The sequence below is a fragment of the Streptomyces griseoloalbus genome (assembly GCA_014650015.1).
Taxonomy (GTDB): domain Bacteria; phylum Actinomycetota; class Actinomycetes; order Streptomycetales; family Streptomycetaceae; genus Streptomyces; species Streptomyces griseoloalbus.
In genome coordinates this window covers 114,755-172,425 of sequence record BMUD01000016.1, presented here as the reverse complement: position 1 = coordinate 172,425, position 57,671 = coordinate 114,755, and the positions used below count along the sequence as shown (strand labels likewise).

The 57,671-nt window shown below is 72.6% G+C and carries 44 protein-coding genes (2 of these 44 running past the window's edge); 11 read left to right on the top strand and 33 right to left on the bottom strand.

Features of this window, described 5'->3' with window-relative positions; translation table 11 throughout:
• From IE178_RS24030 to IE178_RS24020, 3 genes are all read right to left on the bottom strand, one after another.
• On the bottom strand, positions 1-3,266 hold the 5' portion of the coding sequence (locus IE178_RS24030) for a LamG-like jellyroll fold domain-containing protein (protein WP_193513743.1). It extends 370 nt beyond the left edge of the window; only the first 3,266 of its 3,636 coding nucleotides appear in the window; the start codon lies at positions 3,264-3,266; its stop codon lies beyond the left edge, outside the window.
• A 71-nt stretch (positions 3,267-3,337) separates the two neighbouring features.
• Positions 3,338-4,780, bottom strand: a complete 1,443-nt coding sequence (locus IE178_RS24025) for a VCBS repeat-containing protein (RefSeq protein WP_193513742.1) — start codon at positions 4,778-4,780, stop codon at positions 3,338-3,340.
• Positions 4,781-5,160: 380 nt separating this feature from the next.
• Positions 5,161-5,805 (bottom strand): PhzF family phenazine biosynthesis protein, encoded by a 645-nt coding sequence (locus IE178_RS24020; RefSeq protein WP_193513741.1) that lies wholly within the window; start codon positions 5,803-5,805, stop codon positions 5,161-5,163.
• Positions 5,806-6,000: 195 nt separating this feature from the next.
• On the opposite strand from IE178_RS24020, the gene IE178_RS24015 reads away from it, so the two are divergent.
• Positions 6,001-7,176, top strand: a complete 1,176-nt coding sequence (locus IE178_RS24015; RefSeq protein WP_193513740.1) for a serine hydrolase domain-containing protein — start codon at positions 6,001-6,003, stop codon at positions 7,174-7,176.
• A gap of 179 nt (positions 7,177-7,355) precedes the next feature.
• On the top strand, positions 7,356-8,354 hold the full coding sequence (locus IE178_RS24010; RefSeq protein WP_193513739.1) for an SCO2278 family lipoprotein: 999 nt from the start codon (positions 7,356-7,358) through the stop codon (positions 8,352-8,354).
• 8 nt (positions 8,355-8,362) lie between these two features.
• Here IE178_RS24010 and IE178_RS24005 read toward each other — a convergent pair whose 3' ends face one another.
• Positions 8,363-9,091 carry a bifunctional DNA primase/polymerase gene (locus IE178_RS24005; RefSeq protein ID WP_193513738.1) on the bottom strand — a complete coding sequence of 243 codons (729 nt, stop codon included), beginning with the start codon at positions 9,089-9,091 and terminating at the stop codon, positions 8,363-8,365.
• 220 nt (positions 9,092-9,311) lie between these two features.
• Here IE178_RS24005 and IE178_RS24000 point away from each other — a divergent pair, with 220 nt between their 5' ends.
• Positions 9,312-10,190: a glycerophosphodiester phosphodiesterase gene (locus tag IE178_RS24000; RefSeq protein ID WP_193513737.1), complete on the top strand. Its 879-nt coding sequence runs from the start codon at positions 9,312-9,314 to the stop codon at positions 10,188-10,190.
• A gap of 17 nt (positions 10,191-10,207) precedes the next feature.
• Here the strand turns inward: IE178_RS24000 and IE178_RS23995 are convergent, their stop codons facing one another.
• The gene (locus tag IE178_RS23995; RefSeq protein ID WP_193513736.1) at positions 10,208-10,837 is read right to left on the bottom strand and encodes a TetR/AcrR family transcriptional regulator; all 630 of its coding nucleotides are present in this window, start codon (positions 10,835-10,837) and stop codon (positions 10,208-10,210) included.
• A gap of 99 nt (positions 10,838-10,936) precedes the next feature.
• Between IE178_RS23995 and IE178_RS23990 the strand changes: the two genes are divergently transcribed.
• Entirely contained in the window at positions 10,937-11,131 is a 195-nt protein-coding gene (locus IE178_RS23990) for a DUF6243 family protein (RefSeq protein ID WP_193513735.1), read from the top strand.
• A 25-nt stretch (positions 11,132-11,156) separates the two neighbouring features.
• Here the strand turns inward: IE178_RS23990 and IE178_RS23985 are convergent, their stop codons facing one another.
• The 3 genes from IE178_RS23985 to IE178_RS23975 are packed head-to-tail and all read right to left on the bottom strand — an operon-like array spanning position 11,157 to position 14,693.
• Positions 11,157-12,167, bottom strand: a complete 1,011-nt coding sequence (locus tag IE178_RS23985) for a small ribosomal subunit Rsm22 family protein (protein ID WP_193513734.1) — start codon at positions 12,165-12,167, stop codon at positions 11,157-11,159.
• A 1-nt stretch (position 12,168) separates the two neighbouring features.
• Entirely contained in the window at positions 12,169-13,380 is a 1,212-nt protein-coding gene (locus IE178_RS23980) for a serine hydrolase domain-containing protein (protein WP_193513733.1), read from the bottom strand.
• Positions 13,341-14,693: a multidrug effflux MFS transporter gene (locus IE178_RS23975; protein ID WP_193513732.1), complete on the bottom strand. Its 1,353-nt coding sequence runs from the start codon at positions 14,691-14,693 to the stop codon at positions 13,341-13,343. The genes IE178_RS23980 and IE178_RS23975 overlap by 40 nt, the downstream gene beginning before the upstream one ends.
• Before the next feature lie 140 nt (positions 14,694-14,833).
• On the opposite strand from IE178_RS23975, the gene IE178_RS23970 reads away from it, so the two are divergent.
• From IE178_RS23970 to IE178_RS23945, 6 genes are all read left to right on the top strand, one after another.
• On the top strand, positions 14,834-15,835 hold the full coding sequence (locus tag IE178_RS23970) for a Gfo/Idh/MocA family protein (RefSeq protein ID WP_184765422.1): 1,002 nt from the start codon (positions 14,834-14,836) through the stop codon (positions 15,833-15,835).
• A 324-nt stretch (positions 15,836-16,159) separates the two neighbouring features.
• Positions 16,160-16,960: an SDR family oxidoreductase gene (locus IE178_RS23965; RefSeq protein WP_193513731.1), complete on the top strand. Its 801-nt coding sequence runs from the start codon at positions 16,160-16,162 to the stop codon at positions 16,958-16,960.
• Between the two features lie 1,761 nt (positions 16,961-18,721).
• The gene (locus tag IE178_RS23960) at positions 18,722-19,507 is read left to right on the top strand and encodes a helix-turn-helix transcriptional regulator (RefSeq protein WP_229875688.1); all 786 of its coding nucleotides are present in this window, start codon (positions 18,722-18,724) and stop codon (positions 19,505-19,507) included.
• A 120-nt stretch (positions 19,508-19,627) separates the two neighbouring features.
• Positions 19,628-20,368: a helix-turn-helix domain-containing protein gene (locus IE178_RS23955; protein WP_229875689.1), complete on the top strand. Its 741-nt coding sequence runs from the start codon at positions 19,628-19,630 to the stop codon at positions 20,366-20,368.
• 205 nt (positions 20,369-20,573) lie between these two features.
• On the top strand, positions 20,574-21,500 hold the full coding sequence (locus IE178_RS23950; RefSeq protein WP_184765419.1) for an ACP S-malonyltransferase: 927 nt from the start codon (positions 20,574-20,576) through the stop codon (positions 21,498-21,500).
• 11 nt (positions 21,501-21,511) lie between these two features.
• Entirely contained in the window at positions 21,512-22,381 is an 870-nt protein-coding gene (locus tag IE178_RS23945; RefSeq protein ID WP_318280219.1) for an IclR family transcriptional regulator, read from the top strand.
• Positions 22,382-22,743: 362 nt separating this feature from the next.
• Here IE178_RS23945 and IE178_RS23940 read toward each other — a convergent pair whose 3' ends face one another.
• Positions 22,744-24,729, bottom strand: coding sequence for an ABC1 kinase family protein (locus IE178_RS23940; protein ID WP_229875694.1), 1,986 nt, complete (start codon positions 24,727-24,729; stop codon positions 22,744-22,746).
• The gene (locus tag IE178_RS23935; protein WP_193513730.1) at positions 24,726-26,879 is read right to left on the bottom strand and encodes an MMPL family transporter; all 2,154 of its coding nucleotides are present in this window, start codon (positions 26,877-26,879) and stop codon (positions 24,726-24,728) included. Before IE178_RS23935 ends, IE178_RS23940 begins: the two co-directional genes overlap by 4 nt.
• Positions 26,880-27,217: 338 nt before the next feature.
• On the opposite strand from IE178_RS23935, the gene IE178_RS23930 reads away from it, so the two are divergent.
• Positions 27,218-28,294 carry a polyprenyl synthetase family protein gene (locus IE178_RS23930; RefSeq protein WP_318280218.1) on the top strand — a complete coding sequence of 359 codons (1,077 nt, stop codon included), beginning with the start codon at positions 27,218-27,220 and terminating at the stop codon, positions 28,292-28,294.
• Between the two features lie 1,373 nt (positions 28,295-29,667).
• On the opposite strand, the gene IE178_RS23925 is transcribed toward IE178_RS23930, so the two are convergent.
• The 23 genes from IE178_RS23925 to IE178_RS23815 all read right to left on the bottom strand — a co-directional run.
• Positions 29,668-30,627: a helix-turn-helix transcriptional regulator gene (locus tag IE178_RS23925; protein WP_184765416.1), complete on the bottom strand. Its 960-nt coding sequence runs from the start codon at positions 30,625-30,627 to the stop codon at positions 29,668-29,670.
• A 215-nt stretch (positions 30,628-30,842) separates the two neighbouring features.
• Positions 30,843-31,688 carry an ABC transporter permease gene (locus tag IE178_RS23920; RefSeq protein ID WP_184765415.1) on the bottom strand — a complete coding sequence of 282 codons (846 nt, stop codon included), beginning with the start codon at positions 31,686-31,688 and terminating at the stop codon, positions 30,843-30,845.
• Between the two features lie 37 nt (positions 31,689-31,725).
• Complete coding sequence (locus IE178_RS23915) at positions 31,726-32,670, bottom strand: ATP-binding cassette domain-containing protein (protein ID WP_193513728.1); 945 nt, start codon at positions 32,668-32,670, stop codon at positions 31,726-31,728.
• A gap of 115 nt (positions 32,671-32,785) precedes the next feature.
• Positions 32,786-33,322: a YbaK/EbsC family protein gene (locus tag IE178_RS23910; RefSeq protein ID WP_184765413.1), complete on the bottom strand. Its 537-nt coding sequence runs from the start codon at positions 33,320-33,322 to the stop codon at positions 32,786-32,788.
• The gene (gene fabG / locus IE178_RS23905) at positions 33,322-34,068 is read right to left on the bottom strand and encodes a 3-oxoacyl-[acyl-carrier-protein] reductase (protein ID WP_184765412.1); all 747 of its coding nucleotides are present in this window, start codon (positions 34,066-34,068) and stop codon (positions 33,322-33,324) included. The genes IE178_RS23910 and fabG overlap by 1 nt, the downstream gene beginning before the upstream one ends.
• A 137-nt stretch (positions 34,069-34,205) precedes the next feature.
• On the bottom strand, positions 34,206-34,676 hold the full coding sequence (locus IE178_RS23900; protein ID WP_184765411.1) for a 3-hydroxyacyl-ACP dehydratase FabZ family protein: 471 nt from the start codon (positions 34,674-34,676) through the stop codon (positions 34,206-34,208).
• Positions 34,670-35,071 (bottom strand): 3-hydroxyacyl-ACP dehydratase FabZ family protein, encoded by a 402-nt coding sequence (locus tag IE178_RS23895; protein WP_193513727.1) that lies wholly within the window; start codon positions 35,069-35,071, stop codon positions 34,670-34,672. Before IE178_RS23895 ends, IE178_RS23900 begins: the two co-directional genes overlap by 7 nt.
• Complete coding sequence (locus IE178_RS23890; protein ID WP_184765409.1) at positions 35,068-35,331, bottom strand: acyl carrier protein; 264 nt, start codon at positions 35,329-35,331, stop codon at positions 35,068-35,070. The genes IE178_RS23895 and IE178_RS23890 overlap by 4 nt, the downstream gene beginning before the upstream one ends.
• Positions 35,332-35,377: 46 nt before the next feature.
• A complete protein-coding gene (locus IE178_RS23885; RefSeq protein WP_184765408.1) occupies positions 35,378-36,493 on the bottom strand; it encodes a beta-ketoacyl synthase N-terminal-like domain-containing protein in 1,116 nt (371 codons plus the stop codon).
• Between the two features lie 91 nt (positions 36,494-36,584).
• Positions 36,585-37,532, bottom strand: a complete 948-nt coding sequence (locus IE178_RS23880; protein ID WP_193513726.1) for a beta-ketoacyl synthase N-terminal-like domain-containing protein — start codon at positions 37,530-37,532, stop codon at positions 36,585-36,587.
• Positions 37,529-38,668 carry a beta-ketoacyl-[acyl-carrier-protein] synthase family protein gene (locus tag IE178_RS23875; RefSeq protein WP_184765406.1) on the bottom strand — a complete coding sequence of 380 codons (1,140 nt, stop codon included), beginning with the start codon at positions 38,666-38,668 and terminating at the stop codon, positions 37,529-37,531. The genes IE178_RS23880 and IE178_RS23875 overlap by 4 nt, the downstream gene beginning before the upstream one ends.
• The gene (locus tag IE178_RS23870) at positions 38,665-39,921 is read right to left on the bottom strand and encodes a beta-ketoacyl-[acyl-carrier-protein] synthase family protein (protein ID WP_184765405.1); all 1,257 of its coding nucleotides are present in this window, start codon (positions 39,919-39,921) and stop codon (positions 38,665-38,667) included. Before IE178_RS23870 ends, IE178_RS23875 begins: the two co-directional genes overlap by 4 nt.
• 117 nt (positions 39,922-40,038) lie before the next feature.
• On the bottom strand, positions 40,039-40,299 hold the full coding sequence (locus tag IE178_RS23865; protein WP_184765404.1) for an acyl carrier protein: 261 nt from the start codon (positions 40,297-40,299) through the stop codon (positions 40,039-40,041).
• A 200-nt stretch (positions 40,300-40,499) separates the two neighbouring features.
• On the bottom strand, positions 40,500-42,224 hold the full coding sequence (locus tag IE178_RS23860) for a phytoene desaturase family protein (RefSeq protein WP_193513725.1): 1,725 nt from the start codon (positions 42,222-42,224) through the stop codon (positions 40,500-40,502).
• 85 nt (positions 42,225-42,309) lie between these two features.
• Positions 42,310-43,041 (bottom strand): 2-hydroxychromene-2-carboxylate isomerase, encoded by a 732-nt coding sequence (locus IE178_RS23855; protein ID WP_184765402.1) that lies wholly within the window; start codon positions 43,039-43,041, stop codon positions 42,310-42,312.
• 28 nt (positions 43,042-43,069) lie between these two features.
• Positions 43,070-44,071 (bottom strand): hypothetical protein, encoded by a 1,002-nt coding sequence (locus IE178_RS23850; protein WP_193513724.1) that lies wholly within the window; start codon positions 44,069-44,071, stop codon positions 43,070-43,072.
• 16 nt (positions 44,072-44,087) lie between these two features.
• Positions 44,088-44,912 carry an alpha/beta fold hydrolase gene (locus tag IE178_RS23845; RefSeq protein ID WP_193513723.1) on the bottom strand — a complete coding sequence of 275 codons (825 nt, stop codon included), beginning with the start codon at positions 44,910-44,912 and terminating at the stop codon, positions 44,088-44,090.
• A 237-nt stretch (positions 44,913-45,149) separates the two neighbouring features.
• The gene (locus tag IE178_RS23840; RefSeq protein ID WP_318280216.1) at positions 45,150-46,382 is read right to left on the bottom strand and encodes an NAD(P)/FAD-dependent oxidoreductase; all 1,233 of its coding nucleotides are present in this window, start codon (positions 46,380-46,382) and stop codon (positions 45,150-45,152) included.
• 230 nt (positions 46,383-46,612) lie between these two features.
• Positions 46,613-48,388 (bottom strand): non-ribosomal peptide synthetase, encoded by a 1,776-nt coding sequence (locus IE178_RS23835; RefSeq protein ID WP_193513722.1) that lies wholly within the window; start codon positions 48,386-48,388, stop codon positions 46,613-46,615.
• Between the two features lie 47 nt (positions 48,389-48,435).
• A complete protein-coding gene (locus tag IE178_RS23830) occupies positions 48,436-51,387 on the bottom strand; it encodes an amino acid adenylation domain-containing protein (RefSeq protein ID WP_318280215.1) in 2,952 nt (983 codons plus the stop codon).
• Between the two features lie 31 nt (positions 51,388-51,418).
• Positions 51,419-52,243, bottom strand: a complete 825-nt coding sequence (locus IE178_RS23825; protein WP_184765397.1) for a mycofactocin-coupled SDR family oxidoreductase — start codon at positions 52,241-52,243, stop codon at positions 51,419-51,421.
• A 50-nt stretch (positions 52,244-52,293) separates the two neighbouring features.
• Positions 52,294-52,995, bottom strand: coding sequence for a thioesterase II family protein (locus IE178_RS23820; protein WP_193513721.1), 702 nt, complete (start codon positions 52,993-52,995; stop codon positions 52,294-52,296).
• 72 nt (positions 52,996-53,067) lie between these two features.
• Positions 53,068-57,671 carry the 3' portion of a non-ribosomal peptide synthetase gene (locus IE178_RS23815; protein ID WP_193513720.1) on the bottom strand. 4,363 nt of this gene lie beyond the right edge of the window, so the window shows 4,604 of its 8,967 coding nt (coding positions 4,364-8,967); the start codon falls outside the window, past its right edge — the gene reads right to left on this strand; it ends in the stop codon at positions 53,068-53,070.

Sequence of the window (57,671 nt, the reverse complement as noted above, 5' to 3'; positions counted from 1 at the left end):
GCCGCAGGCCGGTACCGCACCGCCAGCCGGTTGATCGTGGAACCCGGGATTGAGAACACCGTCTGGGTCTTCTCCGGGTTCAGTGACGTCAGCTGCGCACGCGCGCTGATGGTGAAGCTGGTGTTGCCGTTCACCGTCGCCGCGGCGGTGGAAGCGTAGTCCCCGTCCCCGTCCAGGACGAGGTGTCCGGCTCCGACCAGGGCAGCGGTGTCGAAGAGCGGGTCGGCGGGCCGGTAGACGAATGCGTCGCCCACCAGGTTGAGCGCCTGCCCACCGCCGGTTTCGGCCGAGGCCGTACCCGTGACCGAGTCCAGTTGCCAGTAACCCTTGCGCTGCGGCTTGACCGTCATCAGTTCGGCGACCTGAGACGCCGGCAGCACCCGGTCGAAGACCCGTACTTCGGCCAGGTCCCCGGTGAAGTGATCCCGGTAACCACTCTTCGCCGTGGCCCGTCCCATCTGCAGAGGACCGTACGAACGCCATACCGAGCGGCGCTGAACGGTGCCCTTCAAGTGCTCGTTGACGTGGATACGGGCCTCGGGACCGCCACTGGCGTGCGCGTCATAGACACCGGTCAGCAGCATCCACTGGTCCTTGACCGGGGTGACGCCGGTGGACACCGCCTTCCACTCCCCCAGCGCCTGGACATCGGTGGAGGGCAGCGAGAACGCCCAGGTTCCGGCCGCCGCATCGTAACCGAGAGTGAATCCCGGCTCCCCGGTGCCGTTCTGGCTGACCACCGTCATGTCCTTGTCGAGCGCGGTGGGCCGCACCCAGGCACTGACGCTGAAGCTCTTGGAGGTGTCGACGACGGTCTCACCGGCGTCCAGGTAGCCCCCTGAAGTTCCGTCCAGTCGCGCTGCCGCGTCCACCTTGCCGCCAGGGCCTTCGACCCCGAATGTCACTCCTGGACCTGTGTTCGCCGAGAAGGTTCCGCTTTCGTCGTGCGCATCGGTGCTACCTGTCCGGTCTGCCAGGTTCCACTGCGCCACGGCGGGCCTGCCTTCGGTGACCAGGAACTCGTAGCGGGCCAAAGTGCTGGGATTCTCCGCCTTGTCCACCGCTACCACGTCGACCCAGTTACGCCCGGCTTTCGCCGGCGTGAAGGTCAACGAGACCGGTCCTCCGGCCTTGGAAGCCGACACCGTCGTCGCCGGGGACGCGTCGCTGTTGAAGCCATAGCGGTACTTCACGACGTCGGTGTCGGGCACGCTGTCGTTCGGGTTCGGCGAGAACGTGAACGATCCTGCCGTGCCGACGCCGTCGTGCCAGACGGTGTCGGCCGGATACTGCGTGGAGAGCACATTCGGCTTCCCCGGCTTGGTCTTGTCGTAGATGAACTCGCACCGCTGCGGGTCCCCGTCCGTACTCCACGGACCCCATCCGTCCCCGTCGTGGGCACGGGCGCTCCAGTAGATCACCACGTTCTGCGGAATCGACTCCCGCACCTGGTGCGTGAACCTGTTCTGCGAGGTGGGCGCCATGTAGCCCGTGTCATAGGTGTAGGACGTTTCACTGGAGGCGCCAGGTGCGGTCCACGCGACCTTGAACTGGACTTTCACCTTGTCCGTGCGGCCGTTGCCGTGGTCCGGGTCCGAGGCCGCCGCACTCAGCTTCGGCGGCTTCTCCGCGTAGGGACGAGTACTGCCCCACTTGCACGAGCCCCCCGGATCGGACGACATCGTTTTCGTCGACATCTGCCGTGGCAGGCTGTTGTAGCTCACCGAGAGGTAGGCGTTGCCGCAGATCCGCTTCCATCCGGCGAACCCCGACTCGTCCCCCGCACGCAGCCCCAGCGTCATCGACGACCAGCCATCCGCTGCCGCCGTCTTCACCTCGCTCGTCAGCTCACCGCTCGCGCCGCTCTCGAAATGCAGATTGGCCTGGCTGGAGCTGGAGCAGGAGGACGGAGAGATCGCCTCGTCGACCGTCTGCAAGTGGTCCGACCAGTCGTCCTTCGTCGAGTTCCAGTCACTGGACGAGGTGATCGAGTAGTTCTTGCCACCGATTCTGTACAGCTGGATCGGCTCCGCGGCCGGCTCGGCGCTGTAGATGTGTTCCACCCGGGCGGAGAACGTCGCGCCCAGGATCTGCTTGCCCCGGTAGAACGACACCGGCATCGTGAACAACAGACGGCGTACGCCGACACCGTTGCAGGAGATCGGGTTGTAGTCCGTAGGACACTTCCCCACCCCGGCGCTTCCCGAGTACTTCCAGTCCTGTTCGCCCGGGATACCGGACATGACGCCTGTCCAGGCGGTGCGCGAGGTGGTGCGCTGGATCGGGTCGATGACGACGGGGAAGACCGTGTCCTTGCCCGTCAGCAGTGCCTTGTCCGGGATCAGGGTCAGCTTGTCCTCGCTGACCTCGACACCGAGCGGGGCCGTACGGCCCCCACCACCTGCCCCGTCCAGAGGGGGCTCACCGACCGAGCCGCCGGACCGGGCCGCGGTATCCAGGGAGCGGGACACGCCGGCTGGTCCACTGCTCTTCGCCGCCGCCTCGGCGGGGGCGGAGGAGTCCCACATCGAGGGACGGCCGGCCTCGAACACCGCGCCGCCCACCACTGCGTCCTCGGCCACCAGCGATCCTGCGCTGTTCTCGGCGACGTTCAGCCCCTTGGTCCTGAGACCCAGGTCGATCGTCGCCAGCTGCGGGGCGGCCGCTGCTTCGGGTGTTTTGACCACCAGCAGGTGGCCGAAGCCGTCGGCCTCCGCTCGGACCGTCAGATCGACACCGGGCAGTGCGTCGACGAACGTAGCCGTGTCGCCCGAGACCTTCGGTGCCGTCAGGTCACCGTACGGCCAGGACAGCGACAGCTCCCGTCCTGCGCGGCGCAACGTCACGAACGGTTTGTCCGCGTCGGCTGCCTGGAACGTCAGGTCCACCGTGGTGGCCTTCGGGCCCCAGCTGCCGTCCGTGTGCTCGACCAGCGTCTCGTCGACGTCAACCCACTTGCCGTCCTGCACGGTGTGGATCGGCTCGGTGTACTCCCGGGCGACGAAGGAACCGTCGGGCTGCGCGAACACCTCACGTCGTTCCGAGCGCAGTGACGTCACCTCGACCGGCTCGCCCGTGGTCGACGCCGTCTCGAGCGCGGTCTCCTCTGCCGCTGCGGGCCGATCGCCGGCGACCGGGACCCGGTCCTCGCCGGCGGTCGGAGTCTGCTGTTGCTGCCCGAGCAATGTGGTGGCCAGGACCGCGCCGGCCACCGCAGCGACCAGCCCGGCACGCGCCGCTGGACCCCGCCGTACTGAACCGGGCACCCGACTGCTCCTTCCGCTGCCCATCGAGTCCCGCGGTCTCTCCGCTGCTCTGCTCCTCGGCCACGTGCCCATCAGCGGACCACCGCCCCGAAAGCCTTGCCGTCGGCGGGGATGCCACCAGTGCCCGGCTTGTAACTGACTGTGGGTGCACCGCCGTTGGTGACGTTCCACGAGAACCCGTGGACCGCCCGTGCGTCCGGCTCGCCATAGGGAACCCCGACATAGAGCAGGCTCGGTGTGGGTCCCAGGCTCAATCCGGTGTACATGTGCGGACCCACGACGTCGCCCACGCCGTACCCGGGATCGACCCAGTTGTCATCTGCCCCGGGGGGACCGACGAACGGGGTGATCTGCACCCCGCCCTTCTCCAGGTCCTCCTGCTGCCATTCCTCTCCCGGAACGCCGATCGCCACCCGGGTCGTGGTCGCCGTACTCGTCGCATTCGGAGAGGAGTTGACCGCTGCAAGGTGCTGGCCGAAGAAGTCGCCGGCCTCGGCTTCCCCCTCCATGCCGTCGGTGTTCTGGTCGACCCACGCCGTCTGCGTCGCCGTGGTCGAAGTCAGCCGGAAGAAGTGCACCGCCCCGGCATCGACGGTGGTCAGCAGGTCCTCGCCCGGTACCCCTACCGCCAACAGGGACTCCGTGGTGCCGGTGGCGCCGGACGGCCGGTAGGGAACCATCGCCAGGGCAGTACCGAAACGGTCGGCCGTCTCGCCCTCGCCGCTGATCGCTTCCTGGTCCTGCGCCAGACCGGCAATCGGCTTGGGCGAGTCGGACACCAGTGTGTGGCTGAACACCGCCGCGCCGCCGGCGAAGGTCACCGTGCCCAGTGCTTCTCCCGGAACCCCCACCGCGAGATGGGTCGGTGTCGCCGTGAGCGAGGAACCGAAGCGGTCGTCCTGCTCCGCTACACCCGGCACCGCCCCGGCGACCTCGGTGTCCTGGTGCACCGTCACCTTCGTCAACGCGGCACCCGACATGTAGTAGACCGCACCGGCGTCCACGATCGTGCCGATGTCCTCACCAGGAGCGCCTACGGCCAGGAACGGGACCCCGTTCGAAGACTTGCCCGCCGCGAGCGAGTAGCCGATCCAGTCCTCGTGCTCGACAACCCCGCTCAGGTGATTGCCTTCGCCTTCACTGATCTCCTTCACGGCGGGGCCGGTTCCCAGCCCGGCGGGAGCGCCGTAGTAGAGCTGCACCAGTCCGGCGTCGCGGTAGTTCACCACTTCACCCGATGCCGAGCTCACCGACAGATCCTCGTACGGAATGCCGACCACCAGGTCACTGCATCCGTCAAGGTTCGCGTCGTAGACCGCCAGTGCGGAACCGAACTGGTCGTCCGGCTCGGCGGCACCGGGAGCACCGGGTGACTCCTGACCGAGACTCAGGACGCCTTTGTCACCGCCGTAAACGATGTGGACCTCCCCGGCCCGCTCGTGGCCGCCCACTGTCGCCTCCGGGTCGGCGATCGCCGTGTCCCTGACGCCATCGCCGTTGAAATCCGACTCCACCCCCGAAGGGCACGCCGCCGCCGCGGCCGCTGGAGCAACCGAGCTGGTCAGCCCGGAACCAGCGACCAGTACTGACACCAAGGCAGCACTGAGCCACCGCACACGCATACAGAACTCCCACCCCAACGGCCACATTTGAAGCAGCTGTGATCAAACTGTGTAGCGGAGCGCACAAGTCGAATCACAGAGTGAAGCCAAGAGTTGGCTGATAGTGGTAATACGCTCAGCGCGTGCTGTCCAAAAAGTGAGGTGCAGCACTCCGCATATCGAGACTTCGCGTGCGGCTCCTGCAAGATCACATTTCGGCCTGGACAGCAAAGATCCCGCCGACCTGGTGGCCCCTTCCGGGGAGGAGGCGCCTTCGTCGCGCAGCTGAACTGTCAGCGTTCCAGGTAGACCCGTCCGCCGATCTCCGTCCAGCCCTCCGGCTGCGGGGCGGTGAGGATCTGGGAGCCCGTGCCCTGGGTGATGTTCAGGGCCCGGCCCAGACGGTCGGTGAGGAGGAGGGCCGCGGCGCCCGTCGCCTCGTCCTCCTCGATGCCGTCGTCCCGGCCGGGGAAGGCACGGGCGCGGATACGGCCCGCCGACTCGTCCAGCCAGGCCCAGGCGTAGATCCACTCCCCCTTCGGCGGCACGGGCAGGTCGTCGACCTCGGCGGCGCTCGCGTACTGGCGCAGGGTGCGCGGCGGCACCCACTCCGCCCGCGCCTCGATCCAGCAGAACTCCCCGTCCTGCCGGGCGCCCACCACCCCGGCCGGAGTGAGGAGTTCGGGGACGTCGAGCAGCCAGGCCGTGCCGACGCAGGGGTGGCCGGCGAAGGGCAGGCGCAGGGTGGGGGTGTAGATGTCGATCACCCCGCGCTCGGGGTCGTCGACGAACACGGTCTCGCTGAAACCGAGCTTCGCGGCGAACGCCTGCCGGTCCTCCCGCCCGGGCAGCACGGAACCGTCGCGGACGACACCGAGTTCGTTGCCGTAGCCGCCCCGGGGGCCGCAGAAGACGCGCAGCACGTCGTAGTCAGTCACGGGGGCATTCAAGCATCGCGCGCGGAGCGAGGTCGTCCTAGGTCGTCGGGGTTGCGACCTAGGGGTGACCCCGAGGGGCGGGGGCCGGATATGAGGGGGCGCTCTCCTCTGTGAGCAGGATCTGGGCGGCGCCCGTGATCACCAGGATGGAGTCCGTCCGAAGCGCTTCCCCGTGACATGCAGGAGCACCGGCCCATGAATCCCCGTACCCGTACCCGTACCCGTGCCCGTACCGTCGTCGCCTCCGCGCTGCTGGCCTCTCTGGCCCTCGGTCCCCTCGCGGGGGCGGCAGCCGCCCACCCCGTCGCGGTGGCCCCCGGGGCCTTGTCCGCCGGGTCCACCCCGGCCGTCGACGGCCCCGACACCGCCGCGCTGGAGAAGGCGCTCGTGGGGATCCCGGACGGGGACGTCTCGGCGGCCCTCGTCCGGGTGGGAGGGAAGGGCAGCTGGACGGGGACCGCCGGCGTCCGGAGCCTGCGTACGGGGGCCCCGGCCTTGGAGAACGCGAGATTCCGGGCCGGGTCGACGACCAAGACGGTCACCGCGGCGCTCGTGCTCCAACTCGTCGCGGAGGGCCGGGTCGACCTGGACGCGCCCGTCACCCGCTACCTGCCCGGCCTGCTGCCGGCCTCCTTCACCGAGCCGCCGACCGTGCGGCACCTGCTCACGTACACCAGCGGCCTGAAGCCCGGCGCGAACCTCGGCTCGACCACCGAGGAGATGTACGACAACCGGTTCCGGACCCTCACGCCGGAGCGGGTGGTGGCCGCGGCCGTCGCGAAGGGGCCGGCGTTCACTCCGGGAGAGCGGCAGGTGTACCAGAACATCGACTACACGGTGCTCGGCCTGCTGATCGAGAAGGTGACCCGCGACAGCTACGAGCACCAGGCGGACGTACGGATCTTCCGCCCGCTGGAGATGCGGCACACGGGCTTCCCCGCCGGGCCGGACCCGCGCGTCCACGGCCCGCACCACCGGGCCTACGCGGACATCGGCGGCCGGACCACCGACGTCACGGAGTGGAACATGTCCGACCGCTGGGCGGCCGGGAACATGATCTCCACGACCGCCGATCTGGAACGCTTCCTGGTCGCCGTTTTCGAGGGCCGGGTGGTGCCGCGGCCGCTGCTGGACCAGATGTTCACCGTCCCCGCGATCGAGGGCGCGACCTACGGCATGGCATGGCAGCGCTTCGTCCACAACGGGAGGGAGATCTGGGGCAAGACGGGGTCCCGGCCCGGCTACCACACGGTGCTGGCCGCGACCCGCGACCTGTCCCGGACGGTCGTGTACTCGGTGAACGCGAAAAGCGCCCGGGAGGACGGCTTCCCGCTCGTCGCGCGGTTCGCCCTGCCCGCCTTCGACCGCTAGCCACACCCCCGCGGTTCACTCGGCGCTCGTGCGTCTCCCGCACACCGCCGCCGGACCGGGCCGGCCGTCCGCGGCCTGACCGGCGGCCTGTCGTGTCCCGCTCATCCGGTCCCGGCGCTCGCGCCGTTCCTCGCCCCGGTAAGGTTCGCCTGGCGGGAAGGGGAGGGTGACGGAACCGGATGAGCAGGGATCTCGGCCTTCGAAGGCTCAACAGGCTCCGCAGGCTTGACCGGAGCGTGCTGCTGGCGGCGTCGGTGTCCGCCTTGTCGCTGACCGCGAGCGGCTGTGTCGTGGTGCACGGCGAGCGCGAGGTGCTCCCGGCCACCACCCGCGCGCAAGCCGCGAAGGCGCTCGAGGAGTTCACGGCCGCGTACAACGCCGCCGACAAGGCGTACGACGGTTCCCTGGACGCCGACCACACCACCGGCGCCCTCGCCGACATCGACGCGGCGCGGCTGAAGGCGGGGCGGGCCAACAGCCCGGAGGGCAACGCCAACCACGTGCCGCTGAAGCTGACGGACGCGAAGTTCACCATCGTCGAGAAGGCCGGCTGGCCGCGCTGGTTCGTCGCGGACGCGGCCGGCAACAAGGGTGGCGCATCGCGCTGGCTGCTGGTGTTCACCCGGGACGGGCTGGACGAGCCGTGGGAAGTGGCGTACCTGACGCTGGTGGCCCCGGACGACATACCGGAGTTCAAGACGGACGAGGACGGCTGGGCCGAGGCCGTACCGGCGAACTCGACCGAACTGGCGTTGGCGCCCGGCAAGTTGAGCCAGGGCTACGCGACGTATCTGAAGGGCGGCGGGGACGCGTTCGCCGAGGGGCCGCACACCAGCGCCTGGCGGGCGCTGCGCGAGAAGCGGGCCGAGCGGCCGGGGCTGGTCACGCAGTACATCGACGAACCGATGACGAACGGCGACTACGCGCCGCTGGCGCTGCGCACGAAGGACGGCGGGGCGCTGGTGTTCTTCACCACGCGCCACTTCGAGAAGCAGACCGCGGCGGCCGGAGCGTCCGTGCCGACGCCGAACAAGGACGTGCTGGCGCTGACGGACGGTGAGATCACGCAGTCGCTGACGATGGAGTTCGTCTCCAACGAGGTGGCGCTGGATCCGGCCGACGGTGCGGTGGAGGTCCTGGGGCGGATCCAGGGGCTGACGTCGGCGAAGGGCGAGTAGGTACGCGCTCAGCGGCGCAGCGGCCAGGCCGCGCCCGCCTGGTCGGACGGGTCGCCGACGTGGCGGGCGCAGGATTCGGTGAGGACCTCGAGGAGGCTCAGCGGGTCCGGGAGCGGATGCTCGGGGCCGCGTACCCAGTGCACCGACTGGTTGCCGGGCAGCCGGGCGGGCGGTACGAGGACGTAGGAGCCGCGGCAGTGCCAGCGCAGACCGGGGTGCTCGTCCATGGTCTCGGGGTGGCAGTCCAGCTCGCACGGCCACCACTCGTCCTCGTCCTCGGGGGTGCCGCGGGTGAGGGTGAAGAACAGCAGGCGGCCGTCGTCGCTCTCGGCGACGGGGCCGACCTCGATGCCCGCGTCGAGCAGGCGGGTGAGCGCCTCGTGGCCGGCGTCGAGGGGGACGTCGAGGACGTCGTGCACCATGCCGGTCGCGGTGATGAAGTTGGCCTGCGGCTGATGGCGGGCCCAGCGCTCGATCTGCGCGCGGTCGGTGGTGGACTGCGTCTGCCAGGCGAACGACACCGGGTGCCGGGCGGGGGTGGGACAGCCCACGCGGTCGCAGGAGCAGCGGTATCCGGCGGGATGGGCGGCGGGTGCGAGTGGAAGTCCCGCCGCGGCGGCGGCGAGCAGCAGGGTCTCACGGCCGCCTTCGTCGGCGGCCTGCTTCGGGCGGCGTCCGCGCAGCCACTGGGAGAGCCTGCCCTGTCGGCCGGTTCGGCCGCCGAACTCCGCGCTCATCTATCCCCTCGCCTCGCCGTCGTGCGGAACAGCATGCCCTATGGTCCCACGATCGTGCGCATCGGGGGGCCGGAGCCCACAATCGGCGCAGGTGGGACGAGGCCGTACCGACGGGACGAGGGGTACCCGGTGGGGCGAAGGGGATGCGTGCCGGGTGCGGTGCACCGGATCGGGTGCCACAGCGCGCCCCGCCGGGAGGTGCGCCCCTACCGTGGTCGTCATGGTCACAAGCATCGTCGCGACGGGCCTGGCTGCCGTGGCCTCCGTGGTCTCGCTGACCCTCGCGGGGCACGGCGGCGGCCACCCGGGCCCGCTGGAGTGGGGCGGCGCACCGCTGACGGTGGACTCGCTGCCGCGGGTGCCCTACGTCGCCCACCGGGGCGGGGCGCGGGAGGTGCCCGAGAACAGCATGTCGGGGCTGATGGCGGCGTACCGCCGCGGTACGGCGCAGGTGCTGGACTTCGACACGCGGGTGCTGCGCGACGGCACGCCGGTGGTCTTCCACGACGCGTCGCTGAACCGCACCACCTTCCTGGGCGGCGAGGTGCGGGCCCTGGACGCCAAGGAGTGGCGGGGCGTACGGCTGCGGCCGCGGGACCGGCTGCCGGGGAGCTGGCGCGCGGAGCGGCCACCGACGGTGGCCGAGGTGCTGGATCGTTTCGGCGGGCGGATCGTGCTGATGCTGGAGGCGAAGGACCCGCGCGGTGTCGACCGGCTGGCCGCGCTGATCCGCTCCCGCGGGCTGACGCGCTCGGTGTTCGTGAACACCAACGACCCCGAGGTGGCCCGCCGCATCCACGACCTGGGCCTGCTGACCCAGCTGTGGCGCTCGGCCCGCCAGCTGCGCACCGACCGCCCCGAGCGCTGGCGCTCCTACGTCGATCTGCTCGACGTCGACATCAGGGCCCGGGACGCGGACCTGGGGCGCGCGGTGCGCTCCGGCATCCCCCGGGTGTGGGCCCACACCATCGTCACCCCCGCGCAGCGCGACCGCGCCCTGGCCCTGGGCTGCGACGGCATCATCACGGACGCCCCGGGCCGGCTGGCCCGGCACCCGGCACGGACGCCGGGGGCGGTGAGTGCGGCGCTGGGGCGGTGAGCGGCCGGGCGTCCGGGTCAGCGGGGGGTGAGGCCGTACAGGGCGTAGTCGACGAGGGTGTCGGTGTAGTCGTAGGTGATCGGGCCCGTGTACTGCAGCCAGCGCTGGGCGAGCGGGGAGACGAAGAGTTCCAGGGCGATGCGCGGGTCGATGTCCGCGCGGACGTCCCCGGCGTCCCGGGCGGAGCGCAGGCGGTCGACGTAGAGCTGGAGCGAGGGTTCCAGCAGCTGGGCGACGAATCGGCGGCCGAGTTCCTCGTTGACGACGCCCTCGGCGGCCAGGGCGCGGGAGGGGGCCTCGAAGACGGGGTCGTGCAGTTCGTCGACCGTGGCGCGCAGGACCTGTTTGAGGTCCGCGGCGAGATCGCCGGTGTCGGGGATGGCGTGCGGCTCCTGTCCGGCGGCCCGGGCGGCCTGCTCACCCAGGTCGAGGAACGCCTCCAGCAGGACATCCGCCTTCGACGACCACCAGCGGTAGATCGTCTGCTTGCCGACGCCGGCGCGGGCGGCGATGCCCTCGATGGTGGTCTTCGGGTAGCCGACCTCGGCGACCAGCGCGAGGGCGGCGTCGTAGATGGCCAGCCGGGAGCGCTCGCTGCGGCGGGCGGCATCCGGGGCGGACGGGCTGGCGGAGTGTTGGTGGGCCATGGGTCGAATTTATCAGGTTGACAAGACGGTACGTCTCGCCGGACAGTGGAAGCGTCGATAACGAGACGATACGTCTCGTACAGGTGGGAGGAGATGACCATGACGCGAGGCGGAGCCGGAAACATGCTCGGCGTCGGCGGCACCCGGCAGCACCTGGGCCGCAAGGCCCTGCGCGGGGGCGGACGCGGCGGCCGTGTCGGGGGCGGCCTCGACGCCCAGGCGCAGAAGCGGGAGCTGCTGCGCAAGCTGCAGGAGAGGCGGCAGGAGCAGCAGGAGCAGCAGGAAGGGGACTGAGGAGGGGAAGGGCGGCGCGGCTCGGTCAGTCGTGCGCGGGCGGCCAGGCGTCGCCCCAGTCGGTGTCCCGGGCCGCCCGGTACAGGTCGCCGTGGCGTTTGGTGACGGTGGTGCGGCGCAGGGCCGGGTCCGTCTCGCAGAGGTCGAGGAGGACCTGGCCCTTGCGGATCTGCGGCTTGCGGACGACCCGGGCGGGGGCCGGGGTGACCGGGCGGCGGGTGGCGGCGACGTAGCCGAACTTCTCGTCCTCGTAGGCGAGGGAGCCGCCCTTGACCTGACGGTGCAGCGAGGAACGGCTGACCCGCGCGGAGAAGTGGCACCAGTCCGTGCCGGGGACGATGGGGCAGCCGGCGCTGTGCGGGCAGGGGGCGGCGATGTGGAACCCGGCGGAGACGAGGCGGTCGCGGGCCTCGATGACGCGGGCGTAGCCGTCGGGGGTGCCGGGCTCCACGATCACGACGGCCTGTGCGGCCGCGGCGGCCGCGTCGACGAGGGCGGCGCGGTCGGGGGCGGTGAGCTCGTTGAGGACGTAGGAGACGGTGACGAGATCGGTGCTCTCGATCGTGAGCGCCGTTCCGATGCGGGAGCGCTGCCAGCGGGCGTCCTTCAGGGCGGGATGCGCGGCGGCGAGTTCCCGGCCGAGGGCGAGTGCGGGTTCGGCCCAGTCGAGGACGGTCACGGGCCGCTCCCCGTCCCAGGTCGCGCTCACCGCCCAGGCCGCCGCGCCGGTGCCGCCGCCGACGTCCACATGGTCGCCGGGCGCCCACCCGGGCACCGCGTCGGCGAACGCCTCCAGCGCCGAGCGGACCGCCTCGAACGTCGCGGGCATCCGGTAGGCGGCGTACGCGGCCACGTCGGCCCGGTCCCGCAGGATGGGGGCCTCGGTGGGAGTGGCGCCCCGGTAGGTGGCGATCAGCCGCTCGACGGCCTGCGCGGCCTGCCGCGGCGGAAGCCCGTCGAGCAGCCCGGCGAGGGCGGAGCGCAGGGCTTCGGCGGCGGGCAGGCGGTCGGAGGGCAGGTGGGCCGGGGCGTTCACGTCACGATTCTCTCAGGTCCGCGGGACCGCCCGGTCCGGGTGCCCGGATGCCCCGCACCGCCCGCGCCACCCGGGTGGCCGCCTCCGCCCTGGGCGTGTTGTCCGCGGCCGGGGGGCGGCGGGGGTGGACCGTGTTGGCCAGCAGGATCAGGTAGGTGTCCGTGGCCCGGTCCAGGACCAGGGACGTGCCCGTGAACCCGGTGTGGCCCGCGGCTCCGCGTCCGGCCAGGTGGCCCATGAACCAGGGCTGGTCGAGGGCGAAGCCCAGGCCGGGCGGGGCGAGCAGCAGGTCCACGAAGTCGGGGCCGAGGATGCGGGCGGGCCCGTGCGAGCCGCCGGCCAGCAGGGTGCGGCAGAAGATCGCCAGGTCCCGGCCCGTGGAGAACAGGCCGGCGTGACCGGCGACCCCGCCCAGCGCCCAGGCGTTCTCGTCGTGCACCTCGCCCCGCAGCATTCCCCGGTCCGCCTTGGCCCACGGCCGCCGCTGGTCCTCCGTGGCCGCCGCGTCCGGGCACGGCCCGAAGCCGGTCGCGGTCATGCCGAGCGGCCGGGTGATGCCGTCGCGCACCAGGACGTCGAGCGTGCGGCCGGTGAGGCGTTCCAGGACGTGCTGGAGCAGCAGCATGTTCAGGTCGGAGTAGCAGTAGGTGCCGGGCACCCCGGCGGGCCGCTCCGCGCGGAGCATCGCCAGCCGTTCCGCGTCGTCGGCGCAGTCGTACAGCGGGAGTTCGGGGCGCAGCCCGGAGGTGTGGGTGAGCAACTGCCGGACGGTGATGCCGTGCCGTGCCGCCGCCGTGAAGTCCGGCAGATACGCCCCGACCCGCGCCTCGATGCCGAGCGTGCCCCGCTCGATCTGCTGGACCGCGGCGACGGAGGTGAACAGCTTGGTCAGGGACGCCAGGTCGAACGGGGTGTCCACGGTCATCGGCACACGCTCGTCCGGCGGCAGGTCCACCGGGGCGTCCGTCTCCTCGTCGTACGCCGCGTAGCGCACGGCCCAGCCCGCCGCCTCCTGCACGGCGAGCACCGGGCCGCGGCCGACGACCACGACGGCGCCCGCCGCCCAGGGGCGCTCACCACTGGTGCGGGCGTGGACCTCCCGGACGAGACGGCGGAGTTCCCCGGCGTCGAGTCCGGCCCGTTCCGGGGTGCCGTGGCGCAGTCTCGGCGCGCTCAGATGCCCCCGCCCTTCGCGTTCGTCCGCCCCTTCCACGGGCGGCACATTCCCAGGAAGCAGGCCATCGCCACCAGACCGGCGGCCAGTTGGACGACGGCCATCGGGACGGCGGTGTCCTCCCCGGCGATCCCGACCAGCGGGGAGGCGATCGCGCCGATGAGGAAGGACGTCGTACCGAGCAGGGCCGACGCGGAGCCGGCGGCGTGCCTGGTGCGCAGCAGGGCGAGGGTCTGGGTGTTGGGCAGGGTGATGCCCATCGCGGACATCAGGACGAACAGCGCGGCGGCCACGGGCACCAGCCCGACCTCGCCGAACGCGCCCAGCGACATCAGCAGCAGCACGCCCGCGGCGACGACCACGACGGCGAGCCCGTAACCGAGCACCAGGTCGAGGCGGACCCGGCCGACCAGCACCTTGCCGTTGATCTGTCCCAGGAGCACCAGCCCGATCGAGTTCAGCCCGAACAGCAGGCTGAACGTCTGCGGGGAGGCGCCGTAGATCTCCTGGATCACGAACGGGGAGGCCGCGACGTAGGCGAAGAGGGACGCGAAGGCGAATCCGCCGGTGAGCATGTAGCCGGTGAAGGACCGGTCGGCGAGCAGCAGGCGCATCGAGCCGAGAGCCTCGCCGACGCCTCCGCGGTGCCGGTCGGCGGGCGCCAGTGTCTCCGGCAGCTTCGCCCAGACCACGGCCGTCAGAAGCACGCCGACGCCGACGAGGACGACGAACACGCCCCGCCAGTCCGTCACCCGCAGGATCTGACCTCCGATGAGCGGCGCCACGATCGGCGCGACCCCGGAGATCAGCATGAGGGTCGAGAAGAAGCGGGCCATGGCCATGCCGTCGTACAGGTCACGGGCGACCGCCCGCGCGATGACGATGCCGGCCGCGCCCGCGAGGCCCTGCACCAGCCGGAAGGCGACGAGGAGTTCGACGGTGGGCGCGAACGCGCACAGCGCGGTCGCGACGACGTAGACCGCGAGGCCGATGAGCAGCGGGCGGCGGCGTCCCCAGCGGTCGCTCATCGGCCCGACCACCAGCTGTCCGAGCGCCATCCCGGCCAGGCAGGCGGTGAGCGTGAGCTGGACGGTGGCGGCGGGCGCGTGCAGGGACTTCGTGACCTCCGGGAGGGAGGGGAGGTACATGTCCATCGCCAGCGGTGGCGTGGCGGTCAGGCCGCCGAGTACGAGTGTGACCAGCAGGCTGGTACGGCGGCCGGGAGCCGCGCGCAGCGCCGCCTCGGCCCGCGTCGGGTCCGGGGCGCCGGCCGCCCTCGGTGTCGTGCCCGGTGCCCTGCTCTCTGTCGGGTTCGCTGTCGAGTCGGATATGGACGCCCCACCCTCGGGCATGTGGCCCCTCCCTGTTCCTGCCATCGGCTCCCTATGCTCTCAGCTCGTACGGAGTGCTCGGCGTCAACGGCGATGTCATGGGAGCGCTTCCATCGACATCCATTCACGATGTGACGGACGACACGAGCAGGGTGGGACGGATGACAGAGCAGAAGGTGCGCTGGGGAATCCTGGCGACGGGCGGGATCGCCGCGACGTTCACGGCGGACCTCGTGGACCTGCCGGACGCGGAGGTCGTGGCGGTGGCGTCGCGGTCGCCGGAGCCGGCGAAGGCGTTCGCCGAGCGGTTCGGGATACCGCGCGCGTACGGCGACTGGGAGTCGCTGGCGCGGGACGAGGAGGTCGACGTCGTCTACGTCGCCACCCCGCACACGGCGCACCGCGCGGCGGCCGGGCTGATGCTGGAGGCCGGGCGGAACGTGCTGTGCGAGAAGCCGTTCACGCTGAACGCGCGGGAGGCGGGCGAACTGGTCGCGCTGGCGCGGGACAACGGGCGCTTCCTGATGGAGGCCATGTGGATGTACTGCCATCCCATGGTGCGGCGGCTGAAGGCGCTGGTCGACGACGGCGCGATCGGTGAGGTGCGCAGTGTGCAGGCGGACTTCGGGCTCGCGGGTCCGTTCGCGGCGTCGCACCGGCTGCGGGACCCCGCGCTGGGCGGGGGCGCGCTGCTGGACCTCGGGGTGTACCCGGTGTCGTTCACGCAGTTGCTGCTCGGGGAGCCGTCGGACGTCGTGGCGCGGGCGACGCTCTCGGAGGAGCGCGTCGATCTCCAGACGGGGGCGCTGCTCTCCTGGGACAGCGGTGCCCTCGCCTCGGTGCACTGCTCCATCGTGGGCGGTACGGCGACCTCCGCGTCGGTCACCGGTTCCGAGGGCCGGATCGACATCCCCTACGGCTTCTTCTTCCCGGACCGGTTCGTGCTGCACCGGGACGGCCGTGACGCCGAGGAGTTCACGGCCGACCCGGCGGACGGGCCCCGCAACAGCCTCAAGCACGAGGCCTCCGAGGTGATGCGGGCGCTGCGGGCGGGCGAGAGCGAGTCACCGCTCGTCCCGCTCGACCGCACCCTGGCCGTGATGCGGACGCTCGACGCGATCCGGGACCGCGTCGGCGTCCGCTACCCGGGCGAGGTGCGCTGAGCGACCGCCGGGTGCCGGGGCTCGGGCCGGCCCGAGCCCCGGCTCCCCCGCCGCCGTGACGAAGGAGGCGGCCGTCGTGACCGGCGCGCCGGGCCCGGTCGCGTACGGCACCGTGCGGAAGTCGGCCCGTGCCGCCTGCTGCCCCGGGCCGACGGTCACATGGCCGCGCCGCGACGGGCCTCGGGTGTCATCCGGTCCTCCCCTGGCGTGTGGATGCGGGAGGAAGGTGAGTGGCCGGGGACGGCCCTGGCCGACGCGCACACGGCAGCCGGATGACGGTCGCATGAGGTCCGCATGGCGGACCCTCCCCTACGCTGCGGGCCCATGAACGCCAAGCGGACGGACGGACGGACGAAGATCGCGGTGGTGACCGGGGCGGGCTCCGGCATCGGGCGCGCGGTGGCCGTGGAACTGCTGCGCACGGGCTGGTCGGTGGCGCTGGCGGGACGGCGCGCCGGCACGCTGGAGGAGACGGCGGCGCTGGCCGCGGACGCGGGCCGGGCGGCCGGGGACACGACGGGGGGCGAGGCGCTCGCCGTGCGGACGGACGTGTCACGTCCGCAGGACGTGAGCGCCCTCTTCGCGGCCGCCGTCGGCCGCTTCGGCCGGGTCGACCTGCTGTTCAACAACGCGGGGACGTTCGGTCCCGGCGGGGTTCCGGTGGAGGAGCTGCCCTACGAGGCCTGGCGGCACGTGGTGGACACGAACCTCAACGGGGCGTTCCTGTGCGCGCAGGCGGCGTACCGGCAGATGAAGGAGCAGGACCCGCAGGGCGGCCGGATCATCAACAACGGCTCGATCTCCGCGCACACGCCGCGCCCGCTCTCGGTCGCCTACACCGCGACGAAGCACGCGCTGACGGGCCTGACCAAGTCGCTGTCGCTGGACGGGCGGCCGTACCGGATCGCGGTGGGCCAGATCGACATCGGCAACGCGGCGACCGACATGACGGAGCGCATGCGGACCGGCGCCCTCCAGGCCAACGGGGAGACGGCTCCCGAGCCGGTGATGGACGTCGCGGACGTGGCCCGCACGGTGCGTCACATGGCGGAGCTGCCGCTGGAGGCGAACATGCAGTTCGCGACCGTCCTGGCGACGACGATGCCGTACGTGGGCCGCGGCTGAGGGCGACCGCCGCAGTGATCTTTCACAAGAGGAATCTCAACGTCCGCAGTATTGCGGCCGATAGCGGACTTATGCTCAACTCTCCTGCACCAAAGCTTCACACTTGGAACAGGTGCCTTCCGTAGACCATCTCCAGGGGGGAGCCGGCAGCCGTTCCACGCCATCGGGTTGGGGGTGGACCCGCGCGGGGAGCGCGGGTGCGCACCGGTGGGTGGAACGGCTGCCGCACGAAACGGGCCGCCGCGGCGAGGGCCGGCCTCAACGGGTCGCCGTCGGAGCGCGGTCCTCGATCCCCTCCGCGCACTTCTCCGGCACCGTCATGGCGCTCAGGGTCGGGCCCGGTTGGGGCACCCGGCACCCCGGGCCCGCGGAGGATCGAGGGCTTCCCGGCGCTCGCGCCTCGGCCTCGGCACGGGCCTGGCCGCGCCGGTGGCATTCCCCACTGATGACCAGCGGCTGCCTACGCGCCTTCGGGCGGACCCCCACGCGTTCCGAGCCGAAGCGGTTCTTCTTCCTCGACGGCGACGACCGCGATGACGGCGATCCGATCGTGCCGCGACGGCCCGACGGGCATCGGCTCGGCAGGACCGACACAGTCGGTGCGCGGTCAGGACCGGGTTGACCGGCTGCGGTGCGGGAGCACGAGGAGCAGGAGGGCGCGTGGGCGTCGAAGGACAGCAGGGACGCAGGCCCCGTGCGGACGTCCAGCGCAACCGTGCGGCCCTCCTCGAAGCGGCACAGCGCCGCTTCCAGCGACTCCGCCGCCACACCCGAGGACTTCCCCGGAACTCCCGGGCCTGTCGGCACAGCCCTCACACCTGGCCGCTCCTCGGAGACGGCGCGACGTCGAGGAGGACACATCATGCGAATTGGCGTTATCGGAACAGGGGGGATCGGGGCGGGGCGAGCCCTCTCCCATGCGGCGCGGCGCGGATGCCCGCGCCCCCCGGGTGCATCAGGGCTCGCCCGTTCCGCCACCGTCATCCGTGGCACCTGGGCCCCGCGGTGGCGATCACGGGATGAGAGCCCCGTTCCGGGGCGAGAGCCCCGTTTCGGGGTGAGATGGGTCACCTTTCCACGCCGGGGCGGGAACGCGGTATGTCGCAAAACGTTCATCGCCGCGAAAGCGCAGGACATATATCGGGGCGCCGGGCGACAGCCGAAAAACAAGCCAAATTACACGGCCCACAACTCCAGCGAGCGAGGAAATGAACTTACCTCACGCCACTGGTCTACCCCTCTGAAAGTCGCCCAAACAATTCCAGAATGCACGAACAGCCGGATTCATTCCGATTGACCGATTGGGCAGCATCTTCCATCACCCCCCGCCCGCTAGCACAGGAATCAGCGACGGCAATGGCGGCTCACCGGGGGAAGGTGGCAACTAGCGGCCAACTCGGACACGCTACGCGCTGGTAACCGGCCGGTCAGCACATGAAACGGAACAGGAACCCCCGCTTCTGCCATCCGTCGTGCATCTTGCTGCCACGGACCCCACCACAGGAACTGGATATCGGCGGTCAGTCGTGATTACCTACACCTGATTTCAGCCACACTGTGAGCACAATGCCTTCGGCCGATCCCCACAGTGCGATTCATTGCCAGGGAGGCAGGCGTTCACAGGCGGCACGAGATTTGATTTCCGGTTCAAATAATGCGCCGAGCGGGGGCCGGCGGTGACGCCGGGGCGTCACAGCTGGGGCAACCAGGGCCGGTAACGCGCGGCAGAGGCAATGTGGAAACAAACATGGGGGCTCACGCGTGGCTGGCACTTTGTTCGATCTACCGACTGTCGGCGAGCTTGAGGAAAGCGTCCCCCAGGGCCAGGGCCATGCCGCTCGCCTGGAGCAGACCCTGCTGCAGGCCCGCGCACTGATCGAGTCCACGGTCTCCCTGCACCGCAGGCGTCCGGCAACGGTGTCAGGCGTGACGCACATGGACGCCGAGGTGACCACCGAGACCCTCGAACGGCTCCTGCTGAGAGCGAGACGCTCGGTGAACGTGGCGCTCACCGGATCGGCCACCTTCGTGGAGGCCGTACTGCGCTGCCTGGTCGGGGTGCCGAGCGGGGTGACCGTACGGGTGCTGTGCAGTCCGGCCGCTCTCGAGATCGCGCCCACGCGGCTGCGCGCTCTGCCCGCCGTGCGGGTGCTCCCGCACGACCTGTGCGGAATGGTCGTGGTCGACGGGGCGTCCGCGTTCCTGCGGCTGGGTACGCCGAGCGCGGCGGACGACAGGGCCGCGGTCGTCACCGACCGCGCCGCGGTCAGCACCCTGCAACTGCTCTACGCCGGCGTGTGGTCACGCGGCCACCGACTGGTCGACCACCCCGAACTGAGCCCCCGGCTGCGCTCCGAACTCACCCGCCGCATCCTGGAACAGCTGCGGTCCGGACGCACCGACGCCACCGCCGCGGGCCTGCTGCAGGTGTCCCTGCGCACCTACCGGCGGCATGTCGCCGAGATCATGCGGGAACTCAACGCGTCGTCCCGTTTCCAGGCCGGCGTGCGCGCGGTCGAACTCGGGCTGCTGCCCAAGGCGGGGTGACCCGCCCGGGCGGCCGGGGCCGCCCGTGGTCGTGGAACGGACTCAAGGAACGGAACATCCAGCGAGAAATGGGGGCACGAGGTGTGCGGCCAATCGGGGGACGAGTTGGAGCATGCTCTCTTGCAGGTCAGAGAGTTGATCGAGTCGACCATGATCATCCATCGGGACCGCAGCCGGCGGGAGCAGCTCATCACGGCGCTCCCCGGCGGCCACGGACAGCTCATCGGCGTCACACGGGAGCTGATGGGGCAGGCCACCAGCACCATCGACATCCTGCGCTCCCGGGTTCCGGGCACGGGCAGCCAACTGGAGGAGATCGGGCGGCTGGAGGCCGACCTGCTGCACTTCGCGCGGGAGCGGGTCTCCGCGCGGTTGCTGGCCGGCCGGGATCTGGTCGGGGACTCGCTGGGCGGCTGGTTGCCCGACCCGCCGCGGCAGCTGACGGTGCGGGTGGCCCGGCTGCCGCCGCTGCAGGTGCTGATAGCCGACCGAGCCACCGCCCTGGTGGTGGTCGGTTCACCCGCCGAGCGCCGGGCGTCCCTCATCAGGGCACCCGAGGTGCTGCAGGCCCTGTGCACGCTCTTCGAGAGCATCTGGCGCAGTTCCGCTCCCCCGGACGAGCACCTCGCGTTCGGCGACCGTGACCGGGCGATCCTGGTCCGGCAGATACTGGGCGCCATGCGGGCCGGGGTCACCGACGAGGTGGCCGCCCGCGAACTGACCGTCTCCGTGCGGACCTACCGGCGCTACGTCGCGGAGATCATGGCGCTGCTCGGCGCCAGCTCCCGTTTCCAGGCGGGGGTCCGTGCCGCGGAGCTGGGGCTGCTGCCGCCCACGCAGGGCGGCGCGTACCGCCCGTGAGCTGGGCGCCGCAGCTTCCTGAAACGCGCGTTGCCCCGGTGTGGCCCGGGCAGTTTGATGGGTCCCCAGGGAACGGGACCGTCCTCGGGGATGCCTCCCGTCACCGGAGGTTCCCCCCGTAGCCACCGGTCCGCGGGGACCCGTACCGGCCGGTCCGGCACGGGTCCCCGCGCCCTCGACGAAGTCCCTTGCGGAAGGTGGATCCATGGGTGGGCGGCCGATCGGTCTGGTGTTTCCCGGTCAGGGAACGCAGCGTCAGGCAATGGGCGCGCCGTGGCGGGACACACCGTCGTGGTCGATCACGGCGGAGATCTCCGAGGCCACCGGGGAGGACATCGCCGACCTGCTGCTCCACGCGACGACGGAACAGCTGCGGCGCACCGATCTGGCCCAGGTGTCGGTGTTCTCCGTCGCGATGATCGCCCATGCCGAGGCGGTGCGCCGCGGGGCGTTCGACGGACCCGTGGTCGCCTGCGCGGGACACAGCCTGGGTGAGTACGCCGCCCTCACCGCGGCCGGGGCGTACACCCTGTCCGCGGCGGCGGCCCTCGTCGCCGCGCGCGGCCGGGCCATGCGGGAGGCCTCCGGTGCGCGCGAGGGCACCATGGGTGTCCTGGTCGCGGCCCCGGTGGACAGCGTGGAGCAACTGGTGGGCGGCGTACGGGAAGAGGGCGCGGACGTGTGGGTCGCCAACGTCAACGCCCCCGGGCAGACCGTGGTCTCGGGGTCCCCCGAGGGGGTCGGACGGGTCGCGGAACGGGCCTCCTCGATCGGCGCCAAGTTCATCCGGCTGCAGGTCGGCGGCGCCTTCCACAGCCCGTACATGGCTCCCGCCGCCGAGGCCCTCGCCGCCGCCCTGAAGGACACGGCGTCGGCACCCCGGCATCTGCCGGTGGTGGCCAACGTGGACGCACGGCCGTACGACGGTGACGGCGGCGGCTGGACGGAGCTCGGCACCCGCCAGCTCACCTCGCCGGTGCTGTGGGAGGAGAGCGTACGAACGCTCACCGGCCCCCTCGGTTGCGGCCGGCTGGTCGAACTCGGGCCGGGGCGCACCCTGGCGGGGCTGATCCGCCGTATCGACCCGGGCGTCGAGGTGGTGTCCGTGGACGGCCCCGCCGCCCTGGACTGACGACGAACCACGTGAGCACAAGAGATTCGGACACCATGGCACCCGTTCCCGACGGCACGCGGCCCCTCACGGCGGCCGGCCCGGCGACGGCCACCGCGCCCCGGGAGTGGATCAGCGGCATCGGTGTGCTCGACAAGGCGTCCGTCCTGCTGGAGATCGTGGAGCAGGCGCCGGCGCCGCTGAGCGAACTGGTCGCCCGCAGCGGTCTGTCCCGGCCGACCGTGCACCGGATCGCGGTGGCGCTGGAACGGCTCGGGCTGCTGACCCGGGACTTCCACGGACGGTTCGCGCTCGGTCCGCGGCTCGGCAGCATGTCCGTCGAGGCGCGCTACGACCGGCTGGCCCAGGCGTCGGGCCCGGTGCTGGAGGATCTGCACGCCCGCACGGGACTGGACGCCCGGGTCCTGCGGCGCCGCGGCCGGACGCAGACCTGTGTGGCGACCTGCGCGCGGGGTGCCCTCGGGCCCGACGGGGCGGAGCGGGTGCCGGTCGGCATGTCCCGGCCCTCGACCGCGGGTCCGGTCGCGCTGGTGCTGCTGGCCTGGCAGGAGCCGGAGGAGATCCACGAGGGGCTGCGCGGGGCCCGGTTCACCGCGGCCCATCTCGCCCAGGTGCGCCGCCGCGGCTGGGCCCGCGGGTCGGACGTCATGCTGCCCGGCGACATCGCGTACGCCGTGCCGGTGCGGGCCGGGGGCGACCGGGTGGTCGCCGCGCTGTCGGTGTCGGGACCGCCGGGCCGGATGGACGCGGTCCCGAGCCGGTGGCTGGGCGCGACCGTGTTCGACTCGGCCGCCGCGCTGACCGACGCACTGCGCCACGCCCACGCGGTGCCGTCCACAAGGCCGGCCGTGCGGGGCCGGGCGGCCATGGATGCCGGGTGACCGCCGCCTGAACGGCGCATCGCCGCCACGGAGTTCCGCCGGAGGTTCCCTCACGCCCCGCCGCCGGCCGGCGACGGACCCGCCGCGGACGTCCGGCCACCGCCCGAACATTTCGGCGCGGTCCCGGAACTCCGGCCCCGGCCAACCCCACTCGCGGCCACCGGGCCGAGGGCGGACCCGCCGCGAGGACCTGGGCAGCGTCCGAACGACGCAGCGCCGCGCCGGACATCCGCCGGACGCTGCCCCACCCGCACCCGGCTGCCGCCCCGGCGGCCCGGTCCCGCCACGGAAACCCGGGCATCTGCTGAGCGGCCGGGGCGGGACGAGGCGGTTCTCCCCTCATCCGGGCCGTTCGGGTCCGGTCAGCGGCTCGGTTTGGTGAGGGTGAAGAGGACCCGCAGTACCAGGACCGAGCTGATCAGCAGCATGTTGTAGCCGAAGACGTCGAACAGCCGCAGCGAGCCGGCGACCCGCGGGCCGCCCCGGGTGGACAGCAGCAGCATGCCCAGGACGCCGGTCAGTCCGCCGAGGAAGGTGAGCAGCACGTCACGGACGATGCCCCGGATGAAGCGCCGGTCCCGTTCGTCCGCGAGCAGCCGTACGTTGATGTTGAGCCTGCCCTGTTCCAGCGCGCTGCTGATGCGCTCGGCCCGGCGCGGCAGCCGGAGCAGCATCGGCAGCACGGCGGCGGTCTCCTCGGCCAGGGAGCGGCTCAGCTGCGTCGGGGTGAGTCTGCGGGCCAGTTCGGTGGAGGCGAAGGCACGTGCCTCCTCGACGAGGTCGAACCCCGGCACGAGCCGGCCCAGCGCGCCCTCCACGGTGGCCAGCGCGCGGAAGGCCGCGGCCACTTCGGGCGGCACGGTGAGACCGTACTGCGCCACGAGCAGGAACAGGTCGCTGAACATCTCACGGCCCGGGGGGCCCGCGGAGGCGAGGTGACGGGCCGTGTACCGGCCCAGGGCGCGGGTGAACCGCTCCTCGTCGATCTCGTCGGGGCGCTCCACCAGGTCCAGGAGGGCGTCGGACAGGGCCTGCGGATCGTTGCGGTCGATCGCCATGAGCAGCTCGCGCAGACTGGAGCGCAGCATCCGGTCGATCCGGCCGACCGAGCCGAAGTCCACGAGCCCGAGCCGTCCGTCGCTCAGGACCAGGACGTTCCCGGAGTGCGGGTCGGCGTGGAAGACGCCGCCGATCATGATCTGGCCCAGCAGACAGCCGAACAGGTCACGGGCGAGCCGTTCGCGGTCCAGGCCCTGTGCCTCGATGACGGCGTCGGCGCGGTTCAGGGTGACGCCGTCGAGCCATTCGACGACCAGGACCCGTTCGGTGCTCAACTCCTGGTGGACCTCGGGCAGCAGGACCCGCGGGGCGGCGCCGGACGGCGCGTCCTCGTCGTGGGGTGCGTCGGCGTCGGCGAGGGCGGTGTTCGCGGCGACGGCCGCGGTGTTACGGGCCTCGGTGCGGAAGTCCAGTTCCTCGTGGAGGGAGTCGGCGAACCCCTGCACCAGTTCGCGGGAGCCGACCGTCCTGCCCCAGGTGGTGCTCCGCTCCAGGATGTCGCTGATCCGGAAGAGGATGTCGAGGTCGCGTTCGAGCACCTGCCGGGCCCCCGGCCGCTGCACCTTGACGGCCACCGCGCGGCCGTCCCGCAGCCGCGCCCGGTGCACCTGGGCCATGGAACCGGCCGCGAGCGGTTCGCGCGCGAACTCCGCGAACACCTTCTCCGGCGGGGCCTTCAGCTCCTCGGCCAGGACGCGTTCGATGTCGGGCCACGGTTCGGGGGCGACCTCGTGCTGGAGCGAGCTCAGTTCGTCGACGAACACGTCGGGCAGCAGGTCGTAGCGGGACGAGAGCACCTGGCCGAGCTTGACGAAGGTGGCTCCCGCCTCCTCGAGCGCCAGTCGCAGGGATCTGGCCAGGGCGGCCTGGTCCTGGGGGCTCGCGGTGCCGCGCCGGGACCGGCCGGTCAGGAAGCGGCGCAGTCCGTGCCGTACGGCGATCCTGCTGAGCTGGGTGTAGCGGCGGCTGCGCGCCAGCCTGCGGCGCACGGCGCCGGGCCAGCGCACCATTCCGCGCACGGAGCCGCCGGTGACCGCCGCCTCGGAGAGCACGAGGAAGAGCATCGCGCCGAGCAGGGCCGCGCCCAGTTGCACGGTCACCAGCGGGGTGCGGCTCGCCTGCGGGCCCATCGGCGTGCCGACCACGCCCGCGGCCAGCAGTCCGGCGACGCCCGTGAGCAGTGCCCGGACCGCGCCGATGCGCAGTCCGAGCACTCTGCGGGCCAGTACGGCCATGATCATGGGGCCGAGCAGAGCGGTGGCCCCGGCGATCAGGAGATAGCTGCTCACGTACGGTGCGCGCCGACGGGTTCCCCGGCCGCGGGCTCCGGGCCGGCCTGTGGCGCCGGTTCGGGACGGACGTGTCCGGGCCACCACGTGCGGTGGCCGAGCAGGGTGGTCACCGCGGGCACCAGCAGCACGGCCATCGCGAAGGCGGTGAGCAGGATGCCGAAGGCCACGGCGAAGCCCATCTGCCGGAGCATGGAGTTCTGGGCCAGCAGCAGGACGCCGAAGGTGCCGGCGAGGATGACGGCCGCGGTGCCGATGGTGGACGTGGAGTGGGTGATCGCCTGGCGGACGGCCTGCGCCGGGGTGCTGCCGCGTCCGACCTCCTCCCGCAGCCGCGCCACCATAAGGATGTTGTAGTCGGTGCCGATGGCGACGACGAACAGGTAGACGATCACCGGCAGGGTGAAGGGCAGGCCCGCCTCGCCGGCGAGGTTCTGGAAGACCCACACGGTGGCGCCCAGGGTCGCGGCGAAGCCCAGTCCGACCGCGACCATGAGGTACAGGGGCGCGACGACGCTGCGCAGCAGCAGGCCGAGGATCACCATGATGGCCAGTCCGGCGGCCGGGAAGACCACGGAGTAGTCGCGGTTGGTGGCGTGCTGGATGTCGGCGAGCACGGCGGAGGTGCCGCCGACGAGGGCGCGGGTGCCGTCGGGTGCCGCGTCGTGGGCCGCGTCGCGCAGCGGCCCGGCGAGCAGTTCGACGGCCCGGTCGCTGTCCGGCTTGTGCGTCAGCACCACACCGAACTTGGCGATGTCGCCCTTGGGGGCGAGGACCGGGGGCGTCACGCGTCCGAAGTCGGCGGCGGTCAGCTTCTCGCCGTAGGCGTCGATCTGGCCCTGGTCCAGCTTGCCGCCGTCCTTCGCCTCCAGGAACACCCAGGTCGGGTCGGTCTGGCCGGCCGCGAAGCCGCGCTCCAGTTCCTTGGCCGCCTGGACCGACTCCAGGTCCTTCGGCAGTGAACTGCTGCTGTCGAAGACGGTGTTGAAGCTGAAGACGCCGGTCGCGAGCACGGCGAGCAGGCCGCCGGAGACGGCGGCGACGAGGCCGGGACGGCGTGCGGTGAGCGAGCCGGTCCGGGCCGCGAGTGTGTGCTTGGGTTCCTTGCGCCACGCCTTGGACGGCCAGAATGCCTTGGTGCCCAGCAGGGAGAAGACCGCCGGTACGAGGGTCAGCGAGGCGATCAGCGTGACGCCGACGGAGATGGCCAGCGCCGGGCCGAGGGCCTTGAGCATGCCGAGGCTGGACAGCAGCAGGGCGAGGAAGGCGACGATGACGGCACCGGCGGCGGAGGCGATGGTCTCCCCGACCCGGGTGACGGCCTCGGTCATGGCCTCCTTGGGCGCCTGGCCGTTGCGCAGCAACTCCCGGTAGCGGAAGAGGAGGAAGAGGAGGTAGTCCGTGCCGACGCCGAAGAGCACCACGATCAGGATCGAGCCGATCGAGGCGTCCGCCTGGAATCCGCCGGCTTCGGAGGCGATGGAGATCATGCCGGTGGCGAGCACGAAGACGAGGGCGATCACGAGGACCGGCAGGATGGCGATGAGCGGGCTGCGGAAGATGGCGGCCAGCAGCACGATGAGCAGGACCAGCGTCGCCATCATGATCATGGCGTCGGTGTCGCCGGAGGACTCCTTGGTGTCCAGCGCCGTCGCCGCCGAGCCGGTGATCCCCATGTGCAGGTCGGTGCCCTTCAGGAGGGGCACCGCCTGCTCGCGCATCTCGCCGACCGACTCGATCAGGGTCTCGTCGTAGGGGTTCTCGGTCGTCGCGAGGATGCTCGCCAGAGCGATCTCGCCGTTGGCGGACACGGCCTGCGGGCCCGTCTCGACGGCGCTGATCTTCTCCAGGTCCGCCTTCTCCAGCCCGGCGGCGACCTTCTTCACGTCCGCGAGGTCGGTGTCGGTGAGCCGGCCGTTGTCGTCGCGGCGGAAGACGATGACGGACGCGGGCTGTTCCTGTTGCGGGAATGCCTTTTTCTGGAGTTCCCCGGCCTGCACCGACTCGTAGTGGGACGGCAGGAATTCGGCCTGGTCGCTGACCGGTTCGAGGGGCGGCGCCAGGGACGCCACGCCCACCGCCGCGATCACCCACGCCAGTATGGTCAGCCAGGGGTGTTTGACGGCGGACCGTCCGACCCGTCCGAACATGGGGGGAGGCTCCTTCTCAGGGGGTGCAAGGGCGCACCGATTGTCGTCCGCGCGCGTTCCCCGTCGTCGGTCCGTGGCCGAAAGCTGGCATCAAGCTGCCGGGCACCGGGACGGAATTCCGACGGCATTCCGTTTCGCCGTCCGTTTCGCCGTTTCTCCTTTTCCGGGCCGCTCCCGCGCCGGGGTCGGGTGCGCGCGGCCCGGTGGGCGTCATGACACCTTCATGCCAGGCCCGTTGTCGGCCTTGGGGTGGACTGCAATCGTTGCGGCCGGAAACAGCGGAGCGTGTTCGACCGTGGTTCCGCTCCCGCAGGCCGCCCCGACAGGATGAGTTCCTCGTGACCGCAGAGCAGCTGGCAGAGCAGCTGTACGAGGCCCCGGCCGCCGCCGCGCCGGACGGCGACCGACCGTACGCCGCCGCGCTGCTGAGCCGGCTGGGTCCGGACGCGCCCGGTTTCCAGGAACGGTTGGGCCGGGCGCTGGCCGATGCGGAGCGCCTGCTGCGCGCGTGCACGCGTGACGCGTCCGATCACCGGGTGGGGGCACTCACCGGGCATCTGGCGGCCACCGGAGGCAAACGGATGCGGCCCCTTCTGGTGCTGCTCGCGGCGGAGTTCGGGGATCCCGGCAGTGAGGGCGTGGCCCGGGCGGCCGTCGTCGCCGAGCTCGTCCACCTGGCCTCGCTCTACCACGACGACGTGGTGGACCGTGCCGCGACCCGTCACGGTGCCCCCACCGCCAACGCCGTGTGGGGCAACCGGATGGCCGCCCGGGGCGGGAACTGGCTGCTGGCCAGGGCCGCCCGGCTGTCCGCCGATCTGGTGCCGGAGGCGCTCGCCCTCAACGCCCGCACCGCGAACCGCATCGTGGCGGGCCAGCTGCGCGAACTCATCGGACCCGGGCCGGGTGAGGACGACCTCGCCCACTACTTCCGGGTCACCGCCGGCAAGACCGCCGCGCTGCTGGCCATGTCACTGGGGGTCGGCGCCTGGCAGTCCCGGGCGTCCCGGGCGGTCGCGGACTCCCTCGTCGAGTACGGCGAACAGCTCGGTATCGCCTTCCAGATCGCCGACGATCTGCTCGACCTGCTCTCCCCCGAGGCGTCCAGCGGCAAGGAACAGGGCAGGGACCTGCTCGTCGGGGTGCCCAGCCTGCCCGTGCTGCTCGCCCGGGAGGGCACGGACGCGTGCGACGCGGAGCTGCGTGAGCTGCTGGCGGCCGGGCCCGCGGCGGGGGCGGGCTGGCACCGTCGTGCCCTCGACCTCTTCGCCGTCTCCCGGGCCACGGTCCGCGCGCAGACGCTGATGCACCAGCGGCTGGCACGGGCGCGGGCGGCGCTCGGCGCCCTGCCGCCGCTGCCGGCGCGCCGCACCCTCGACGCGCTCTGCGACTTCGTGGCCCTGCGCACGGGGTGATCCGTCGCGCCGCGGAGCCGGCACGACGGACCGCCCCGGTGCGGACATCTCCGGCCCGGCGTCCCGCTGTGGCCCGTTCCGTTGACGCTGCGGGCACGCACTGGCCCGTCCCCGGAGGAACCGGCCACCGCCGCCGCCCTCGTCCCGCCGCGCCGTCCGGCCTCCCACCCGTCGCACGAGGCGTACGCGGACCCGGTCCGGCCGGCAGACGAGGGGCACGCCCCTCACACCCCCGGCCGGTCGTGGTCCGGTTCCGCCGGTGGGCGCGGGGGCCGCCCGACCGTGCTGTGCGGCGAGGACGGGTACACGCCACCATCCGGCCGGCGCTGTGCCGCGACCGCCCCGGCCTCCCGCGACCGGTACTGGCCCGAGCGGCCGGACCGGGGTCCGCGGCCCGGCCGTGTACCGCCGCTGGGCCGACGGCGGCACGACGGACACGGGTCCGCCGGGCCGCATCCCGTTTGCGCCGGGGGCGGAGGGCCGCTTCCCGTGAGCGCCGGCGGCGGGGATGCGGCCGTGGATCCACCGGCCACCCGGCCGCCTGGGGCGCGGCAACGGGCCTGAGTCCGCCCAGCCGCGTACCGGCGCAAGACCCCAGCGATCACGTGCCCCGCGCCGATCGACCTGCCGTGTGAGGGCCGAAGGCGGGAATGCCGCCGTGGACCCACCGGCCACCCGCCCGCCTGGGCCGCGGCAACGGACACGAGTCCACCCGGCCGCGTACCGGCGCAAGACCCCAGCGATCACGTGCCCCGCGCCGATCGACCTGCCGTGTGAGGGCCGAAGGCGGGAATGCCGCCGTGGACCCACCGGCCACCCGCCGGCCGGGGCCGCGGCAACGGGCCTGAGCCCGCCCGGCCGCGTACCGGCGCAAGACCCCAGCGATCACGTGCCCCGCGCCGATCGACCTGCCGTGTGAGGGCCGAAGGCGGGGGCGCCACCGTGGACCCACCGGCCACCCGCCCGCCGGGGGCGCGGCAACGGGCGCCTGAGCCCGCCCGGCCGCGTACCGGCGCAAGACCCCAGCGATCACGTGCCCGCGCCAATCGACCTGCCGTGTGAGGGCCGACGACGGGGATGCCGCCGTGGACCCACCGGCCACCCGGCCGCCTGGGCCGCGGCAACGGGCCTGAGTCCGCCCGGCCGCGTACCGGCGTAAGGGCGCGTACCGCGTCTAGGTGCCGTGGTCGCGTGCCCCGGCCGGGGCGTCCGGCCGTACGCGGGCGGTGTCCCGTGGGTGCCGGTGGCGGGGGTGTCGCCGTGGGTGCGCCGGCCGGCCGGGGCCGCGGGACCGGGGCGGTGCCCCCGGCGCCGCGTGACGGGTCGGGCATGTGGTCCGGCCCGGATGGGGCGGACGGTTCCGGTGGGGGTGGTCAGATCAGGCCGACCTGCATGGCGCGGGCGCCCGCCTGGAACCGGCTACGCGCGTCCAGGGCGACCATGGCGGCCGCCACGTCGTTGCGGACGGTGCGGACGCTGCACCCCAGCCGGCGGGCTATGGCGTCGTCGGTGAGGCCCTCGGCCAGGAGGCGCAGGACGATCTCCGTGCGGGGTCTGCGCGTGGTCGCCGCGCCGGGGGTGCGTCTGAGCTGCCGTACCGCCGTGCCCCGCTCCCAGAGCCGCTCGGCCAGCGCGCACAGGGAGTCCAGTTCCGCGGCGGACCGCACCACTCGGGGTGCTCCGGCGTCGTCGATCACCACGGCCGCCTCACCGTCCATGATCATGGCGCACACCGGCACCGAGTCGGACATGCGGGGCGGGACGTCCTGCTGGGCCAGCCACTGCGCGTGGACCATGGCGGGGTGGGCGTGGAAGACCGAGGCCGCCCACACGGCCCGCAGCCGCATGCCCCGCCGCAGTCCCATGTCCACGATGGGGCGGGAGAAGGCGAATCCGCCCTCGGTGTGGCGGGGGACGAGGAAGATCACGTCCCGCTCGGCCTTGGCGACCATCCGTTCGATCACGGTGGACGCGTCGTTGCGGTGCCCGCCGCCGTCGGCGGACTCCTCGATCCGCTCGGCCGCCCGCTCGTGCAGGGCGATGAACCGGTCGATCTCGACCGGGCGGGGCTGCGGGGAGCGCCCCTCGTGCATGGACCGGGCCAGGAGGGCCGGGAGGCCGATGCACGGCTCGACCGCGCGGAAGGCGGTGGGGTCGTCCGCCGAGACGGCGGCGAGTCCCTCCGCCCGCAGTGTCTCCATCGCTCGTACGACCTCGGACGCCGGCCACTTCATGGCCTGCGCCAGTTCCTGCGTCTGCCAGTTCGTCCGCCGGAGCAGCCTCCGGTAGAGAAGCTCCGAACGTTCGTCGAGACCGATTCCGGATTGCGCCACGTCAACCTCTCGGAAGGTGTTCTTCCCAGGGGCAGGTTTTGCCCACTCGCGGATTAAACCTAGACACGGCAAGAACGGCTTGGAGTAATCGGAGTTCGGTTCGACAGCTTGGTGCCACCGGGACGGGACATCCCGCCCACTGCACTCGGGCAGGGGGCGGGATGAGGGCACTACCGGTCATGCGGTCCGTGGTGCGGGACCGGTTCGTCAGGGCGTCACATCACTCGGAACGAGCGCTTCGAGATCGGCGCGCACACGCACACCAGGGCCAGGCACACCGCGACCGTGGTGAGCAGTTCCGCCACGGTGACGTTCCCGGCGACCATGCCGCGCACGGCGTCGTTGGCGTACGAGATCGGGTTGCCCTGGGCGATCACGCGCAGGCCGCTCGGCATCGACTCCGGCGGCACGAAGGCGTTGGAGGCGAACAGCAGCGGGAAGGTGAGCAGCGTGGTGATCATGCGCAGCACGTCGCCGTTGCGCAGCAGCGCGGCCATCATGATGAAGATCCAGCTCATGGACCAGCCGACGAGGAGGCTCATGAGGATCGCGCCCACCACGCCGAGGACCCCGCCGGGGGGCGAGAACCCGAAGATGACCGCGGCCAGCACGGCCACGGCGATCAGCTGGTAGAGCGAGCGGGCCCCGTCGGCGAAGCTGCGCGCCAGCAGCACGCTGAACCGGTTGATGGGCAGGGTGTGGAAGCGCGTGATGACCTCGTTGCGCAGGTCGTTGATGAGGCCGTTGCCCGCCTGGGCGCCGGCGGCGACCGCGGTGATGATCATGATGGCGGGGGCCAGGCCGTCGATGTAGGCCATTTCCTTGGACATGCCCGGGGCCTCGCCGAGCACCTTCAGCACGCCGGCGAACATCAGCAGCATCACGAGGGGTTCGACGAACGTGACGATGATGACGCCGGCGTTCATGTAGGGCCGCAGCGAGCGGCCGGTGAGCGCGGCGGTCTGCGAGATCAGGCCGCTGGTGCCCCACTGGGCGGTGGCACTGTCCCGCCGCCCGGGCGGTGTCCGCCGGGGGCTCGCCTCGGCCTCGACGACCGTCATCTCTGTACTCCTTCTACGGTGGGAATGGTCGGGACGGTCACGCGGGCACCGGCGTTCCGGCGGACTCGTGGGTGAGCCTGAGATAGACGTCGTCCAGGGTCGGCTCGGAGAAACCGAGTTCGGCTATCTCGGTGTGCGTCTCGTTCAGCGTGCGCACCACGACCGCCAGGTCGGCGGAGGCGGCGACGGGGACGCCGAGGGCGGCCACGGAGTCCGGGGAGGCGGTGGCGCGGAATCCCGCGGCCTCCAGGGCGCGCACCGCGGCCGGCACCTCCGACTCCGCCGACAGCGTCACGGTCACCATGCGCTGGCCGACAGCCGCCTTGAGCTCCGCGGGGGTGCCCTCGGCCACGATCGAGCCCTTGGAGAGCAGGGTGATCCGCTCGCAGAGCTGGTCGGCCTCCTCCAGGTACTGCGTGGTGAGCAGCACCGAGACGCCGTCCTTGGCCAGCCGCTTGATGACCTCCCACACGCCGAGCCGGGACGTGGGGTCGAGTCCGGTCGTCGGCTCGTCGAGGAAGATGACCTGCGGCGAGCCGACGAGGCTGGCCCCGATGTCCAGCCGCCTGCGCATGCCACCCGAGTACGTGGACGCCGGGCGCTTGGCCGCCTCGGTCAGGTCGAACAGCTCCAGGAGTTCGTCCGCCCGGGCGAGGGCCTGACGCCGGCTCGCACCGAGCAGACGCGCGATCAGGGTCAGGTTCTCGCGCCCGGAGAGCTGCTCGTCCACGGAGGCGAACTGCCCGGTCAGCCCGATGCGCCGACGGACCTGCTGCGCGTCGGCGGACACGTCGAGGCCGCAGATCCGGGCGATGCCGGTGGTCGGCTCCAACAGCGTCGACAGGATGTGGACCAGGGTGGTCTTGCCGGCGCCGTTGTGGCCGAGCAAGCCGTGGATCGAACCCTCGGGAACCGAGACGTTCACACCGTTCAGCGCGGTGACATCACCGAACGACTTTGTTACGTCGATTGCCTCAATCATGGGATTGGCCACGTGCTTGGCCTCCGTTGCTCTCTCCGGCGGCCCGGTGGCAGGCCATGGTTCGGATATGTTCGGGGAATTTCCTCTACCGCTGCTTCGTGATGCTAGGGCGATATCAGAACGGAGACGGGGCGCCTGCAGGTTGCTGAAATACCGCGGTCGCCGCATCGGGTTCGCTGATCCGGGCGGTGCGCGGTCGCGCCATACGCAGGTAATCCTCGGTGGCGAGGGCCATGGAGAGATCCAGCCGGGCCGCGTTGAAGAACAGGGTGTCGCTGCGCAGCAGATCCTCTTCGACGATCAGTTCGAGGTCGGGATGGAAGGAGAAGGGAATGATCGATCCGCTGACCGAGCCGGCCAGCCGCTCGGCGGTCTCCCGGTCGGCGAATCCCGCCTTGCGCCCGCCGGCGCACTCGGCGATCCGGGCGAGGTCCAGGCGCCGGTCGCCCGGTATGACGGCCAGGACGTACCGGCAGGTCCGCTTGGTCGGCCGTACGGCCACCACCAGGCACTTGGCGCTCTGTTCCAGCGCGTGCCCGCGCAGGGCGCTGACCACCTCGGTGCGGCCCTCGGGGGCGTGCTCGATCAGCCGGTAGGCGGCGCCGTGCCGGTCGGCGAGCGCGCGCAGCCGCAGGTAGGTCTCCCCGGGCATCAGACCGTCAGGCCGCCGTCGATCTGGAAGACCGAGCCGGTGATGTAGGCGGCGCGCTCGCTCGCCAGGTAGGCGACGAGATCGGCCACTTCCTCGGCCTGCCCGAAACGGCGCAGCGGAATGCTCTTCGCCGCCTCTTTCTTGACCTTTTCCGCCAGTTCGGCCGTCATATCGGTCTCGATGAAGCCCGGTGCCACCACATTGGCCCGGATGTTGTATCGTCCGGCCTCTTTGGCGAGCGCCTTGGAGAAACCGATGATGCCCGCCTTGGAGGCGGAGTAGTTGACCTGGGTGGCGTTTCCGTAGACACCGGCTATGGACGAGATATTGATGATCGTGCCGGATTTGCGCTTCATCATTTCGAATATCACGGCACGGCACACGTGGTAGACGCCGTCGAGGTTGGTGTCCAGGACGCGGTGCCAGTCCTCGTCGGACATCAGGACCAGCGGGTTGTCCCGGGTGATGCCGGCCGAGCAGACCGCCACGTCGATCGGGCCCAGGTCGGACTCCGTACGGGCGACCCAGTCCCGCACCGAGGCGGTGTCGGTCACGTCGGCGCGGACGGCGAGGGCCCGGTGGCCGAGTTCGCCCGCCTCCTTCTCCAGCTCCAGCGCGGCCTGTTCGTTGGACTGGTAGCAGAAGGAGACGTCGTATCCCTCGGCCGCGAGCCGCAGGACCACGGCGCGGCCGATCCCGCGCGAGCCGCCGCTGACCAGGGCGACCGGCGCTGTGTTCTCCGTCATGACACTCCGTAGGTTGTCGGGGCGGCCCGAACGGGCCGGATGGGGCGGGCGCGATGCAGGAAGCGGGCGGCCTCGGCTCGGGGAACGGCGGCCGCCGCTCGCCGGCGGGCTGCCGCGGGCCCCGGGGAGCGGGCGGCTCAGGAGGCGGGTGGGGCGAGGGTCCCGCCGGGGCGGAAGGCCATGGTGATCTGGCCGACGGTCAGCAGCGGCTCGCCGCCGACCGTGCTCTCGCCGGCGAAGATCATCGTGTCGTTCACGGCGCGTTCCAGCCGGGCGTGGTGTTCCACGGTGTCCCCGGGGAAGACCCGCCGGTGGAACTCGATGCCGCTCATGGAGCCGAACAGCATGACCTGTCCCTCGGCCGCGTCACCGGCCAGGCGGGTGGCGAGGATGCCCGCCGTCTGGGTCCACGACTCGATCAGCAGGAAGTCGGGGTAGGCGAGGTCGTCCTCTGCGGGCGAGGGCCCGAGGCGCGCGTACCAGGGTTCGTTGAGGGTGACGGCCTTGAGTGCCCGTATGCGGTCGTCGCCGGTGTCGAGGACGCGGTCGACCAGCAGCATCGGGTAGCGGTGCGGCAGCGTGGCGCGGACGCCGGCGGCGGTCAGCACGGTGTCGCCTCCTGCCGGTAGCGCAGGCGCACGGAGGCGGCGGGGCCGCGGTCCGTCGCCACCTTGGCGGCGCAGCGCCAGGCCTCGCCGCGCGGCGACCAGGTCACGTCGATGGTCAGTTCGTCGCCGGGGTGGACCGCGGCCAGGAACCGGGTGGACTCCACGGCGGCCAGCCGCAGTTCACCGGTCCCGGGCGGCGGGGCGGTCTCCGCGGCCCGGCGCACGCACTCCATCACGCAGACTCCGGGGAAGATCGGGAAGTCCGGGTAGTGGCCCGCGAAGACGGGCTCGTCCCCGCTGATCGCCACCGTGTAACCGGCCGTCCAGGCCCCGGAGGCCTCGTCGCGGGCGGGTGCGCGCACCGGTCGCGGGGCGGCCAGGACGGTGCCGGTCACGAACGCTCCATCAGTTTGCGGCGGACCACCTCGTAGGCGCTGTCCAGCGTCCGCACCTCACGCATCTCGGTCTCGGCGAACTTGACCCCGTAGGTGCGTTCCAGCACGACGACCACTTCCAGGGCCATCAGGGAGTCGACTCCCAGGGCCTGGACGAAGTCGGTGTCGTCCTGGACGTCGGTGACGTCCGCGTCGATGGTCTCGGCGAGCAGCTGCCTCAGGTGTTCCCGGTCGAGACCGGCGACCGCGTCGATCGGCATGTCGTGTGCTTCCTTCTTCCGTGGTCCGGGGTGGGCGTGGCGTCCGTCAGCGCGCCGACAGGCGCAGCGCGGCGCAGGCGACGACGCCGTTGTCGTCCACGGAGGAGACGAGGGCGACGGCGCCGGCGGGGGCCGCCGACTGTTCGGCGGCGGCCAGCAGTGATCCGATCTGGAAGGCCGCGGAGGCGGCCGCGGTGTCCCCCACGAGGCTCATGGCCGGTGCCCGGTCGAGCACCTGGGCGCCGAAGCGGGCGGTGAGCACCTCGCGTTCCCGGGTGCCCGCGGACCCGGCGAGGCCGGAGGCGGAGACCGCCCACACGTCGTCGCGCTCCACTCCGCCGCGCCGCAGTACGGCGTCGACGCACGCGGCGAGCGCCTCGCCGGGGTCGCCGTCGAAGTACACCCGCGACTGGATGGCGAGGACCTCGGCGAGGGCGCGGTCCGCCGCGTCCGCCGGGTCGGCCGACTCCAGCATGAACATGGCGCAGCCCTCGCCGAGGAGGGCGCCCGCGCCGTCCTCGCCGCGCCGGTGGTGGTCCAGCCAGGCGCGCGCGTCGGAGAACTCCTCGGCGGCGCCGGACAGCACCGTGCGGGCGCGGCCGGAGGCGAGCAGCCCGGCGGCGTAGCTGAGCGCGGACAGCCCGGCGACGCGGCCACCGGCGATGGTGGTGTTCGGGCCCTTGAGGTTGTGCCAGATGGCGCACTGGCCGGCGGCGCAGTTCATCACCGCGTTCGGCATCAGCGACGGGTCGACGTAGAACGGCTTGTCGCCCTCCAGCGAGGCGCGGGTGAAGTCCATCATGCTCTGCGCGCTGCCGGTGGTGGTGCCCAGCACCAGGGCGGTCTCCTCGTCGGAGGCCGTGCGCCGGTCACCGGAGTCGCGCAGCAGGTCGCGGACCGCGGTGACGGCCAGTCCGGTCACCCGGTCCATGGAGCGGGTGCCCTTCTTGCCCAGGACCTCGCGCAGGGCGAATCCGGGGATCAGGCAGGCGTGGCTGTCGGGGGCCGCCCACTCCTGAGAGTCCAGCGGGGTGGAGGTGTCCTGTCCGGCCAGTACGCCGGACACGAACCTGTCCTTGCCGATGCCGTACGGCGACACCGCGGACCACGCGGTGATCACCGGCCGGGTCGCGGTCGCCGGCGCGCTCGCCGAAAGGGTCATGGTCACATTCCGTTCTGCTCGATGGTGCTCGGTGGTGCTCGGAGTCCTCGGAGTCCGGTGGAGCCGCTCGGACCGCGGCGGGTGGAGCCGCTCAGACCGCGGCCGGCTGGACGCCGGCCGTCACCGGCGGGCGCAGTACGAGCGTGGCGACGCCGTCGTCGGAGTCGGTGCCCGCCACCAGCCACATCGGACCGTCGGCGCCCGCGTCGAGCGCGCCGATCGCCGCCGCGCACTGCACGACGCCGAGGGCACCGGACAACTCGCCCCACACCGCGGCGAGGTCGTGCACGGGCAGCCCCTTCGGCAGGGCCGGGGCGGCGCCCGCGGGCGCGTACCAGGCGGCCGGCTCGGCCTCGACCTCGGCGAGTTCGGCGATGGTGCCCGCCACGTCGAGTCCCCTGGTGTGGGCGCCGATCACGGCCCGGACGGTGGCGCCGCGGGCCTCGGCGGCCCCGGCGCTCTCCAGCACCAGTGCGGCGGCGCCGTCCACCAGCGGACCGCCGACGAGGCCGCGCGCGATCTCGTTGTCCGGCTCGACGCCCACCACGACGACGTGGTCGGCGCGGCCGGAGCGCAGCAGGGCGGCGCCCCAGCGGACCGCGTCGAGCCCGGAGGCCGGTCCGTTGCACAGCATCAGGTTGGGGCCCTTGAGCCCCCACCGGATGGCGATCTCGGAGGCGATGATGTTGCTGGAGGCGTTCGGGGTGTCCATCGGGCTGACGCCGTGGGTGCCCTCGTCGGCGATGGTCCTGACCACGCGGCAGACGGTGTCGACGTTGCCCAGGTTGGAGCTGACCAGCACCGCCGTGCGGGTGCCGTCGACGGTCAGCACGCCGTCGGCGAGCAGTCCGGCGTCGGTCAGCACACGCTGGGCGGCGCACAGCCCGAGCTGGGTGGCGCGGTCCTTGTAGCGCAGGCCCTTCTTGCCCAGGACGGCGGCCGGTTCGACGGCGTCCCCGGGGCGGCTCGCGGTGGCCAGGGCGGTGGCGGAGTCGGCGCCCGGCAGGGCGACGCCGACTCCGGTGACGGTCATCATCATGATCCCTCGACAATCGCTACGGCGTTGACCCCGCCGAACCCGAATCCGTGCACCTGCGCCAGCGCCACGTCGTGCTTGGCCTCCTGGCCGCGCACCAGGCGCAGGCCGGCTGCCTCCTCGATGGGCTGCTCCAGGTTGACCAGCGGGGGCACCTTGCCGGTGGCCATCACCTGCAGGGTGGTGACGAGGCTCAGCAGGCCCGCCGAGCCGCTGGTGTGGCCGGTCATCGGCTTGATGCCGGTGAGTACCGGGCCCCCGGCGGCCTCGCCGAAGACCTCGCCGTAGGCGGTGATCTCGACCAGGTCGTTGAGCGGGGTGCCGGTGCCGTGCAGCAGCACCATGTCGATGTCCTCGGGGCGGGTGCCCGCCAGTCGGTGCGCCTGCCGCATCGCCTCGGCGACCTGGGCCGGGTCCGGCGCGGTGGGGTGCTTGGCGTCGCAGGTCATGCCGACGCCGCGCAGCTTGCCCCACAGCCGGCCGCCCGGCCAGCGGACGTGTTCCCCGCGCAGGACCACGGCCGCGGCCCCGTCGCCCAGGATGGTGCCCCTGCGGTTGACGTCCAGGGTGCGCAGCGCGGTCGGCGGGTTGGGCTGGACCCGGTCGGCCAGCCCGTGCATGGACTCGGTGATCGAGTCGACGCCCGCCACGATGACGGTGTCCGCCTCGCCCAGCGCCAGCAGGTCGGCGCCGAGCGCGAGCGTGTACAGGGAGGCGGAGCAGGCGTTGGAGACGGTGAGGGTGTCGGCGGTGCCGAACCGTTCCCGCAGGGCGGTGCCGAAGTGCAGCCGGTCGACGCCGAAGGGGGCCCCGTCGCGCCACCACAGCTCGGCCGACCGCAGCTCGCGCAGCCCGGTGCCCACCAGCACCGGGACGCCGGACAGGTCGTCGCCGAGTCCGGCGTCCGCGGCGGCCTGGCCGACGGCGTCCAGCAGGAACTCGGTGGCGCGCAGGGTGCGGTCGGCGCCCTGCTCCGGCCGGTCGTCGATCTCGAACAGCTGCTTGCCGTTGTAGCGTTCGCCGTCGAATCCGCGCATCGGGCCGAGTCCGCCGCGGCCGGCGCACAGGTTGGCGAAGATCTCGTCGGCGTCCCGGCCGATGCTCGCGACGGCGCCTACGCCGATGATGGGCACCCTCATCGGACACCGTCCTGGTACTTGCCGAGGATCACGATGGCGTTGTTGCCGCCGAAGGCGAGACCGTTGTTCTGCACGATCCTCAAGTCCGCCTCGACCGACTGGTTGGGCACGCAGTCGATCTCGCACTCGGGGTCGGTCTCGCGGTGGTTGATGGTCGGCGGGATGAAGCGGTGGTGGATCGACAGGGCGCACGCGATGGCGGCCAGCGCGCTCGCCGCGCCCATGGTGTGGCCGAGCATGGACTTGAGGGACACGGTGCGCGGCACGGTCTCGCCGTACACGTCGTGGATCGCCCGCGACTCGGTCACGTCGTTGGCCTTGGTGCCGGTGCCGTGGGCGGAGATCAGGTCGACCTCCTCCGGCTTGACGCCGGCGTTCTCCAGGGCGATCTCCATGCAGCGGGCGACGCTGTCCTGGTTCGGGGCGACCTGGTGGTAGGCGTCGCAGTTCATGCCGTAGCCGAGCACCTCGGCGTAGATGCGGGCGCCGCGGGCCCGGGCGGAGGCGAGGCTCTCCAGCATCAGCACGCCCGCGCCCTCACCGGTGAGGATGCCCTTGCGGTCGACGTCGAAGGGGCGGCACACGTCCGGTGCGATGGTGCCGAGCCGGTAGAAGCCGGTGAAGGTCTTGCGGCACATGGCGTCGGCGCCGCCGCAGAGGGCGTAGTCGACCTCGCCGCTGCGGATGGCGTCGAAGCCCTGGCCGATCGCGTAGTTGCCGGCCGAGCAGGCGGTGGCGATGGTCACCGCCTCGACGTTGGACAGGCCCAGCTCCTGGGCCGCCGCTATGGAGAGGCGGTTCGGGTAGACGCGGCGGGCCACGGTGGGGTCCATGGCCGCCGGTCCCGAGGCGACCTCGGTGCCGACCAGGTGGTCGAGTTCGTAGGACTCCCCGTCGGTGGTGCCGATGGAGATCATGCCGCGCCGGGCGCGCAGGTCGTCCAGGTCGACGCCGGCGGCCTCGACGGCCATGCGGGCGGCGGCCACGGAGAACTGGGTGGCGCGGCCCAGGGTTTCGGTGGGCAGGTTGTGGATCCACCGTTCCGGCTCGGCCCCGGTGATCTCGCACCCGTTGGCGTGTGCGAAGCCCTCGGTGTCGAACAGGGTGATCGGCTTGGCGCCGCTGCGGCCGGCCCGCAGCCCTTCGGCGAACTCATCGGCGCCCACACCGATGCTGGAGAACACGCCGAACCCGGTCAGCACCACCCGGGTGGCCGCGTCGTCACGTGTCGCGTCGGAAACGTTCACTGACATCAATCTCCCTCGGTACGGCGTGGTCGCCTTGGATGAGGACGTGTGCCGGGGCGGCGGCCGGGCTGCGGAGGGCCGGCGGTACTCCGCCCGGCCCTCCGGTCTCCCGGCTTCCCGCCGTTACTTCTGGGCCGCGAGGGCCTCGCCGACCACGGCGTAGACGCCGTCGAGGTTGACCATGCGCTCCAGTTCGGACTGCTCGATGGTGACCTTGAACTCCTTCTCGAGGCCCGCGAGGATCTCGATGGCGCGCAGCGAGTCGGCGCCGTGGTCCTCCTTGAAGAGGCTGCTGTCGGTCACCTCGTCCTCTTCCAGCTCCAGGACGTCGCAGACGATCTCCTTGATGCGGGTCTGGCTGTCGGTGTCGATGGCGGTGGTCATGTGATGTCCTCTGTTCTTCTCGTTGGTTCGGTGGGCTGGGTCGGTCGGTCATGGCGGCCGGTGGCCGAGGCCTGAAGGGGCCGCGTGTTTCTCGGGTGCGGACGCTTTCGCGTCCCGCGCGGGGTGTCCGCGGGGTCGGGCGCGGGTGCGTCCGGGCCGGGCACGGAGTGCGCCGGGTCAGGGGGCCGGCCGGCGCGTGGTCATTCGCGTGCGCCGGCGAGGCGGGCGGGCGGGAGCCGGAAGGGCCGGGGTGGGGTGGTGCGCCGGGCGCCGCCGCGGCAGACGTCCCTGGGGTCCCAGCCCTCCGGCCGTTCGGGCAGCAGGTCCGGGTCGCCGTACACGGTGCCGGCGCGGGCGGCGGCGAGCAGCGGCTCGCCGAGGATGTCGGCGGCGCAGGAGACGCCGCCGAGCATGACGCCCGCGATGCCGTTGCCGGCCTGGGTGCTGGCGCCGACGACGTGCAGGCCCTTGACGGCGGTCGCGGTGCCGGGGCGGGCGGTCCCGCCCCACTCCGCCATCCCGAACGGGGTGCCGCCGGTGGAGAGCGTGTACCGCTCGTGGGTGAGCGGGGTGGCCGCCTCCAGGTGGGTGATGTGCGGGCGCAGCGGGCCGAGGGCCTTCTCGGCGGCGTCGAGGGTGGCCTCGGTGAGCTCCTGCTTGCGCCGCAGGTAGGTCGGGTTGCGGCGGTAGTCGCCGCCGCCGGCCGGTCCCTCGTCGACGCCCCACCACGCGTAGTCCGGCGGGCACAGCGTCATCACCTGGAGGTTGGCGTGGCCGGGCGGGCACAGTTCGCGGTTGCCCGGGTCCTTGAGCGAGGCGAAGGAGCAGAAGAGGAAGGGCACTTCGCCCGTCTCGCCGCCGCTGACCCGGTCGAAGTAGCCGTCGATGTCGTCGGTGTCGTACCACCACAGGTTGGCGTTGGGCCGCTCCCGCAGATCGGTGTCGAGGCCGAGGTAGAGCACCAGCCACGGCATGCCCATCGTCGCCCGCTCGGTGCGGGTGACGACCGACTTCTGGAAGTGTTCCGCGCCGACCAGTTCGAGCACGGTCCGCGGGTAGTCCGCGTTGGACACCACCAGGTCGGCGGTGACGACCTCGCCACCCTCCAGGTGGACGCCGACGACCTGGCGGTCCTCGACGAGGATGCGGGACACCCGGCTGCGGGTCCGGACCTGTCCGCCGTGCGCCTCGATCACCTCGACCAGCCCCGCGGCGAGCACCTGCCCTCCGCCGGCCGGGTAGTAGGCCCCGCGCAGGTAGTGGTCGGTGACGCTGGTGTGCCGCGCCACCGTGGCCTGCTTCGGGGTGAGCCCGTAGTTGGGGGCCTGGGCGGCGAGCACGGTGCGGGCCCGCGGCGACAGTCCGCAGTGCCGGAACAGGTCGTCCAGCGTCCGCCTGCCCCACTGCCGGATGATCGCGGTGCGGGCGGCGATGTCCTGGGGCGCCCACGCGTGGGCCTCGAACAGTGCGGCGCGCTGCTCCTCGCCGAGCGCCGAGCAGATGTCGACGAACGTGTTCAGGCCGTCCGCCTCCCCGGGCATGGCGGCCGTGAGACGCCGCCGGTACGCCTCCCATCCGGCGGGCATGTCGACGGACACGCCCGGCACCCGGATCAGGTCGAAGCCGTCCTGGTCCATCTCCAGGAAGTCCACCCGGTCACCGAGTCCGACGCCGGACAGGATGCTGGGGATGACTCCCCCGGGTGCGCAGTCGCCCAGGTAGTGGACGCCCACATCGAATTCGTAGGAGCGGCGTCGCCGGAACACATGGCTGTTGCCGCCCACGATCGAGAACTGTTCCAGTACCAGGACGCGCTTGCCCGAGGCGGCCAGGTAGGCGGCGGCGGTCAGCCCGCCGAGACCGGCACCGACCACCACGGCATCCCAGTCGGTGCCGCGCCCGGTGCCGTGCGCGTCGCTGTCCACAGTCGTCTCCTCGTCGTGTGCCGTGGGTGGATCGCCCTGGCCGCCGCACCGGCCAGGGCCGTCGGGAGTGAGCGTCACTCCGGTGTCAGCCGCAGCCGCCGGCGTGGCCCATGTCGCCGCCGGCCGGGAACAGGTCGGCGTGGGTGGCCGGGTCCGGGGCGTCGACGGCCTTCGCCGCGGCGGGCCTGTCGGCCTGTTCGCTGCCGAGGACGGCCCGGACGAAGGGCTCGACCCGGTCCACGCCCCAGAACTTGTCCCGGCCGTGGATGAAGAAGGGCACGCCGAACAGGCCGTCGTGGGCGGACTCGGCGAGCAGGGCGGCGCCCCGCTTGCGCAGGTCGGGGTCCTGCGCGGCGGTGGACAGCCGTTGGGCGTCCAGGCCGAGTTCGTCGGCGATGCCCGCGATCACCTCCGGCTCGGAGATGTTCTTGCCGTCCTGCCAGCGCGCCTGGTAGGCGGCGGCCACGAAGTCCTTGCCGCGGCCCTCGTCGTCGGCGGCGATCCACGCCAGGTGGGCCACCTCCCAGCAGGGGTCGCGGTCGATGGGCCAGCTGATGTCGGTCAGCCCGCGCTCGGTGGCGAGCCGGCGGGTGTCCTGCAGGATGTAGAAGTTCTTCGCCCGGCTCATGGCGACGATCGGGAGGGTGACACCCTCGTCGGCCAGCAGCCGTGCGGTCTCCTCGTCCGGCTCCCAGAACGGCAGCCAGTCGATGGCGTCGAGCACCTCTGGACGGGTGCTCATCAGGTCGCGGTAGGCGAACCAGGAGTAGGGGCTGCGCAGGGAGAAGTACCAGCGCGGCCGGCGACGCGAAGCCATGGGGTCCTCCGGGCTGTGGGGTCGGGGGTCACTCGCCGCGCAGGGCGCGCAGGACCTCGTCGTCGAAGACGGCCATCTGCCATTCGGCGTCCGGCGACTCCTTGTGGCAGTAGCCGTGGGTGATCTCGCCGGTGGCGGTCTTGACGAGCTTGCCGTCCCGCACGACGTAGAAGTCCAGGCGGGAGGTGTAGAGCATGTCCTTGAAGACGGACTCCACCGTGTAGACGGTGTAGAGGTCCTCCTCCATGATCGCCTCGTCGGTGAAGTGCAGCTTGTTCTGCGTCACCACGGGGATCCAGCCGCGCTCGTCGAGCAGCCGCTTGATGCTGATGCCGCGCGAGGCGACGAAGAGGTGCTTGGCCTCCTCCATCTGGCGCAGGTAGCCCGACATCTGCATGCGCTCGGTGAAGTGGCAGTAGTAGTAGGGGATGCGCCACTTCCAGCCCACGGCGTTGTCGTCGCCGATGATCTCGGCGAGCACGGGGTCGGTCGTGGCGTCCTCACCGCGGTGGAACGCCCCGTGCAGGTCGTCGACCGGGGTGGAGGCCAGCTCGGTGGGCTCGGCGGTGGCGAGCCGGTCGACGACGAAGCGCTCCAGCTCCGCGGGGAGCGGCGCGGCGTCGGTGATGGTGGGGTCGCGGCGCAGCAGTACACGGAACTTGGAGGTGACGGCCTTCTTGGGCGCGCCGTCGCGCTCGACGATCGCGGCCACCGCGAACACCATCTCGCGGTCGGTGTCCTTGGTCTTGGGCGTGACCTCGAGGGTCACGTCGTCGTCCAGGGTGAGCACGGTGTGCAGGCGGGTGTCGACGCCGACCACGTCGAAGTGGACGCCGTGCACCAGGTACAGCTCGGTGGCGCCGAGGCCGACGGCCCGGAAGTGGTCGAGCACCGCCGCTTCGAGCAGGTAGTTGTCGCACTTGAAACCGATCGCGGTGTTGATGTTGCCGCCCTCGTAGGAGGGGCGCATGGTCACCGAACTCGGCTCGGTCAGCAGCTTCTTGATGTCGACATCGGTCAGGGTGGCCATCGATGTACTCCCGTACTCAGTTGACCGCCGCCGGGGGGTGCCCCGCCGGCAGCGTGGTGAGGAATTGCTGGACAGCGAGCGAGAAGAGGTCAGGGCGCTCGGCCATCGGTGTGTGCGCGCAACCGTCGATGCGGTCGATCGAGCCGTTGCCGAGGCGGGCCGCGAGACGCGTGCCCTCGGCCGGTGGCGCGATCGGGTCCTGGTCACCGACGACGACGTGAACGGGCAGGTCCACCAGGTCGACGGGCAGGAAGGGGGTGTGCAGGTAGGCGTGCAGGTGGCGGACCACCCAGTGCGGGCCGAGCTGTTCGCAGGAGCGCTCGGCCATCTCGGCCCGCAGATCCGGGGCGATCGGCTTGCGCGACCTGGCCCGGATGCCGTCCTCCGCGCCCAGCCGCAACAGGTCGAGGAAGGCGGGCAGTTCGGCCCAGGTGAAGTCCTCCGGACGCTGCCGGTGGAACGGCGAGACCAGGACGACGCCCTGGACGCCGAGTTCCTCGCGCGGGTCCCGGCCGGCCTCGGCCAGGTCGGCGAGCAGGGTGAGCAGCAGGACCGTCGCATAGGAGTGCGCGATCACCACGTCCACGCCGCCGGGGATCCGCCGTACCGCCTCGGTGATCCAGGCGGTGTCGTTCCGTTCGGCCACCGCGAAGGCGCCGCCCGCCCGCCAGGGCAGACCGGCACTCCACAGCTCCAGCCCCGGCGGCCGGTGCGCGACGAAGGCGTCCCAGCAGCTCTCGCTGCTGCCGAGGCCGTGCAGCAGCAGCGCGCGCCGGCCGGCTTCGCCGTACGCGGTCCGCTGCCGGAGCACGAGCGGCTCGACATCGCCTTGTCGGAGCACCGGATATCCCTTTCCGAAGAAATTCGGGCAGCGGATGATATGGCCGGGGCAGCAGAATTCTTTCCGCCCGGCAGACGCCCGCCACGCTAACAACCTTTTCCGCGCCGCCAGACGGTCGGCCGGTGATTTTGCAGCGATATGCAATCCGCCGCACGGGGCGCGCTTTACCGGCGCGCCGCACACTCAAATCATCCAGGAATTCCGGCCCGCCGAAAGGGCCGTTTCAGCAAGCTGCGACTACAGATGTCTCCAAGCGGCTACGACGTCGTCGGCGTCGGCGTGTGCCGACAGCGACCGCCGCGCCACCACCAGGGCCTTCGGCCAGTTGACGGTCAGTACGGCGGCCAGTCGCGCGCCGCGCCGGTAGGCGACGGCGAACCGCCGTCGCTCACCGCCGGCCCGCACCACGGTGACCTCGTCGTCCGGGTCGGGCCGGCCGAGCAGGGTGATCTTGCCGCCGTACTGGTCGGACCAGACGAAGAACGCGTGCCGGAAGGGCGCCGGTTCGGGCCCGGCGATGCTCCGGGCCACGGCGTCGGCCTGTTCCACGGCGTTGGTCCAGTGCTCCACCCGTACGTGCCGGTCCAGGAGCGGGTCGTGCCAGCGGGCGACGTCCCCCACGGCGTACACCGTGCGGTCTGCGACGGCCGCGCCGTACGCGTCGCACAGGACACCGCCGTCGGCGTGCAGCGCGACGCCGGAGCCGGCCAGCCAGCCGGTGTTCGGGCGGACGCCGATGCCGACGACGACGGCGTCCGCGGGCAGCACGCCGCCGTCGGTGAGGGCCACGCCGGTGACCGACGGCTCACCCACGAGCGAGGCGACGGAGGTGCCGGTCAGCAGCCGGACGCCGTTGTCCGTGTGGAGCAGGGCGAGTTCGGCGGCGACGTCCTCGCCGAGCAGCCCGGACAGCGGTGCGGGCAGGGCCTCCACCACGGTCACCTCGATCCCTCGGGCGCGGGCCGTCGAGGCCACCTCGGCGCCGATGAAGCCGCCGCCCACGACGACCAGCCGGCCGACGCGGTCGAGATCGGCGCGCAGCCCGTGGCAGTCCGCGAGGGTGCGCAGCACGTGCACGCCTCCGCGGGGCATGCCGGGCAGTGGGCGGGGTGCGGCGCCGCAGGCCAGGACCAGCCGGTCGTAACCGAGCCGGGTGCCGTCGTCGAGACGGAGCACGCGGTCCGTGGTGTCCAGGTGGGTGGCGGCGGCGACACGGCGTTCGGCGCCCCACTGCGCGGGGTCGCCGAGCGAGGCGCGCCCGGCGTCCCAGTCACCGGCGAGGATCTGCTTGGACAGCGGCGGACGGTCGTACGGGGCGTCCGGGTCGGGGTCGACCAGGACGACCTCGCCGGTGTGGCCGGCCTCCCGCAGTCCCGCCGCGAGGCGGCTGCCGCCGACCGAGGCGCCGACGATCACCACACGGCCGGCGGCCACCGCACCGCCGGCGGCCACCGCATGCCCGGCGGTCACCGCATCGCCGGAAGCCACCACTTGCCCGGAGATCACCGCACCGTCAGAGGCCACCACTTGCCCCGAGGCCACCGCACCACCGGAAGCCACCACTTGCCCCGAGGCCACCGCACCACCGGAAGCCACCACTTGCCCCGAGGCCACCGCACCACCGGAAGCCACCACTTGCCCCGAGGCCACCGCACCGTCAGAGGCCACCGCATGCCCCGAGGCCACCCCTTCCTCGGCGGTCACGACACGGCTCCCTCGGTCACGGCGTCCGGGGCGTGTGCTGCCAGCGCGCGCGGGGTGCGCAGCTCCAGTACGTCGCGCAGCCCGAAGGTCCAGCCCGCCTTGCGGGCCTTGTTGGCCAGCCGGGCGGCCCGGAGGCTGTCGCCGCCCCGGCCGAAGAAGTCGTCGTCGAGGTAGACCGCGGGCAGGCCGAGGATCTCGGCGAACAGGGCGCACAGCCGCGCCTCGGCCTCGGTCTCCGCCTCGTCGCCCACCACGGCGTCCTCGGCCGGCGGCTCGGGGAGCGCGTCCTTGTCGAGCTTGCCGTTGGACGTCAGGGGCAGTTCGCCGACCACGACGACGGACGCGGGGACCATGTAGGCGGGCAGTACGCGGGCGACGGCCTCGCGCAGCCGGTCCGGGTCGACGCTCGCGCCGTCCTCCGGGACCACGTAGCCCGCCAGGTACCAGTCGCCGGAGCGGTCCTCGCGGGCGATCACGGCCGCCTGCCGCACGCCCGGCCGGGCGGCCACCACCGAGGTGACCTCGCCGAGTTCGATGCGGTAGCCGCGGATCTTGACCTGGTCGTCGGTGCGGCCCAGGTACTCGAGGTGCCCGTCGGGCCGCATCCGCGCGATGTCGCCGGTGCGGTACATCCGCCCGCCGCCGGGTGCGGCGACGAACCGTTCCGCGGTCAGTGCGGGGCGGCCCAGATAACCGCGCGCGACCTGGCCGCCCGCGATGTACAGCTCGCCCTCGGTGCCGGGCGGGACCGGGTTCAGCCGCTCGTCCAGGACGTGCAGTTCCGTTCCCGGGGTCGGGCGGCCGATGGGGGTGGCGCCGGGCTCGATCGGGTCGTCGGGCCCGATGGAGAAGACGCAGCAGCCGACGGTCGCCTCGGTCGGCCCGTACTCGTTGACCACGGTCGCGCCCGGGTGGGTGCGCCGCCACCGGTCGACGACGTCACCGATCAGCATCTCGCCGCCGACGACCAGTTCCCCCGTCGGTGACAGGCTGCTCGGCAGCGCGGTCAGCAGCGGCAGATGCGACGGGGTCGCCTTGACGAAGCCGGGCCGCCCGGCCGCCGTACCGGGCTCCGGCTCCCGGTCCAGCGACCCGACACGCACCTGGCCGCCCAGCAGCAGCGGCCCGTACAGCGCGGTGACCGTGAGGTCGAACGCCACCGGGGAGTGCAGCAGCGCGCCCTCCGCCAGACTCGGGTAGGCGGCGCGGGCGAACTCCAGGTAGCGCAGGAGGGTGTCGTGCTGCACCGTCACGCCCTTGGGACGGCCGGTGGACCCGGAGGTGTAGATGACGTACGCCAGGGTCCGCGCGGTGAGCGGGGCGGGCCGGTCGGCGTCCGTGGGGTCGTGCGCGGGGGCGCCGGCCGCCTCGGCGGCGGCGACCACGGCGGGGACCGCCAGCGTCCTCGGGCCGCCCTCGGCCCCGGTCTCGTCCCCGGCCCCGGCGTCCGGTACGAGCATCAGCTCCAGCCCGGTGTCCTCGACGATGTACGCGAGCCGCCCGGCCGGGCAGTCGCTGTCGACCGGCACATAGGCCGCACCGGCCTTGAGCACGCCGAGCAGGGCCACCAGCAGGTCGGCCGACCGGGGGATCCGGACCCCGACCACGTCCTCCGGGCCGATGCCGCGGGCCAGCAGCTGGTGCGCGAGCAGATTCGCCCGGTGGTTGAGCCCGGCGTAGTCCAGTTCGCGTCCACCGCTGTGGACGGCGACGGCGTGCGGAGTGCGCGCCACCTGCGCCTGGAAGAGTTCGGGGAGGGACGGTTCGGCCATGGTGTTGTCCTCTTGCTTCGGAAGTCGTCCGTGATCGACCGGCTGGGTCAACCGGCCCGGTGCGCGGCCAGCTGACGGATCGTCGGACGCAGGTACAGGTCGCGCATGGCCACCGTGTGGCCGCCGCGTCGGCGCAGGGCGGCGCCCACGCGCATGGCGAGCAGCGAGTTGCCGCCCAGGTCGAAGAAGTTGTCGTCCGGACCGACGGGTACGCCGAGCACCTCACGCCAGACGTCGAGCAGTACCTCCTCGAAGGTGTCACCCCCCGAGGCGGCGTCCTGCGGCGCCGTCGTCGTGGCGGCGGCCGGGCGGGGGGCGGTGGCCGGGCGGGGGGCGGGGGCCGGTCCGGGCAGCCGGCGGGTGTCGAGCTTGCCGTTGGTGGTGAGCGGCATCCGGTCGAGGGCGGTGACCGTCGACGGCACCATGTACTCGGGCAGGAACCGGGTCGCGCGCTGTCGTACGGAGGCGGTGTCGTCGCCGTCCATCACCACGTAGGCGTCGAGCTGGGCGGTCGCCGCGTCGTCGGGGTCGGCCCGGTTGAGCACCACGGCCGCCGCCGTCACCTGCGGGTCGTCGAGCAGCACCGAGCGGATCTCGTCGAGTTCGATGCGGAAGCCGCGCAGCTTGACCTGGCTGTCCAGCCGGCCCAGGTGCTCCAGCCGGCCGTCGGGCAGCAACCGGCCCTTGTCGCCGCTGCGGTACAGCCGCTCGCCGGTGCGCGGGTCGGTCAGGAACCGCTGCTCGGTGAGCTCGGGCTTGTTCAGGTAGTGCGCGGCGACACCCGCGCCGCCGACGTGGATCTCACCGGCGACACCGGCCGGCAGCGGCCGGCCCTCGGGGTCGGCGACCCGGACCCACCAGCCGGGCAGCGCGTGCCCGACGGACTTGGATCCGGTGAGCGCCTCGGCCCGGGTGACGGTCTGCGCGGTCACATGCACCGTCGTCTCGGTGATGCCGTACATGTTGACCACCCGGCACTCGGTCTCCGGGTGCCGGTCGAACCAGGGCAGGAGCATGCGCGGGTCGAGTCCCTCGCCGCCGAAGACGACCAGCCGCACCGGTGCGGGGTCCGCGCCGTCCCGCTCGACCTCGACCAGGTGGGCGAAGGCCGACGGGGTCTGGCTGAGCACCGAGACCCGCTCCTCGCGCAGCAGCCGGTGGAAGTCCTCCGGGGAACGCGACACCCAGTAGGGCACGACGACCAGCCGGCCCCCGGTCAGCAGACAGCCCCAGATCTCCCACACCGAGAAGTCGAACGCGCTGGAGTGGAACAGCGTCCAGGTGTCGTCCTCGCCCAGCGCGAAGTCGTCGGTGGTGGCGGCCATCAGGCTGAGGACGTTGACGTGCGGGATGACGCAGCCCTTGGGGCGGCCGGTGGAGCCGGAGGTGTAGATGACGTACGCCGGGTCGTCGGCGCCGGTCTCCGACGGCGGGGGCCCGTCGCACCGCTCGGGGGCGCGTTCCTCGAGTTCGGCCGGGGACAGCACCCGGATGGTGCCGCCGCCGGGGAAGTCGGCGCGGTCGGTGAGCACCGTGGTGAGTCCGGCGTCGGAGGTCGTGTAGGCGAGCCGGTCCTCGGGGTGGGCGGGGTCCATGGGCACGTAGGTCGCGCCCGCCTTGAGCACCGCGAGCAGGGCGACGATCAGTTCGGCGGAGCGCTCCAGGCACACCCCCACCCGGTCCTTGCCTGCCACGCCCAGGGCGCGCAGGGCGTGGGCGAGCCGGTCGGCGCGGCGGTCGAGTTCGCCGTACGTCAGCCGGGTGTCCTCGAAGCACACGGCGACGGCGTCCGGCCGCGCGGCGGCGACCGCCGCGACGGCGGTGTCGATCCGCCGCGGGGCGAAGGGCGGCAGCGGGGCGGTCCGGCGGTGTGCGGCCAGGCGGTCGGCCTCCTCCGCGTCCCACGGCCGTACGTCGGCGACGAGGGTGTCCGGCGCCTCGGCGAGCGTCCGGTGCACCTGGCACACGTGCCGCAGGAGCTGGTCGGCGATGTCGGCGGACAGCGTCCGCGGGGAGTGGTCGCAGCGCAGTACCCGCTCGCCGGCGGCATCGCGCGTCACCGTGACGGTCACCGGGAAGGGCGGGAGCTGGAACGGCCGGTACTCGGCGAGGACCGCGCCGGGCAGGCCGGCGGCCGGGTCCCGGTCGGCGAAGACCAGGCCCACGACGGCCGCCGAGCCGGGCGCCGCGGCAGTCGTCGGCCCGGGCCGCGTCTCCCCGGCGGCGAGGGCCGTACGGAGCTCCTTGTCGACGGTGCCGAGCGTGCGCCCGCCGTCCGCCGCCACCGGTACCGGGGCGATCCGCTCGGCGGACGCACCGGCGTCGGCGACGAGTGCCGCGAACTCGGGACGACCGACACCCTCGTAGCGGGCGAGGACGACACCGAGGGCGGTGGCCCAGCTCCCGGCGTCCGTCTCCGGATGGTCCGCGGACAGGGGCAGCAGGCGGGTCTCGGGTGCTTGCGGGCCGTGCGGCCGGCCGAGCCCCCAGTCCGGCTGCGCGCCGGGCGCGTACTCGGCGGGTTCGGCGGCCGGTGGCGTGGCGGCCGTGAGGGCGACGTCCGTCGCCTCCCCCAGCAGGTACGCGGTGAACGCGTACAGGGCCGCCGTGTCCAGGGCGGCGCGACGGGCCACCACGATCAGGTCGGTGACGCCGTCGGCGTAGTGCAGCAGCACCGCCCGCACCGGGGCGTCTTGGTGGGCGGGCAGCGGGCGGGCGAGTTCGCGGGCCCGCCACCGCTCGGCGGCGGGCGCGTCGGCGCGGCACGGCACCCGCTCGGTCCACAGCCGTGCGGTGCCGGGGAGGACCGCCGCCGAGCCCGTGGCGGCGGGCAGCGCGGCGGCCAGGGCGGCGAACCGCGCGGCCGGTCCGTCCGGTCCGTCCGCCGGCGGTCCGGCGGCGAGGCGCACGCGCAGGGCGTGGCAGGACGCGCCGGGTGGCGCGGCGGGCCGCTCGGGCGTGCGCGGTGCGACGGCGGCGTCCTGTTCAGAGTTCGACACGACTGGTCCCCTAGGCATGGTGGGTGATGGCTCAGCGGGTGGTGAAGCCGCCGTCGACGGTCAGCACGGAGCCGGTCACCTGCCTGGACTCGTCGGAGGCCAGCCAGAGCGCGGCCCCCGCCACGTCCTCCGGCTCGATCAGCGCGTTCATCGGCTGCGACTGGACGAAGGTCTGCTCGTGCTCGCCGACCGGCAGCTTCAGCGACCTGGCGATCTCGGTGAGCATCCGGCCCTCGGCCCCGCTGTCGTCCCGGATGGAGCCCGGGCACAGGGCGTTGACGCGGACCTTGAGCGGGGCGTAGTCCAGGGCGGTCGCCTTGGTCAGCCCGATCAGGCCGTGCTTGGAGGCGGTGTATCCGGCGAAGTGGCGGTAGCCGACCAGCCCGGCGGTGGAGGCGACGTTGACGATGCTGCCGGAGCGGCGGGCGACCATGTGCGGGCCGACCAGCGAGATCATGCGCCAGGCGCCGGACAGGTTGACGTCGATCATCACCTGCCACTCGTCCTCGGTGATCTCGTGCGTCGTCCGGCCCGACGGTGCCACGATGCCCGCGTTGTTGACGAGGACGTCGATGGCGCCGAACCGGTCGAGCGTCCGGTCGACCGCCGCGCGCAGGGCCGCGCCGTCGCGGATGTCGGCGGCGGCCGTGAGCACGGCGGCGCCCTGCTCGCGGCAGAGCCGCGCGGTGTGGTCCAACTGGCTGACGGTGCCGAGCGGGTAGGGCACGCCGTCGACGTCGCCGCACACGTCGAGCAGGGCGAGATCGGCGCCCTCCCGGCTGAACGCCAGCGCGCAGGCACGGCCGACACCGCGCGCGGCTCCCGTCACGACGACGGTCTTTCCTTGCAGGCGCACCAGAACTCCTTGAATGGTTGGGGGCGGGTCGCCGGGCCCGTCGCGCCGGCTCAGGCGGGGCGGACGTCCGCGAGTACGTCGATCAGGCCTTCGGGGTTGTCGACCAGGTACATGTGGCCGCCCTCGACCTCCACGAACCGGAAGTCCCCGCTGGTGGCCTTGGACCACTCCATGGCCTGCTCGGTGGTGACCAGGGTGTCGGTGGTGCCGCGCACGGAGACGATCGGCGCGGGCAGCGGTTCGGCGGAGGAGGGGACGTAGCTCTCGTGCATCTCCACGTCGGCACGGAGCGTGGGCAGCAGCAGCTCCCGCATCTCCGGGTCCTCCAGGGCGTCGTGCCGGTAGCCCGCGAACTCCTTGACCCGGTCCAGGAACTCGTCGTCGCCGAGTCCGCTCGCCCCGTTCTCGCGCCGGGTCCACGGTCCGGGCGAGCCACTGACCACGAGGGCGGCCAGCTCGACGCCGTCGGTCACGGCCAGGCGGTGGGCGATCTCGTACGACAGCACCGCGCCCAGGCTGTGGCCGAACAGGACGACCGGGCCGACGCCCTTGACCCGCTCCAGCACCTCGGGCAGCAGCCCGTCGGCGGCCACGACCGCGTCCTGGTACGGCTCCTCCGCGAAGCGCTGCTCACGGCCGGGGAGCTGGACGGCCGCGAGGTCGAACCGGTCCTGGGCGAGCGGCACCCAGGGGCGGAAGACCGAGGCGCCGGCCCCGGCGAACGGCACGCAGAGCACGACCGTCTTTGCCATGGTGATTCCTTTTCTGTGCGGTGTCGTTGTGCTGTGTGTCAGCTGTGTCAGCTGTGCCGGCTGTCGGCCGTGTCAGCTGTGCCGGCTGTCGGCCGTGTCGGCCGTGGCGGCCGTGTGCCGGGCGTCGGCCGGGTGAGCGGTGCGGGCCAGCTTCTTCGCCAGTACCGCCCCGATCTCGGCGAGGGGTTCGGGCCGCACCAGGTCGTTGTGGGCGACGGCGACGGTGTGGATCTCCAGGCCGCCGTCGACGTGGTCCAGCCAGTGGTCGGGGTCACCGGCCGGGTCGACGGTCGCGGCGAACATCACCGCGCCCGCGCGGCTGCGCCCGGTGAGCGCGGCCCCGTCGAGGCGGAAGCTGTTCGCCATCACCCGCTGCAGGCGCCGCAGCTGGTCCGCCGTCAGGCCCGCCAGGTCGTTGCCGGTGGACCGTACGGCCGCCATGACGGTGTCGACGTCGACCGGGCCGTCGAGCCCGGCCGCGTCGAGCCCCGCGGCGGAGAGGATGCCGTCGAGGAACTCCCGCTCGGAGAAGCGCGCGTCGGGCTCGGCCGTGGTGCTCGGGTAGGCGTCCAGCAGGGCGAGCAGCTCGACCTCCTGGCCCGCGGCCTCCAGCCGGACGGCCATGGCGTGCGCGATCCGGCCGCCGAGGGACCAGCCGAGCAGCCGGTAGGGGCCCTCCGGCTGGACCGCGCGGATCCGGGTCACGTAGTCGTCCGCCATCTCCTCCAGCGACGCCGGCAGCGGGTCGTCGCCGTCGAGTCCGACGGCCTGGAGGCCGTGCAGCCCGACCTCGGCCGGCAGGTGCTCGGCGAGACCGGCGTACGGCCAGCTGAGCCCGCCGAGCGGGTGCACGCAGAACAACGGGGCGTCCGGGCCGCCGGGGCGCAGGGTCAGCAGCGGGGCGGTCGGTCCCGTCGCGCCGTCCTGGCCGAGGCGGCCGGCGAGGGTCGCCACCGTCGGCGCCTCGAAGATCGACACCACCGACATCTCCGCCCCGAGCCGGTCCCGGACCCGGCTGATGAGCTTGGTGGCGAGCAGCGAGTGACCGCCGAGGTCGAAGAAGTTGTCGTCGATGTGGACCGTGTCGTGGCCGAGGAGTTCGGCGAAGATCTCGCAGAGCACCGTCTCGGTCTCGTCGCGCGGGGCGCGGCCGGGCCGGCGGTCGAGCAGGCGCGGCGCGGGGAGCGCCTTCTTGTCGACCTTGCCGTTCGGGGTGACCGGCACGGCGTCGACGACCGCGTAGTGCACGGGCACCATGTGGTCGGGCAGCAGGGCGGCGAGAAGGTCACGCAGCTCCTCCGGTTCCACGGGGGCGGCCGGGTCGGCGACGGTGACGTACGCGGCGAGGCGGGTGTCGCCCGACGGGTCCCGGTGCGCGGTCACGACGGCGCTGCCGACGCGGGGGTGCCGGGTGAGCGCGTGCTCGATCTCGCCCAGCTCGACGCGCTGCCCGCGGATCTTCACCTGGTCGTCGGTACGGCCGAGGAACTCGATCACCCCGTCACGGGTGACCCGGGCGAGGTCGCCGGTGCGGTAGAGCCGGGAGCCGGGCGGGCCGTACGGGTCGGCCACGAACCGCTGCGCCGTCAGGTCCGGCCGGCCGAGGTAGCCGTGCGCCAACTGCACGCCGCCCAGGTACAGTTCGCCGCTGCTTCCGGTCGGGGCCGGGGTGAGGGCGGCGTCCAGCACATAGGTCCTGGTGTTCCAGATGGGCCGGCCGATCGGCACGGACGGGGTGTCCGGGGCGGTGGCGCAGTCCCAGGCGGTGACGTCGACGGACGCCTCGGTCGGGCCGTAGAGGTTGTGCAGTTCCACGCCGCCGAGCACGGCCCGGAACCGGTCGCGCAGGCCGGCGGGCAGGGCCTCGCCGCTGCACAGCACGCGGCGCAGCCCGGTGCAGCGGGCGGCCTCCGGATCGGCGAGGAACACCTCCAGCATCGACGGCACGAAGTGGACCGTGGTGACGGCCGCGTCCTGGACCAGCCGGGCCAGGTAGGCGGGGTCCCGGTGGCCTCCGGGCCGGGCGGCGACCTGCACCGAACCGGTCACCAGCGGCCAGAAGAACTCCCAGACGGAGACGTCGAATCCGGACGGTGTCTTCTGCAGCACCCGGTCGTCGGGGCCGAGGCGGTAGGCGTCCTGCATCCACAGCAGGCGGTTCACGATGCCCCGGTGGGGCACGACGACGCCCTTGGGGCGGCCGGTGGAGCCGGACGTGTAGATGACGTAGGCGGGCGAGTCCGGCAGCGGACCGGGCAGCGCCCGGACCGCGTCGGCGGGCACGGCCGTCAGTTCCCAGTCGGTGCCGAGGTCGTCCAGCACGACGAGTGAGCGGACGGTGCCCTTGACGCCCTCGGGCAGGGCGCGGAGCGCGTCCCCGGTGGTGACCAGGACGGCCGGGCGGGCGTCCCCGAGGACGTAGGCGATCCGCTCGGCCGGGTAGTCGGTCTCCACCGGCAGATAGGCGGCGCCCGCCTTGAGCGCGGCGAGCAGGGCCACGGTCAGGGCCGCCGAGCGCGGCACGGCCACCGCGACGACGTCGCCGCGGCGTACGCCGCGGGCGGCGAGCAGCGCGGCCAGACGGGACGAGCGTTCGTCGAGTCCGGCGTAGCTCAGCTCACCGTCCTCGGCGACGACGGCCGGCCGGTCCGGGGTGCGTGCCGCCTGCGCCGCGAAGAGTCCGGCGACGGTCTCCGGCGCGAAGCCGGACTCCGTCACGGGAGGCAGTTCGAGCGTGCGGGCGGTGTCGTTGAGGCCGGTCAGCAGCCGCTCGTGCTCGGCCGGGTCGAGGATGTCGATCCGGGTGAGCGGGGTCGCCGGTTCGGCGGCACCGGTGGTGAGCAGCCGGGCGAGCCGTTCGCCGATGAGCCGCACGGTGCCGGCGTCGAACAGGTCGGCGCTGTACTCGATGGACACGTCGATGCCGGCGGGGGCACCGTCGAGGTCGGTGCGTTCGACGAAGTTGAAGCCGAGGTCGAACTTGGCCGCGGAGGTCTCCTGGTCGATCGGGCGGGCGGTCAGTCCGGGCAGGTCGAGCGAGGCGACCGCGTTGTTCTGCAGCACGATCATCACCTGGAACAACGGGTGCCGCGCCAGCGACCGGGCCGGCTGCACCGCGTGCACCAACTGCTCGAACGGCAGGTCCTGATGCGCGTACGCCGCCAGGTCCGCCACCCGGACCCGCTCGACCAGCTCCCGGAAGCCCGGGTCCCCCGACACGTCGGTGCGCAGCACCAGCGTGTTCACGAAGAACCCGACCAGATCGTCCAGCGCGGCGTCCGTGCGGCCCGCGATCGCCGTCCCCAGCGGGACGTCCGGCCCGGCACCCAGCCGGGACAGCAGCCCCGCCACACCGGCCTGCAACACCATGAACAGACTCGAACGCGTCGACCGCGCCAGGTCCATCAGGTCCCGGTGCAGCCGCGCTCCCAGCTCCACGGACACCACACCGCCGCGGTACGACGCCACCGCCGGACGCGCCCGGTCCACCGGAAGGTTCAACTCGTCCGGCAGACCGTCCAGCGCGTCGCGCCAGTACGCCAGCTGCGCCGCGATCGGCGAGCCCTCGTCGTCCTCACCGCCGAGCACGTCCCGCTGCCACAGCGCGTAGTCCGCGTACTGCACGGGCAGGGGCTGCCAGTCGGGCGTCGCGCCGTCCAGGCGCGCCCGGTAGGCGACGGCCAGGTCACGCGCCAGCGGCGCCTGCGACCAGCCGTCCCCCGCGATGTGGTGCATCACGACGCACAGCACGTGCTCGGTCCCGTTCCCGGTCCCGGTGACCCGGAACAGCGACGCCCGCACCGGCAGGTCCACCGCCAGGTCGAAGCCGGCCGAAGCGGCCGATCCGAGCGCCGCCGCCAGGCCCTCCTCGGTCACCTCGACGACCTCGACGGGCACCGTGGCCTGTGCGACCGGCACGACCCGCTGCCACGGTTCGCCGTCGGTTTCCGGGAACACGGTGCGCAGGGCCTCGTGCCGGGCGACCACGTCGTTGAACGCGGCGGTGAGCGCCGGCACGTCGAGCGCCCCGGAGAGCCGCACCGCCAGCGGGACGTTGTAGGTCCCGCTCGGCCCCTCCATCCGGTTCAGGAACCACAGCCGCCGCTGGGCGAAGGCCAGCGGCACCCGCTCCGGGCGCTCCTGCGCCGCGCGGACCGGCGGACGCCCGCCCGTCGACGAGCCGACCACCCGCTCCGCGAGCGCCGCCACCGTCTGCGCGTCGAAGATGTCCCGGAACGGGAGCTCGATGCCGAAGGTGGAGCGGACGCGGCTGACCAGCCGGGTGGCGAGCAGCGAATGGCCGCCCAGGTCGAAGAAGCTGTCGTCGATGCTGGTGACCGGCTTGCCGAGCAGGTCGGCGAAGAGTCCGCACAGGGTCCGCTCGATGTCGTTGCGCGGGGCGCGTGCCGTGCTGTGGTGGGGCTCGGGCAGCGCGTCGAGGTCGATCCGGCCGTCGGCGGTGCGCGGGAAGGCGTCGAGGGCCGGGTAGTGGGCGGGGACCGCGTACTCGGGGAGTGCGCTCGCGGCGTGCGCGCGCAGTGTCTCGGCGTCCGCCGGGGCCGCCGGGTCGGCGGGGACGTGGTGGGCGACCAGCACGGTCGTGCCGGCGGGCCCCGGGCGGGCGGTCACGAGCGCCGCGCCGACGGCGGGGTGTCCGGTCAGGACGCCCTCGATCT

Coding starts and splice junctions, on each gene's coding strand:
- IE178_RS23995 (WP_193513736.1), bottom strand. CDS start 10,837: ATGGCCCACCAACACTCCGCCAGCCCGTCCGCCCCGGATGCCGCCCGC.
- IE178_RS23920 (WP_184765415.1), bottom strand. CDS start 31,688: ATGACGGTCGTCGAGGCCGAGGCGAGCCCCCGGCGGACACCGCCCGGG.
- IE178_RS23910 (WP_184765413.1), bottom strand. CDS start 33,322: ATGCCCGGGGAGACCTACCTGCGGCTGCGCGCGCTCGCCGACCGGCAC.
- IE178_RS23820 (WP_193513721.1), bottom strand. CDS start 52,995: ATGGCAAAGACGGTCGTGCTCTGCGTGCCGTTCGCCGGGGCCGGCGCC.
- IE178_RS23855 (WP_184765402.1), bottom strand. CDS start 43,041: ATGGCTTCGCGTCGCCGGCCGCGCTGGTACTTCTCCCTGCGCAGCCCC.
- IE178_RS23970 (WP_184765422.1), top strand. CDS start 14,834: ATGACAGAGCAGAAGGTGCGCTGGGGAATCCTGGCGACGGGCGGGATC.
- IE178_RS24000 (WP_193513737.1), top strand. CDS start 9,312: ATGGTCACAAGCATCGTCGCGACGGGCCTGGCTGCCGTGGCCTCCGTG.
- IE178_RS23850 (WP_193513724.1), bottom strand. CDS start 44,071: ATGGCCACCCTGACCGATGTCGACATCAAGAAGCTGCTGACCGAGCCG.
- IE178_RS24010 (WP_193513739.1), top strand. CDS start 7,356: ATGAGCAGGGATCTCGGCCTTCGAAGGCTCAACAGGCTCCGCAGGCTT.
- IE178_RS23990 (WP_193513735.1), top strand. CDS start 10,937: ATGACGCGAGGCGGAGCCGGAAACATGCTCGGCGTCGGCGGCACCCGG.
- IE178_RS23885 (WP_184765408.1), bottom strand. CDS start 36,493: ATGACCCTTTCGGCGAGCGCGCCGGCGACCGCGACCCGGCCGGTGATC.
- IE178_RS23880 (WP_193513726.1), bottom strand. CDS start 37,532: ATGATGATGACCGTCACCGGAGTCGGCGTCGCCCTGCCGGGCGCCGAC.
- IE178_RS23950 (WP_184765419.1), top strand. CDS start 20,574: ATGGGTGGGCGGCCGATCGGTCTGGTGTTTCCCGGTCAGGGAACGCAG.
- IE178_RS23835 (WP_193513722.1), bottom strand. CDS start 48,388: ATGGCCGAACCGTCCCTCCCCGAACTCTTCCAGGCGCAGGTGGCGCGC.
- IE178_RS23870 (WP_184765405.1), bottom strand. CDS start 39,921: ATGTCAGTGAACGTTTCCGACGCGACACGTGACGACGCGGCCACCCGG.
- IE178_RS24005 (WP_193513738.1), bottom strand. CDS start 9,091: ATGAGCGCGGAGTTCGGCGGCCGAACCGGCCGACAGGGCAGGCTCTCC.
- IE178_RS23875 (WP_184765406.1), bottom strand. CDS start 38,668: ATGAGGGTGCCCATCATCGGCGTAGGCGCCGTCGCGAGCATCGGCCGG.
- IE178_RS23865 (WP_184765404.1), bottom strand. CDS start 40,299: ATGACCACCGCCATCGACACCGACAGCCAGACCCGCATCAAGGAGATC.
- IE178_RS24015 (WP_193513740.1), top strand. CDS start 6,001: ATGAATCCCCGTACCCGTACCCGTACCCGTGCCCGTACCGTCGTCGCC.
- IE178_RS23890 (WP_184765409.1), bottom strand. CDS start 35,331: ATGCCGATCGACGCGGTCGCCGGTCTCGACCGGGAACACCTGAGGCAG.
- IE178_RS23965 (WP_193513731.1), top strand. CDS start 16,160: ATGAACGCCAAGCGGACGGACGGACGGACGAAGATCGCGGTGGTGACC.
- fabG (WP_184765412.1), bottom strand. CDS start 34,068: ATGACGGAGAACACAGCGCCGGTCGCCCTGGTCAGCGGCGGCTCGCGC.
- IE178_RS23935 (WP_193513730.1), bottom strand. CDS start 26,879: ATGTTCGGACGGGTCGGACGGTCCGCCGTCAAACACCCCTGGCTGACC.
- IE178_RS23915 (WP_193513728.1), bottom strand. CDS start 32,670: ATGATTGAGGCAATCGACGTAACAAAGTCGTTCGGTGATGTCACCGCG.
- IE178_RS23975 (WP_193513732.1), bottom strand. CDS start 14,693: ATGCCCGAGGGTGGGGCGTCCATATCCGACTCGACAGCGAACCCGACA.